The sequence below is a fragment of the Variovorax sp. J2P1-31 genome, from assembly GCF_030317215.1.
Taxonomy (GTDB): Bacteria; Pseudomonadota; Gammaproteobacteria; order Burkholderiales; family Burkholderiaceae_C; genus Variovorax.
In genome coordinates this window covers 56764-114434 of record NZ_JASZYA010000004.1, presented here as the reverse complement: position 1 = coordinate 114434, position 57671 = coordinate 56764, and the positions used below count along the sequence as shown (strand labels likewise).

Here is a 57671-nt window from a genome sequence, read left to right as displayed (position 1 = left end):
ATGGCCCATCTCGGTCCAGAGGCCGCCGATCGCGCGCGCCGCGTAGCGGCCCGGGTCGGCATAGGCCACGGCCCAGCTCTTCTCGCCGCAGGCCGCCGGGTAGCTGCCGCTGAAGCCCATGCGTGCCGGGTCGGCCACCTCGGCGCCGATCGTCGTGCGCCAGTCTCCGCATTCGCCGGCCGACAGCGGCAGCGTGGACTGCATCGCCACGCCGAGCAGCGGCGGGTCGAAGCTCACCTGCGCGGTCGAGTTCGCGCGGTTGGGCTGGAAGCTCATGACCACCGACTTGAAGTTGACCAGCAGCGCGTCGGGCGCCGCGTTGTAGGGGCGCAGGCCCTCGCCGTCGAAGGCCGCGGGGTCGGCCTCGGGCGTGTCGAAGGCGCTGCGGTCGAGCACGATGTCGCCGGCGATGCTCTGGATGCCCAGGCCCTGCACCCGCCGCATCAGCAGCCACAGCCGCTCGATCACCAGCTTGGGATCGCCCTGGCCGCGGATGTAGAGGTTGCCCTCGAGCACGCCGTTGCGGACCGGGCCGTCGATGTAGACCGGCGTGTTCCAGGTGTAGGCCGGCCCCAGCAGGTCGAGCCCGGCGTAGGTGGTGACCAGCTTCATGATCGAGGCCGGGTTCACCGGCACCTGGGTGCGCCAGGCCAGGCGCGGCGGCCGCACGCCGTCGGCGTCGGCCACCAGTAAGGTCACGGCCTCGCGCGGCACCTTGGCCCGCGCCAGCGCGGCCTCGACCTCGGGCGGCAGCGCCTGGGCGGCGGCGGCCAGGGGCAACAAGGCGGCGAGGGTGGCGAGGCAGAGGGCGGAGCGGGCGCGGGGCAGGACGGGACGAGGCATCGGTCCATTATCCCGGCGGGCCGGCGCCGCTTGCCCCCATGGCGGCGGCCGCGGCGCGGCACCGGGATAATCGGGGGATGCCTGCCGCCTTCCGACCTCCTGCTTTCACGACCGACGCGGCCCATGGCTGACAAGCTGCTCGCCTTCGACACCAGCACCGACACGCTGAGCGTGGCCGTGCGCCACGGCGCGCGCGTGTTCGCCCACAGCGGCGCGGGCGGCGCGCAGGCCTCGGCCACCTTGATCCCGCTGATCCGCCAATTGCTGGCCGACGCCGGCCTGGCGCTGGCCGACCTCGACGCCATCGCCTTCGGCCGTGGCCCCGGCTCCTTCACCGGCCTGCGCACCGCCTGCGCCGTGGCGCAGGGCCTGGGCTTCGGCGCCGGCGTGCCGCTGCTGCCGGTCGACACGCTGCAGGCCGTGGCCGAGGAGGCCCGCCACCGTTTCGGCGCGCAGCGCGTGGTGGCGCTGCTCGATGCCCGCATGGACCAGGTCTATGCGGCGCGCTACGACGTCGACGCGCCCATCGATGCCCCGGTCGAAGCGGAACTGCTGGCGCCCGAGGCGGTGGCCGTGCCCGCGGGCTGGGTGCTGGCCGGCAACGCCTTCGCGGCCTACGGCGAGCGCCTGCCGGCGGTCACGCGCCACGAAGTGCTGCCCACCGCCGAGGCCCTGCTGCGGCTCGCGCCGGCGCTGCTGGCGGCCGGCCGCGCGGTCGCGCCGGCCGATGCCGCACCGCTCTACGTTCGCGATAAAGTGGCGCAGACCACCGAAGAACGCGCGGCCCTCAAGGCCGCGCAGCAGCAAGCCACGCCCACGCCATGAGTGCCGTCCTGCAGCCCCTCGAAGCCCGCTTCGACGACATGAGCGTCGAGCGGCTGCCGGCGGTCTGCGCGATCGAGAAGCGGGCCTACACCCACCCCTGGACCCACGCCAACTTCATCGACTCGATGGCCGCGGGCTACCGCTGCCAGCTGCTGATGGGCGGCGACACCGTGATCGGCTACTTCGTGGCCATGAAGGGGGTCGACGAGGTGCACCTGCTCAACATCACGGTGGCGCCCGAGTTCCAGCGCCAGGGCTGGGCCCTGCTGATGCTCGAGGCGCTGGCCGGCTGGTCGCGCGGCCAGAAGGCGCAATGGCTGTGGCTCGAGGTGCGCGTGAGCAACGCGCGCGCGCTGCACATCTACGAACACCACGGCTTTCGCCGCGTCGGCGTGCGCAAGGGCTACTACCCGGCCTTCGGCGGCCGCGAGGACGCGGTGGTGATGAGCCTGCGCCTCGACGAACCCACGAGCGCCTGGGGCGGACTGACGGCATGAACACAGGATCGACGATGAACCTCGATGCGCGCCAGCGCGCCATGCTCGACGAAATGGGCATCAAGGTCTGGTGGCCCAGCGCCGCGCCGGCCGTGGTCGAGGCCGCGCCCGCCGCCGTGGCCGAGGTGCCGGCACCCGCCCGCGCCGTGCGCGAAGCCCCGGCGCCGATGGCCGCACCGGTCGCGCCGCCGGCCCCGGTGCGTGCACCGGCCGTGCAGGCCCCGGCCCCGGCCGCCGCACCGGCCGCGCGCCCCCACGGCGCCGCCGTGCTGGTCGAGGCGCCGCGGCTGCTGCATGGCGGCGTGGCCTCGCCGGGCGGCGGCTGGCTCATCGTGGCCGACATGCCGCCCGAGGCCGACGGCCGCCACGGCGAACCCTTCGCGGGCGACGCCGGCCGGCTGCTCGACAACATGCTGCGCGCGCTGCAGCTGCAGGGCGGCGAGCGGCCGGTGCACCTGATGCGCACCCACCGCGGCGTCGCCTCCGGCCGCGACGGCAGCCCGGAGCCCCTGGACCACAGCTTCGCCGCCCACGCGCAGGCCCTCGCCCCGCGCGTGGTGCTGGCCATGGGCCCGCTGGCCGCGCAGAGCCTGCTGCAAAGCAGCGACCCGCTGGGCAGGCTGCGCGGCCGTGCCGTGCCCATGGCGGCCTGGGGCGGCCTACCCGTGGTGGCCACCTACCACCCGGCCTACCTGCTGCGCAACCCGGCCGACAAGGCCCGCGCCTGGGCCGATCTCTGCCTGGCGGCGGCGCAGCTGGCGCAGGCCTGAACGACGAAGGCGACACGGCCTGCGCCGTGTCGCCTTCCGGACCGATGCCGGGCGCTCAGCGCGGCGTCAGAATTTCCACAGCAGATTGGCCCGCACGCCGTGGTCTTCCACGCCGCTGCCGACCTGGCCGCTGTACGACACGCCCAGCGTCAGGTTGCGCTGCAGGGCGAAGTCGAGGCCGGCTTCCAGCACCGCCACGTCCTTGCCGATCGGCACGCCGGCCACGTTGAAGGCCGAGGAGCCCGCGAAGGCGGCCGACGACGTCGGCGTGGTGTCGCCGAAGGCATGGCGCCAGCCGACCATGCCGCGCAGCGTCGCCTGCAGGCCGCCCAGGGCGACCGCGTTACTGGCGCGCAGGCCCAGGGTGCTGAAGCTGGTGCTGGTGGTGTCGCCGGCCACGCCGAGCGCGGCCGCGCCGCCGGATTCGGTGAAGCCGTCGGTCTTCAGCCGCACATGCGCCAGGCCCGCGAAGGGCTCCAGCAGGCCGCCGCCGGCCGGCAGGGCCCAGCCCAGCTCGCCGAAGACCTGCAGCGCCTTGGCGTCGTAGTCGCCCTTGAGCCGGTCGGAGAAGCCGGTGAAGCCGACCTGGCGCTGCGTCTCGACCTGGCTGAGGCTGTAGCTGGCGCCGGCGCGCAGGCCCAGCGCACCCCACTGCTTGGCGCCGTAGGCTCCCAGGTGGTAGGTGTCGCTGTCGGCCGAGGAGGCGCGCGCGGCCAGCGCGGTGCGCCCGCGGGTGTAGCCGCCGATCACGCCCACGCGGGCGTCGCTGCCCAGCGCGGTGTCGGCGCCGACCAGCAGGCCGGTGGTGTCGCGGTCGATGCTGCCCGCATTGCCGTCGCTGGCGTTGCTGCCCAGCGAGCGCAGCGCGCGCACCCAGAGGCCGCCGCGGCCCGCCAGGTCGTCGGCCGCGGCCACGCCGCCCAGCGACTGGCGCGCGCGGTCGAGGCCGGCCTCGCGCACGAAGCGGCTGTCCTCGATGGCGGCCGACTTGACCGAGGCGTGCAGTTCGCCCGAGAGCTGGTCGAAGGCGCTGCGCGCGGTCGGCGCGTCGAGCTGCACCACCGCGTTGTAGAGCGCGCCGGTGCGCACGCTGTCGATCGCGCCGCCGCTGGCGCGCTGGTTGGCCGTGACGCCGACGCTGTCGAAGCGCAGGTCGTTGCGCGTCAGGCCCAGCAGCACGTCCTGCGCGGTGTAGCTCAGCACCGGCGTGAGGAAGGCGAAGTTCGAGGACACGCCGCCGAAGGTGCCCACGCGCGATCCGGCACTGAGGATGGTGTAGCGCGTCACGGGGTTCCAGCTGCCGTCGGCTGCCAGCACGACCACCGAGGCGCCGCCCAGCGTGGCGGTGCCGCTCACGCGGATCAGGTCGCTGCGGCCATCGGCCGCGGCCTGCACCTGGTACTTGGCCTTGGCGTCGAAGCGCAGGTCGCCGTTGATCTGGAGCGTGCCGATGCCGCTGCCGGCGGGCGCCACCGTCGAGTCGGCCAGCAGCGTGGTGCTGCCCAGCGTGCCCGTGCCCTGGAGCGTGGCGCCGCTGCCGATGCTGGTGCTGCCGCCGAGCACGCTGTCGATCAGCAGCGTGCCGCCGAGGATCTGCGTGCTGCCGGTGAAGGCCGAGCCGTCGCCGGTATAGCGCACCACGCCGGCGCCCGTCTTGCTCAGGTTGCCGCTGCCCGACAGCGCATTGGCCAGCGTGCCGTCGCTCGCCTGGTCGATCACCAGCGCCGCGTTGTCGACGATCGCGCCGGTGCCGAAGCTGTTCACATGGCCCACCAGCGTGCCGCCGCTGATGGTGGTGCCGCCGGCGTAGGTGTTGGTGCCGGTCAGCGTGAGCGTGCCGGTGCCGGTCTTGACCAGCGCGCCGCCGGTGGCGGTGCCGGCGATCACGCCACCGATGGTGGTGTTGGTGTTCAGGCCGCCCAAGGTCAGGGTCTTGTTGCCCAGCCGCACACGGCCGTCGCCCTGCAGCGAACCGATGGCGACGCCAGGCAAGGTCATGGAGCGGATGTCGACGGTGCCGCCGGCCTGGTTGATCACGGTGGCGGTGGCGCCCGAGCTGTTGTCCCAGAACCCGACGCTGCCGCCGGCTTCGTTGGTCAGCGTGGCATTGCCGGCCGAGCTGCTGTCCCAGAACAGGGTTTCGCTGCCGGCCTTGTTGAGGATCTGCGCCGTGCCGGCCGTGGTGTTTTGCCAGAACACGGTACCGCCGCCGCCGCTGTTCGTGATGCGCGCGCTGCCCGCATTTGCGTTGTCGCGCAGTTCGAACGAACCCTGGTTGTTCACCGTGGCGTTGCCGACCGAGCTGTTGTCGACGAACTGCAGGAAGCCCTGGTTGATGCCCGCTTCCGGCACCGGCCGTGCCGCCACGTTGATCACCAGGTCGCCGGCGCTGGTGTTGCTGTCGAAGCGCAAGCCGCCGTTGGCATTGACCGCCACGGGGCCGCTGCCCAGCGCGCCCGTCGTACCGACGGCGATCATGCCGCCATTGACAGTGGTGCCGCCGGTGTAGGTGTTGATGCCGGTCAGCGTGGTGGTGCCGGTGCCGATCTTCACCAGCACGCCGCCGTTCCCCGAGATCACGCCGCCGATGGTGGTGTCGGTGTTCAGGCCGCCGAGGGTCAGCTGACGGTCTCCCAGCAGGATGCGGCCATCGCCCTGCAGCGAGCCGATGGCGACGCCAGGCAAGGTCATGGAGTGGATGTCGACGGTACCGCCGGCCTTGTTGATCACCGTGGCGTTGTCGCCCGAACTCTCCTGCCAGAACCCGACGGTGCCGCCGGCTTCGTTGGTCAGCGTGGCGTGGTCCGCGGAGCTCTGGTCCCAGAACAGCGTTTCGCCGCCGGCCGTGTTGACGATCTGTGCCGTACCGGCCTTGGTGATGCCCCAGAACACCGTGCCGCCGCGACCGCTGTTGGTGATGCTGGCGCTTTCTGCGCTGGCGTTGTCGCGCAGTTCCAGGTCGCCCTGGTTGTTGACTGTGGACCGGCCCATCGAACTGTTGCCGGTGAACTGCAGGAAGCCCTGGTTGATGCCGGCTTCCGGCACGGGCCGCGGCGCCACGGTGATGACCAGGTTCTCCGCATTGGCGCTGCCTTCGAAGCGCAGGCCGCCGCCGGCATGGACCGCCACGGGCCCGTTGCCGAGCGCGCCCGTCACGCCCGCCGCGATCATGCCGCCGTCGATCGTGGTGCCGCCGGTGTAGGTGTTGATACCGGTCAGCGTGGTGGTGCCGGTGCCGATCTTCACCAGCGCGCCGCCGTTCCCCGAGATCACGCCACCGATGGTGGTGTCGGTGTTCAGGCCGCCGAAGGTCAGGGCCTTGCTGCCCAGCCGCACGCGGCCGTCGCCCTGCAGCGAGCCGATGGCGACACCAGGCAAGGTCATGGAGCGGATGTCGACCGTGCCGCCGGCCTTGTTGATCACGGTGGCGGCGGCGCCCGAGCTGTTATCCCAGAATTCGACGGTGCCGCCGGCTTCGTTGGTCAGCGTGGCGTTGCCAGCCGAGCTGTCGTACCAGAACAGGGTTTCGCCGCCGGCCTTGTTGAGGATCTGCGCCGTGCCGGCCGTGGTGTTTTCCCAGAACACGGTACCGCCGCCGCCGCTGTTCGTGATGCGCGCGCTGCCCGCATTTGCGTTGTCGCGCAATTCGACGGAGCCCTGGTTGTTCACCGTGGCGTTGCCGACCGAACTGTTGTCCTTGAACTGCAGGAAGCCGCTGTTGATGCCGGCCTCGGGCACGGGCCGCGGCGCCACGTTGATCACCAGGCCGTCGGCGCTGTCGCTGCCGGTGAAGACCTGGTCGGTTCCGGCCAGCACGTCCACCGGGCCGGCCGCCCGGGCATGGCCCGCGCCCATCGCCGCCAACGCCAGCAAGCAGGCACCCGCCAGCGCGGACAGCCTGGCGCCGGAATGGCTGCCCAGGGCCGTGGCCGAGGCGCTGGCGTCGGCGCCGCCGCGTCCGCCCGAAGCGACTTCGGACACGGCCTGGCAGACGTTGAGCGCGCGGTTGAGGACGGTGCGATGGATGCGGTTCATAGGTCGGAAACTTCCATTTGTCTCACAAAAGGAAATAATTGTGACTTATTGATACGTTTGGGCGCCAGAGGGTCTGCCCCAAAAGAGGGCGTCATTTCTGCCAACTGATGGTGAAAATCCGCCACGAGGCGCGCGGCCCGCCTGCCGTGGCGGGCTCGAAGGCGGCGTGCGTGCCGGCCGGGCGCCGGGGGCATGCCACCGGGCACCTAAAATTCCCGCCATGACTTTCATCGAACAACTGCGCGCCGCGGAACTGCAGAACCGCTCTCTCCTGTGCGTGGGGCTCGATCCCGAACCGACCCGCTTCCCGGCCCGCCTCAAGGGCGACGCCAACAAGATCTACGATTTCTGCGCCCGCATCGTGGACGCGACTGCCGACCTGGCGATCGCCTTCAAGCCGCAGATCGCCTACTTCGCGGCCCACCGCGCCGAGGGCCAGCTGGAGCGGCTGATGGAGCACATCCGCCGCGTCGCGCCGCAGGTGCCGATCATCCTGGACGCCAAGCGCGGCGACATCGGCTCCACCGCCGAGCAGTATGCGATCGAGGCCTTCGAGCGCTACGGCGCGGACGCCGTCACGCTGTCGCCCTTCATGGGCTTCGACTCGGTCGCTCCCTACCTCAAGTACCAGGGCAAGGGCGCCTTCCTGCTGTGCCGCACCAGCAACCCGGGCGGTGCCGACCTGCAAGGCCAGCGCCTGGCCAGCGTCGAGGGCGAGCCCCTGCTGTACGAGCATGTCGCGCGGCTCGCGCAGGGCCCGTGGAACCTCAACGGCCAGCTCGGCCTGGTGGTGGGCGCCACCTACCCGGCCGAGATCGAGCGCGTGCGCGAGCTCGCGCCCACCGTGCCGCTGCTGATCCCCGGCGTCGGCGCCCAGGGTGGCGATGCGGTCGCGACGGTGCGTGCCGGCTGGCGCGCCGACGCGCCGATCATCGTCAACTCCTCGCGCGCGATCTGCTACGCCTCGGACGGCGACGATTTCGCCGACGCGGCCCGGCGCGAGGCGATGCGCACCCGCGACGGGCTCGAGGCCGCCAAGGGCTGAACGCCGTTTCCAGCGCCGGCGCACACCCGTTGCGCCGCCTGCCGTTTCTCCAAAAAAAGCGTTATGTCAGAATGAATATAACGCTTACAGGAGACCGATGACATGCGCTGGGCCCCTTCCCTGATTTCCGGCGTCGCTGCGGCGATCGTGCTGTTGCTGGCGGGTTGCGGCGGTGGGGGCAGCGGAGGGTTTCCGGCCGCACCCGAGCAGACGGCACCCCCTCCCACGACGACGCCGACCCCCGACCCCGTGCCGGTTCCGGAGCCGGTCCCCGCGGCCAGCTTCCAGCTCGGCGGCGCGGTCGACCATCCGGCCAGGCTCGACGTGGCGGCGCTGTCGGCGCGCCCCGCGGTCCCGCAGTCGGTGGCCTACAGCAGCGGCAGCGGCGCCCAGACGCGCAGCTACGTCGGCGCCGACCTGTGGTCGCTGCTGGTCGATGCCGGCCTGCAGGCCGACCGGGCGCGCAAGAACGACCTGCTGAGCCGCTACGTGCTCGCCACCGGCGCCGACGGCTACAAGGTGGTCTTCGCGCTGGGCGAGCTGAACCCCGATTTCGGCCTCAAGGGCAGCACGGTCGCGTACGCCGACACCGGCGCGGGCACCGCGGCGCCGCTGAGCGCGGCCGACGGTCCCTTCCGCGTCACGGCCCCAGGCGACGTCAAGGGCGGGCGCTACGTGTCGAACCTGGTGCGCCTGGACGTGGCCGCGTCGGCGGCGACGGCGGTCGGCAGCGGCGGTGGCACCTCGAGCGGCTTCGCGGTGTCCGGCGCGGTCGCCGGCGCGCCGGTGCGCTTCGACCTGGCGGCCCTGCAGGCACTGGCGCCCACGACGCAGGTCGTGGGCACCGACACCTACGTCGGCGTGAGCCTCTGGACGCTGCTGAACAACACCCTCGGCCTGAGCGTGCCGCCGGGCTCGAAGAACGCGTCGCTCGCGATGTACGCGGTGGCCACCGGCAGCGACGGCTACCGCGCGACGGTGTCGCTGGGCGAGATCGATCCGGGCTTCGGCAACAAGCCGGCGCTGGTGGCCTACGAACTCAACGGCGCGCCGCTGGGTGCCAGGGGCGTCGCGCGGCTGGTGGTGCCGGGCGACCTCAAGGCCAGCCGTTCGGTCTCGAACCTGGTGGCGATCGAGGTGTTCGCGGCGCCGTCCGCGCCCTGAGCCGCGCCGCGGTGCCGCCGGGGCGGCGGGCGGAGTAACCTCGGCGCCACGCCGACGAAACCTGCCCCGCGCCCATGTCCACTTCGCCTTCCTCCGCACCGCCTGCCCGGCCCGAGTTCCGCTTTCGCATGCGCATCACGGTGGGCGACGCCATCGCGATCGGCCCCGGCAAGGTGCAACTGCTCGAGGCGATCCTGGAGACCGGCTCGCTGACCGCGGCCGCCAAGCGCATCGACATGTCCTATCGCCGGGCCTGGGTGCTGGTCAACGAGCTCAACACCGCCCTGAAGACGCCGGCGGTCGAGTCCGGCAAGGGCGGCGGCAACGGCGGCGGCAGCATCCTGACGCCGGTGGGCCTGCAGGTGATCGAGCACTACCGCGCCATCGAGGCCCGGGCCGCGGCGGCCTGCGCGGCGGAGATCCGCTCGCTCACCGCGCTGTTCGGCCCCGACAAGGGCTGAGGCGAGGCGCCGGCCGCCTCAGGCGGTGAACAGCCGCCCCGACTCGACCGGCTTGCTGAACAGCCAGCCCTGCGCCATCGCCTGCGGCGCCAGCGCCAGGAAGTACGCGGCCTGCTGCTCTTCCTCGATGCCCTCGATCACGATGCTCAGGCCCAGCACCTCGGCCATGGCCACGATCTGCGGCGCGATGGTGTCCTTGTCGCTCTGGTCGTGCAGGGCCTGCATGAAGGTGCGGTTGATCTTGATCGCGTCCACCCGCAGCCGCGAGAGGTACGAGAGGCTCGAGTAGTCGGTGCCGAAGTCGTCGATGTAGACCTTGTGGCCGGCCTCGCGCAGCCGGGCGATGGACTTGCCCAGTTCGCGGCTGTTGGCCGTGGTGCGCTCGGTGAGTTCGAGCCCGATGCTGGACGACGGCAGGCCGGCCTCCTGCAGGCGCGCGCTCAGGTAGGGCAGGAAGGCGCTGTCGAGGATGTCGCTGGCGGCGACGTTGATCGTCACCTGGAAGTCGGGGCGCCGGCGCAGGTCCTCGCCCAGCTCGTCCAGCACGCGGTGGATCACGAAGCGCGTCACCTGGCCGATGAAGCCCTCGTGCTCGGCGGCGCTGATGAAGGCGTCGGGGCTGACCGGCTTGCCGGTCGCGTCAGTCCAGCGCAGCAGGGCCTCGGCACCGACCTGGCGGCGGTCGGACAGCCGCACGATCGGCTGGTAGACGATCTTCAGCTGGCCCGAGCGCATCGCCAGGCGCAGCTGCTTGCCCAGCGATTTCGAGCGCCCGATCGCGATGCTGGCGGCAAAGCCGCCGCTCAGGCCGATCAGCAGGCCGAAGACGGCGAACTCGAGCATCACCGGCGAGTGCAGGATCGACGCGGGCTGGCGCAGCGCCGCCACGATGCAGGAGGAGTGGGCGCTCGAGCACCGCACCTCGTAGCGCTTGCCCTGCAGCTCGAGCGGTTCGCCCGACGCCAGGGTCACGCCCTCCAGCGGCAGCCGCGGGCCGGCGGAGTTCAGGGCCCGCAGCGGCGGCAGGCGGCCGCTGACCACCGCATAGTCCAGCCGCGGGTCCGCCGTCTCGAGATAGGCCTGGGCATTGACGCCGACGGCCGCGCTGCGCTGCTGCATCAGCAGGGCCCGCGCGCCGGGCACGCCCGCCTGCGGCGCATTGAAGCTCATGCGCTGGCCCTGCTGGTTCACCACGTCGACCGGCGGTGCCGGCTCCGGCGGGTCGATCAGGCCCACGGTGGAGCTGCAATAGATCTCGCCGTCGCGCAGCCGCGAGGCGCTCTTCAGGTAGCGCGATCCCAGCACGATGCGCCGCAGCCGCGACACCTCGGCCGCGGTGCAGGCGCCGCCCTTGGCGCTGTCGATCTCCACCAGGGCGGCCACCGCCTCGGAGGTGACCTGGTCGGAGCGCGCGATGTAGGTCTCGGCCATCTCGGCCGCATCGGCGTACTGCTGGCGCCGCACGGTCCATTCGCCGACGGCCAGCGCCAGCGCGATCGCGATCGCCGCGCCGCATGCCATCGACACCACGGTCCGCGCCAGCGGCTTGCGCATCATGAAGCGTGCCCGAGAGGAAGGGCGATGTCAGGCTGGACGCGGGTGTCGGCCGGACAGAAGGATGCAGGGCGCATGGTGCAGCAGGAGTCTTGTAGGTATAGGCAGAGCGATGGCATCGGTCGGCCGCGCCGGCCGCGGGGCAAGGGCCCTCGCCCTTTTTCTCCACCGCCCTCGCCGATCGACACCCCGGCGGCGCCATTCTCGATCAGATCATGGCAAGAATTTCGGGCCTTGGCGCGGCAGGTGGGGCATTTGACACAGGAGACGGCCTTCCGATGAGGCGGAAAGAACTCTTTTCGCGCCGATTGGCGTCAATAGTGTGGCGGCAATTCGTCACCCGGATCCCGGGGGCCGCCCGAGCCCGCCTCCGGCATCTGCCGGCGCAGCTGGATCAGCTGTTGCGACAGGCTGTCGATCTGCTGCTGCTGCCGGTAGATCGTGAGGTTCAGCTGGTCCAGCAGGTCGTCGGTGAAGCTGGCCTTGATTTCGAGGTCGTCGAGTCGGTGTTCGGGGGTGCGGGGATGTGCCATGGCCGTATTGGACAGGATGGCGGGCGCCGCGCCGCCGCCGCCCTCAGGACGGGCTCGAGCGCAGCCCGTAGGCCTTGCCGGCCACGAACAGGTATTCCACGCGCATCACGGCCTCGCCGGCCTCGTCCTTGGCGGTGAAGCCGATGGCCGACACCGTCTCGCCGACCTTGATCTCCGCCACCTGCCACGCCGCCATGCGGGTGAGCGGCGCGAGCTCCAGTTCCCAACGGCGGTCCTTGCGCCGGGGCAGGGCGGCCCGGGCCAGCAGCCCGGGGCCGTCGACGCCGGCGCTCTGGGCCGGCAGCGGGCGCTGCTTCAGGTCGGGCGGCAACACGAGATCGGGGCGCAGCTCGATCAGCAGTTCGGCGTGCGGGTTCTGCCACTTGCTCTGGACCACCTTGCCTTCGAGGTAGATCGGCTTTTCCTGGTCGAAGCCGCTCCAGCCGTGGTGGGCCCAGGCGGAGGGGGTGGTCAGTGCCGCGGCAAGGGGCGTGGCGGCGGCCACGAGGGCGAATCGGCGGCGGGACATCGGCATGGCGGCACTCCTTGGAGAGGGATGAAGCATCGATTCAGTAGGCGATCCAGCGTCCGCAGACGATGACGCCGAGCCAGACCGCAGTGGACACCAACATCTGAACCCGCGCCACCAGGTCGAGTTTCTGCAGCGAGCCGCGGCCATGAAACCAGGCCGCGTTGCAGCCGGCCGTGGCCAGCAGGCCCATCTTCCAGACGAAGCTCCGGTTGGCCAGCAGCTCGGCCGCCTGGGTGGCGAACATCAGCAGGCCGCTGGCGGCGGCCAGGCCGAAGCCGGCGAGCGTGATGCCGAGCGAGAGGCGCGCCAGGGCCCGCACCGGCAGGGCCGCGGCGCCACCCCAGACGCGGATCTCCAGCGCCACCAGGTTGCCCAGCAGCAGGGCGATGCCGACGATGTGCACGACCTCCAGGGCCGGATAGGCCCAGGCGCTGGATCGGAGTTCGCTGAACATCGCGCGATTCTGCGGCCTGGGCGGCGGCTCAGCCCCGCTTCGAGCGCCCGCGCCCCGCGGCCTTGGCCCGGTAGAGGGCGCGGTCGGCGCGGTCGATGGTCTGTTCCACGGTCTCGCCCGTGCGGTGGCGGCTGATGCCGGCCGAGAAGTCGAGCCGCAGCGCGGGCACGGTGGGCGAGATCTGAAGCGTCGCCAGGTGGTCGCGCAGGCGCTCGATGCCGGCCTCGGGCAGGCCGTCGGGCGCGTCGGGCAGCAGCAGCAGGAACTCCTCGCCGCCCCAGCGCGCGAGGGTGTCGCTCTCGCGCAGCACGCCGCGGGCGAGCTGGGCGAAGCCGTGCAGCACCTCGTCGCCGACGCCGTGGCCCCACTGGTCGTTGATGCGCTTGAAGTGGTCCAGGTCGATCAGCGCGATCGAGAACGACGCGGCCCCGGTGCGCTGGTGCTGCACGGCCTGGTACTGCAGCAGCTGCATCGCGTGGCGGCGGTTGACCAGCCCGGTGAGGTCGTCGTGCGACGCCAGCCGGCGCATGTGGTCGTGGGCGGCCGCGATCTCCTTCGCACGCTCCTCCAGCAGCAGGTTGGCACGCTGGCGGCCCTCGTAGTCGCCCGCGACCAGCCGGATGATGCGTTGCGCGTAGAAGAAGAACACGATGAAGACCGCGGCCAGCGCCCAGTTCGAAGGGCCGCCCTGCCAGAGCATCAGCAGCGCCGTCGGGCCGAGCAGCAGCGGCGGGTACCAGCGGGCCAGCGTCGCATCGACGGCCATGATCGCGCAGGCGCCGGCGGCGAGGCCGATGGTGGCCATCAGCATGAGCCAGCGCACGTTGTCGGCTTCGGCGGTGCCGAAGATGCAGGCGCACAGCAGGCCCCAGTAGCCCTGGTAGCCCCAGGCGGCCCAGCGGAAGCCGCGCTGCGCGCTGCCGAAGTTGTGCGCCGCCGCGCGCTCCAGGTCGAATTCCAGGTAGAGCCGGCCGGCCGCGCCCAGCACCAGGCCGCAGGCGTGCAGCAGCACCATCGCCATGTGGTGGGCCGAATAGCCTCCGGCCTGCGTGAGCACGAGCCAGAACAGGGGGTAGAGGAACAGGCCGCTGCGCGAGCGGGCCGCGGCGTCGCGCAGGCGTTGCAGCAGGTAGGACGGCGGCAGCTCGGTGGGGCTGGTCATGGCCTGGGCCTGGGCCTGGGGGTGGCGCGCGCGTTGCGGGCTCAGGTGCGGGCCGGCGCGCCGAGCCGCTCGGACACGCTGCGCGCGCAGGCCCGCAGCGGCTGCGCCACCGCGCCGTCCCAGCGCGTGTCGAAGATGCCCGTGGGGCCGATGGCGGTCACGGCCAGCACGATCGCGCCGGTGTGGTCGAACACCGGCGCGGCCATGGCGCTCACGCCCGGGATCACCTCGTTCTCCGAGCGGCTCGCGCCCTGGGCGCGCACTTCGGCGCGCTCGGCCTCGAAGGCGCTCCAGCCGGGCAGGGGCTGCACCGGCGGCATGCCGGCGCGGGCGTCGTCCTCGGGCTTGCGCTGCTTCTCGCGCCGCCGTTCGTCCTCCAGCATGGCCTTGACCTGCGCCGCCGGCAGGTAGGCGGCGAACAGCCGGCCCGAGGCGGTGCGCGTCAGCGAAAACACGGTGCCGTGCCGCAGGCTCACGTGCACCGGCGAGGGCGCCTCGGCGATGTGCACCATGGTCGCGCCGCGCGCGCCCCAGACGGCCAGGCCCACGGTCTGGCCGATCTGCTGCGCCAGCGGCGCCATCAGCGGCGCCGCGATGTGCACCGGCTCGGCCTGCTGCAGGCCGATCAGCCCCAGTTGCAGCGCCAGCGGTCCGAGCCGATAGTGGCCACTGGTGCCGTCCTGCTCGATCAGGCCCAGGCGGCCGAAACTGACCATGTAGGGATGGGCCTTGGCGGGCGTCATGTCGGCTTCGCGCGCCAGGTCCTTCAGCGCCATGGGGCGGCCCTGGTGCACCAGCGCGCGCAGCAACTGGCCGCCGACTTCGATGCTCTGGATGCCGCGCTGGGCCGTGCTGTCCTTGCTGCTGCTGACCATCGGTGGGTGTCTCTCCGAGGTGGTTCGGGATGGGAGAGCGCATTAGACATGAACCGTGGCGCGGATTACACTCCGCAAATTCGCTCCATGCGAACGCATTTGGATTAGACGAACTTCATGACGGAGACTTCGACCATGAGCACCGACGACACCGGCGCATTGCGCTACCAGCACGGCTTCGGCAACGAGTACGCGAGCGAGGCCGTGGCCGGCGCGCTGCCGCAGGGCCGCAACAGCCCGCAGCGCGCGCCCTTCGACCTCTACCCCGAGCTGGTCTCGGGCACGGCCTTCACCGCGCCGCGCCACGCCAACCGCCGCAGCTGGCTCTACCGCCGCCAACCCTCGGTGGTGTCGGGCCGCTACCAGCCCTACGCGCAGCCGCGCTGGGAGACCGGCGCCAACCGCGACATGGCGCTGCCGCCCGAGCCGCTGCGCTGGCATCCGATCCCCTTCGAGGCCGGTGCGGCCGAGGCCGACTTCGTCGACGGCATGCACACGCTGGCCGCCAACGGCGACGCCGAGACGCAGGTCGGCGTGGCCGCGCATGTCTACCTCGCCGGCCAATCGATGGGCCGCCGCGCCTTCATCAATGCCGACGGCGAGATGCTGCTGGTGCCGCAGCAGGGCCGGCTCGTGATCACCACCGAGATGGGCGTGCTGGAAGTCAAGCCGGGCGAGATCGCGGTGCTGCCGCGCGGCGTGGCCTTCAAGGTCGCGCTGCCCGATTCGGAGGCGGGCGCGGGCCCGTCGCGCGGCTATGTGTGCGAGAACTACGGCGCGCAGTTCCGACTGCCCGAGCTGGGCCCGATCGGTTCCAACGGCCTGGCCAACGCGCGCGACTTCCAGGCGCCGGTGGCGGCCTACGAGGACGCCGACGCGCCCGGTGGCGCCTACGAGGTGGTCAAGAAGTTCGGCGGCCGCTTCTGGCGCGCGCCGATGAAGCAGTCGCCCTTCAACGTGGTGGCCTGGCACGGCAACCTGGCGCCGGTGAAGTACGACACGGCCCATTTCATGACCATCGGCTCGATCAGCTTCGACCATCCGGACCCGTCGATCTTCACCGTGCTGACCTCGCCCAGCGACACGCCCGGCACCGCCAACTGCGACTTCGTGATCTTCCCGCCGCGCTGGCTGGTCATGGAGGACACCTTCCGTCCGCCGTGGTACCACCGCAACCTGATGAGCGAGTTCATGGGCCTGGTCTACGGCCAGTACGACGCCAAGCCCGGCGGCTTCAAGCCCGGCGGCGCGAGCCTGCACAACCCGATGGTGCCGCACGGCCCCGACGAGGAAGCCTTCGACAAGGCCAGCCATGCCGACCTGAAGCCGCACAAGCTCGACCACACGCTGGCCTTCATGTTCGAGAGCCGCTACCGTTTCATCCCCACGCCCTTCGCCATGCAGAGCCCGGCGCTGGACGATGCCTACGCCGACTGCTGGGCCGGCCTGGGCGACCTGTTCCAGAAGCCCTGAGCCCGTTCGCGACCCGACCTCCAACAAAGAGACACATGACCTTCACGCCCTCCCGCCGCGCCACCTTCGCCGCCCTCATCGCCTCGGCCTGGATCGGCCTGCCTTTCGCCGCGCAGGCGGCCGACTATCCGAGCAAGCCGATCCGCTTCGTCGTGCCCTACACGGCCGGCGGCACCACCGACCTGGTGGCGCGCACGGTGGGCCAGAAGGTCTCGGAGAAGCTGGGCCAGCCGGTGATCATCGACAACCGCGCGGGGGCCGGCGGCAACATCGGCATGGACGCGGTGGCCAAGTCGCCGGCCGACGGCTACACCATCGGCTTCGGCGCGATCTCGACCAATGCGCTCAACCCGCACATCTACAAGTCGATGGCCTTCGACCCGCGCAAGGACTTCAGCGCCATCAGCCTGCTGGGCACCTCGACCATCGTGCTCGAAGTGCCGGCGGCCTCGCCCATCCAGAGCGTGGCCGAGCTGATCGCCGCCGCGAAGAAGAACCCCGGCCTGCCCTACGCCACCGCGGGCGCCGGCACCTCGATGAACCTGGCCGGCGTGATGTTCGCGCAGATGACCGGCACCGAGCTCACACACGTCGCCTACAAGGGCAGCGGCCCGGCCATCAACGACATGCTGGGCAACACCATCGGCGTGATGTTCGACAACCTGCCGGCCTCGCTGCCGCACATCCAGGCCGGCAAGCTGCGCGCGCTGGCCGTGGCCGGCCCGGCGCGTTCGCCCGCGCTGCCCAACGTGCCGACCATCGCCGAGGCCGGCCTCAAGGGCTATGCACTCGACCCCTGGTTCGGCGTCTACGGCCCGGCCCACCTGCCGGCGCCGATCGTCAAGGCGCTCAACCAGGCCTTCGTCGAGGCGCTGGCCCTGCCCGAGGTCAAGGACAAGCTCACGCAGGCCGGCTTCACGCCGCGCAGCTCGACCGCCGAGGCATTGAACCAACTGACCCAATCCGAATACCAACGCCTGGGCGATGTCGCGAAAAAAGCCGGCATGTCCGCAGACTGAAAGAACCCATGACCGCACTCAACGCCACCCACGACCCGAAGCTGCGCAGCTGGGTCGAATCCGCCCACGTCGCGGGCACCGACTTCCCGATCCAGAACCTGCCCTTCGGCCGCTTCCGGCCGGCCGGCACCGACGAGGCCTTCCGCATCGGCGTGGCCATCGGCGACCAGGTGCTGGACCTGAAGGCCGCCAAGGTGATCGACCACGCCGACATGAACCGGCTGATGGCCGCGACGCCGGCGGAGCGCGTGGCCTTGCGCACCGCGCTGTCCGAAGGCCTGCAGCAGGGCAGCCCTAAACAGGGCGAGTGGGAGCTCGCGCTCTATGCGCAGTCGGCGGTCGAGATGGCGCTGCCCTGCCACATCGGCGACTACACCGACTTCTACACCGGCATCCACCACGCCACCACGGTCGGCAAGCTGTTCCGCCCCGACCAGCCGCTGATGCCCAACTACAAGTGGGTGCCCATCGGCTACCACGGCCGGGCCTCGTCGATCGCGGTCAGCGGCCAGCAGTTCAAGCGGCCGCAGGGCCAGACCAAGGCGCCCGATGCGGCCGAGCCCAGCTTCGGCCCGTCGAAGCGGCTGGACTACGAGCTCGAGCTCGGCTTCCTGATCGGCCAGGGCAACGCACTGGGCGAGCCGATCGCCATCGGCGAGGCCGAGCAGCACCTGTTCGGCGTGACCCTGCTCAACGACTGGTCGGCGCGCGACCTGCAGGCCTGGGAATACCAGCCGCTGGGCCCCTTCCTGGCGAAGAACTTCGCCTCCACGCTGTCGCCCTGGATCGTCACGATGGAAGCGCTCGCGCCCTTCCGCGCCAAGTTCGAACGCCCCGCGGGCGACCCGCAGCCGATGGCCTACCTCGACTCGCAAGCCAACCGCGAGGGCGGCGCGCTCGACGTCACGCTCGAGGTCTGGCTGCACACCGCGAAGATGCGCGCGGCCGGCGAGCCCGCCACCCGCCTCACGCGCGGCAACACCACGCAGGCGGCCTACTGGACCGCGGCGCAGCTGGTCACGCATCACACGGTCAACGGCTGCAACCTGCAGCCGGGCGACCTGCTGGGCTCGGGCACGCTCTCGGGCCCGACGCTGGAAGAGGCCGGCTCGCTGCTCGAACTGACCTTCGGCGGCAAGCAGCCGCTCACCCTGCCCAACGGCGAGCGCCGCACCTTCCTCGAGGACGGCGACACGCTCACGCTGCGCGGCTACTGCGAACGCGCGGGCGCGGTGCGCATCGGGCTGGGCGAGGTCAGCGGCACGGTGCTGCCGAGCGCGGCGGCTCGCTAGGGCTTGGCGCCGGTGCTGCCCGAGGCGGCCCGGCTCGCGTCCAGGTGGTTCTTGGCCCGCTCGGCCAGCGCCATCTCGCCCGGCGTGGAGGGCGTGAAGGCGTTCACCGGCATCGGCTGGCCGTGCGAATCGACCGAGACGAAGACGATCAGGCACTCGGTGGTGGTCTGCATGCCGCCGCCCTTCATGTCGCCGCTGCGCACCTCCACCGAGATGTTCATGCTGGTCTTGCCGGTGTAGGCCATGCGTGCCTCGACCTCGACCAGGTCGCCGATCATGATCGGCCGGTGGAAGCGGATGCTGCCGATGAACACCGTGACGCAGTAGCGCTTGGACCAGCTGGTGGCGCAGGCATAGCCGGCCTCGTCGATCCATTTCATGACGGTGCCGCCGTGGACCTTGCCGCCGAAGTTGACGGTGCTGGGTTCGGCCAGGAAGCGCAGGGTGATGGAGGACATGTTCTGTTCGCCGAAGCGTGGGTCGTGGGTTGGGGGCGCCGGGGAGCGGATTATGTCGGGCGGAAGCCCGTCGCGCACGATGGGCTGTCGTCCTATGGCGTTGGCGCCCTGCGCCGGCAAAGCTCGCAGCGATGAACGCCGCCGCCCTCGCCGCCTGGTTCGCCGCCCGCGGCTGGAAACCCTTCGCCTTTCAACGCGCGGTATGGAAGGCCGTGGCGGCCGGGGAATCGGGCCTGCTGCACGCCACCACGGGCGCGGGCAAGACCTATGCCGTCTGGCTGGCGGCGCTCGCGGCCTTCGTGCAGAAACAGAAGGCGTCGCCGGCGAAGAGCACCCGCCGCCCGCTGGCCCCGCCGCTCACCGTGCTCTGGATCACGCCCATGCGCGCGCTGGCCGCCGACACCCTGCGCGCTTTGCAGCAGCCGCTCGAGGCGCTGGCGCCCGACTGGTCGGCCGGCGCGCGCAGCGGCGACACCGCCGCGGCCGAGCGCAGCGCGCAGAACCAGCGCCTGCCCACGGTGCTCGTGACCACGCCCGAGAGCCTGTCGGTGCTGCTGTCGCGCGCCGATGCGGCCGAGGTGCTGGGCACGGTGCGCATGGTGGTGGTCGACGAGTGGCACGAGCTGCTGGGCAACAAGCGCGGCGTGCAGGTGCAGCTGGCGCTGGCGCGGCTGCGGCGCTGGAACCCGGCCCTGTGCGTGTGGGGCATGTCGGCCACGCTGGGCAACCTGGGCGAGGCCATGCACACCCTGCTCGGGCACGACCGGGGCACGCTGGTGCAGGGCCAGGTGCCCAAGCAACTGGTCATCGATTCGCTCTTGCCCGGTCGCGCCGAGCGCTTCCCCTGGGGCGGGCACCTGGGCCTCACGATGCTGCCGCAGGTGGTCGACGAGATCGCGCGCAGCAGCACCACGCTGGTCTTCACCAACACGCGCTCGCAGGCCGAGATCTGGTACCACGCGATCCTCGAGGCGAAGCCCGAGTGGGCCGGCGTGATCGCGCTGCACCACGGCTCGCTCGACCGCGCGGTGCGCGAGTGGGTCGAGGCCGGGCTCAAGAGCGGCGAACTGCGCGCGGTGGTCTGCACCTCCAGCCTGGACCTGGGCGTGGACTTCCTGCCGGTCGAGCGCGTGCTGCAGATCGGCTCGCCCAAGGGCGTGGCGCGGCTGCTGCAGCGCGCCGGGCGTTCGGGCCATGCGCCGGGCCGGCCCTCGCGCATCACGCTGGTGCCCACGCACAGCATCGAGATGGTCGAGGGCGCGGCCGCGCGCGAGGCCATCGCGGCCGGCCACATCGAGGCGCGCCGCACGCCCGCGCAGCCGCTCGACGTGCTGGTGCAGCACCTGGTCACGGTCGCGCTGGGCGGTGGCTTCGTGCCGGAGGAGCTGTACGCCGAGGTGCGCGGCACCGCGGCCTACGCGCAGCTGTCGCGCGAGAGCTGGGACTGGTGCCTGGCCTTCGTGCGCCAGGGCGGCCCCTCGCTCGCGGCCTATCCCGACTACCAGCGCGCGGTGCCCGATGCCGACGGCACCTGGCGCGTGCCCGATGCGCGGCTGGCGCGCCGCCATCGCATGAACATCGGCACCATCGTGAGCGACGCCAGCATGACGGTGCAGTACATCGGCGGCGCCAAGCTGGGCAGCGTGGAAGAGAGCTTCGCGGCGCGCATGAAGCCCGGCGACTGCTTCCTGTTCGGCGGCCGCATGCTCGAACTGGTGCGCATCCGCGAGATGACGGCCTGGGTGCGGCGCGCGAGCGGCAAGCGGCCCGCGGTGCCGCGCTGGAACGGCGGGCGCATGCCGCTGTCGACCACGCTGGCCGATGCGGTGGTGCAGCAGCTCGCGCTGGCGGGTGCGGGCCGCTACGACACGCCCGAACTGCAGTGCGTGCGGCCGCTGCTCGAGATCCAGCAGCAGTGGTCGGCGCTGCCGACGCCGCAGACGCTGCTGGCCGAGGTGCTCAAGACGCGCGAGGGCTGGCACCTGTTCCTCTATCCCTTCGCCGGCCGGCAGGTGCACCTGGGCTTGGCCAACCTGCTGGCCTGGCGGGTGGCGCAGCACACGCCGCGCACCTTCTCGATCGCGGTCAACGACTACGGCTTCGAGCTGCTCTGCGCCACCGAACTCGACTGGCCCGCGCTGCTGCCCGGGGTGCTGCGCGCGGGCCACGACGCGCAGGCGCAGGATGCGATCGCGCACCACGACGCCGAGGCCGCGCTGCTGCACGAGGTGCTGGCCAGCCTCAACGCCAGCGAACTCGCGCAGCGCCGCTTTCGCGAGATCGCGCGGGTGTCGGGGCTGATCTTCCAGGGCTACCCGGGCGAGAAGCGCAGCAACCGGCAACTGCAGGCTTCTTCCTCGCTGTTCTGGGAGGTGTTCCGCAAGTACGACCCGGCCAACAAGCTGCTGCTGCAGGCCGAGCAGGAACTGCTGGCGCAGGAGCTGGAGATCGGCCGGCTGCGCGCCAGCCTCGAGCGCATGGCGACGCAGCGCCTGGTGGTGCAGCCGCTCGCGCGGCCCACGCCCTTCGCGTTCCCGCTGATGGTCGAGCGCTTCCGCGAGAAGCTCAGCAACGAGAGCGTGGCCGACCGCATCGCGCGCATGGTGGCCCAGCTGGAAAAAGCCGCGGGCGGCGCGGTGCCGGTGGGCGGCGTCGAATCGGTGGAGCGCGCCCTGGTCTACGGCGAAGAGCGCAGTGCCTCGGCCTCGGACAGGCGGCCACGGCGCGCGCGCAAGGTGTCGCGGCCGCTGCCGCCCCTGTGAAGCAGAATCTCGGACCCCCCTGCGCCACCGCAGGTCCCCCCCACACCGCACCCACCGCCCCATGATCACCTGCCATCTCCGTTATGTCATCGACCCGGCCAAGCTCGAGGAATTCGAGCACTACGGCCGGCTCTGGATCCCGCTGGTGCGCAAGTTCGGCGGCATCCACCACGGCTACCTGCTGCCCTCCGAAGGCGCCAACAACATCGCGCTGGCCTCCTTCTCCTTCCCCTCGCTGGCCGCCTACGAGACCTACCGCATCCAGTCCTTCGAGGACGCCGAATGCCAGGCCGCCTTCCGCTACGCCGCGGAGACGCGCTGCGTTCTCAGCTACGAGCGCAGCTTCTTCCGGCCGGTTTTCGACTGAGACGGCACGGCTCGTTTAAGCTGGCGCCATGAGCAGCCTCAACCCCAAGACCTACGATTCCGTTCCCTCGCGCAAGGTGGCCTTCCTCGGCCTGGGCGTGATGGGCTTCCCCATGGCCGGCCACCTCGCCAAAGCGGGCCACAGCGTGACGGTCTACAACCGTTCGCCCGCCAAGTCGGCCGCCTGGGCCACCGAGTTCGGCGGCCGGAGCGCCGCCACCCCGCGCGAGGCCGCGGCCGGTGCGGAGATCGTGTTCTGCTGCGTGGGCAACGACGACGACCTGCGCTCGGTGGTGCTGGGCGACGACGGCGCCTTCGCCGGCATGGCCCTAGGCGCGGTCTTCGTCGACCACACGACGGCCTCGGCCGACGTCGCGCGCGAGCTCTCCAAGGCCGCGCTCGAACGCGGCCTGCAGTTCATCGACGCGCCGGTCTCCGGCGGCCAGGCCGGTGCGCAGAACGGCGCGCTCACCGTGATGTGCGGCGGCGACGCCGCCACCTTCGCGCAGGTGCAGCCGGTGGCCACGGCCTTCGCGCGCGCCGTCACGCTGCTGGGCGAGAGCGGCGCGGGCCAGCTGGCGAAGATGGTCAACCAGATCTGCATCGCGGGCCTGGTGCAGGGCCTGTCCGAGGCCATCGCCTTCGGCCAGCGCGCCGGCCTCGACATGGAGGCCGTGCTGGGCGTGATCAGCAAGGGCGCGGCCCAGAGCTGGCAGATGGAGAACCGCGGCAAGACCATGATTCAGGGCAAGTTCGACTACGGCTTCGCGGTCGACTGGATGCGCAAGGACCTGGGCCTGGTGCTCGACGAGGCCAAGCGCAACGGCGCGCGCGTGCCCGTGACCGCGCTGGTCGACCAGTTCTACGCCGACGTGCAGCAGGCCGGCGGCGCGCGCTGGGACACCTCGAGCCTGATCACGCGGCTGCGCTGAGGCGCGCCCCGGGGGCTTCGTACACTGGGGCATGACCTCCAGTTCCGATCCGCAAGACCCCCACCTCTGGCTCGAAGACATCGACGGCGATGCGCCGCTCGCCTGGGTGCGCGCCCAGGACGCGCGCACCGTGCAGCAGTACGCACAGTCGCCCGCCTTCGAGGCCCTGCAGCAGGGCCTCCTCGAGGTGCTCGATTCCGAGGCGCGCATCCCGATGGTCGACAAGATCGGCCCGCGCTTCTTCTACAACTTCTGGCGCGACAAGGCGCATCCCAAGGGCGTGTGGCGCCGCACCACGCTGGCGGAATACCGCCTGCCGCAACCGGCCTGGGAGACCGTGCTCGACATCGACGCGCTGGCCGCGGCCGAGGGCGAGAACTGGGTCTGGCACGGCGCCGACTGCCTCGACCCGAACCCCACGCGCTGCATGGTCTCGCTGTCGCGCGGCGGCGCCGATGCCGACGTGCAACGCGAGTTCGACCTCGAGGCCCTGCGCTTCGTCGAGGGCGGCTTCGCGCTGCCCGAGGCCAAGAACCACGTGGCCTGGCAGGACATCGACCACCTCTACGTGGCGACCGACTTCGGCCCCGGCTCGATGACCGAGTCCAGCTACCCGCGCATCGTCAAGCTCTGGCGCCGCGGCACGCCGTTGGCCAGCGCCGTGACGGTGTACGAGGGCCGGCACGAGGACATGTCGGTCGGCGCCTGGCGCGACAACACGCCCGGCTTCGAGCGCGACTTCGTCACGCGCCAGATCGACTTCTACGACAGCCAGACTTGGCTGCGCCATGCCGACGGCACGCTGGCCAGGATCGAGGTGCCCGACGACGCGCTGGCCGACGTCACGCGCGAATGGCTGCTGGTCGAGCCGCGCAGCGACTGGACCGTGGGCGGCGCGACCCACGCCGCGGGCTCGCTGCTGGCCGCGCGCTTCGACGACTGGATGGCGGGCCGGCGCGAACTCACGGTGCTGTTCGCGCCCGACGCGCACAGCGCGCTCGACAGCCATTCGTGGACCCGCCACCACCTGATCCTCAACGTGATGCACGACGTGGTGAACCGGCTCGAGCTGCTCACGCCGCCGGCCGGGGGCACGGGAGCCTGGACCCGCCAGGGCCTGGGCGGCGCCCCGGCGCTGTCGACCATCGACGCGGGCGCCATCGACGAGTACGAGAACGACGACTACTTCCTCACCGTGAGCGGCTTCCTGCAGCCGACCACGCTCTACATCGGCACCGTCGGCCAGGGCGAGCCGCAGGCGCTCAAGCACAGCCCGGCCTTCTTCGACGCCGCGCGCTACCGCGTGGGCCAGCACTTCGCGACCTCGAAGGACGGCACGCGCGTGCCCTACTTCGAGATCGCATCGAAGGACCTGAAGGCCGACGGCACCCACCCCACGCTGCAGTACGCCTACGGCGGCTTCGAGATCTCGCTGCAGCCCAGCTACAGCGGCGGCATCGGCCGCGCCTGGCTGGAGCGGGGCGGCGTGTATGTGGTCGCCAACGTGCGCGGCGGCTCGGAGTACGGCCCGCGCTGGCACCAGGCGGCGCTGCAGGAGAACCGGCTGCGCAGCTGCGAGGACTTCGCGGCCGTGTCCGAGGACCTGATCGCGCGCGGCATCACCTCGCCCGCGCACCTGGGCGCCATGGGCGGCAGCAACGGCGGCCTGCTGGCGGGCAACATGCTCACGCTGTACCCGCAGCTCTACGGTGCGGTGGTGAGCGAGGTGGCGCTGCTCGACATGCGCCGCTACACGCAGCTGTCGGCGGGCGCCTCGTGGATCGCGGAATACGGCGATCCGGAGGTGCCCGAGGAGTGGGACTTCATCAAGACCTTCTCGCCCTACGAGAACGCGCGCGCGGGCCAGCCGTATCCGCCCGCGCTGTTCACCACCTCCACCCGCGACGACCGCGTGGGCCCGGCGCATGCCCGCAAGATGCAGGCGAAGATGCTGGCGCTGGGCCACGATGCGAGCTTCTTCTACGAGAACCTCGACGGCGGCCACAGCGCGGCCACCGACAACAAGGACGCGGCCTTCATGGACGCGCTGGGCTATGCCTTCCTGTGGCGGCACCTGGGCCGCGCCGGCGCTAAGGACTGATCCCCAGGCCGCGCTGCAGGCCGCGCAGGTCGTCGAGCAGCAACTGCAGCGGCGCGGCCAGCAGGGCGTGCGCGGGCGAGGCGGCCCGCTGCGCGAGCGCCGACAGGTCGGCCTCGCCCCGGCCGGCCATCGCCTCGGCCAGGCCCGCCACCGCCACGCTGGCGGCCTGCGCGGCGTCCTGCCAGGCGGGATCGGCCGGCGTGTCCGGCGCCAGCCGCAGCACCCGGTCCAGCACGACGGCATCCTGGACGATGCGCGCCGTCAGCCGCGCCTTGTCGCGGTAGGCGCGCGAGCGGCCATCGGCCGCGCCCCGGCGCCACCAGCGGGCTTCGAGGTCGGCGCTGCCGGCCAGCAAGGCCAGCCGCCCCAGCGCCGCGCGCGTGGCCGCGTCGGCGGGCGCGGGCCGCGGCAGCCTGGCCATGCGTTGCGCGACGCCGCGCAGCAGCGCGGCACAGCCGGCGTCGCAACGCGCGCCCGCGTGGTACTCCGACAGGAAGGTCGAGACCGCCAGCGCCACGCCCACGCCGATCCCGATCTGCAGCATGCGCAGCAGCGCCACCTGCAGCGCGGGATGGCCCGGGAGGGATTCGGCCGAGAGCACGATCAGCGCCGCGACGGGCGCGCTGCGCCAGCCGGGCAGGGCCGCGCCGGCCAGGGACAGCAGCAGGACGATGCCCAGCGTGCCGGCCAGCGCGGGCAGGCCGTGGTGCAGCAGGAAGAGGCCCCCCAGGCCGCACAGCGCGCCGGCCGCGGTGCCGCGCACGCGTTCCCAGCCGGCATCGAGCGTCGCGCCGGCGCTCGGGCGCATGACGATCAGCACGCTCATCACCGACCAGAAGCGCTCGGGCAGGCCCAGGGCGGCGGACAGGCCCCAGGCCAGCGCCACCGCCGCCGCCAGCGGCAGGCCCGGCCGCCAGAAGCGGGCCATGCGCCGCAGGGCCGGGGCGCCGCTCATGACTGCGGAGTGCCGTCGAGCGAAGCGGCGAGGCCGTCGATCAGCCCGCAGGCCTGCATCAACAGGGCTTGCTGCTCGGCATCGAGGGTGGCGATGGCGGCGGCCAGCGCGGCCTCGCGCGCGCGCATCAGCGTCTGGAGCCGGCGCCGGCCCTCGGGGGTGAGCGCCAGCAGGGACTGGCGCCCGTCGCTCGGGTGCGCGCTGCGGTCGATCCAGCCTTCGGCTTCGAGTGTCGCGAGCAGCCGGGTCAGCGACTGCAGCCTGACGCGTTCGAGCGCCGCCAGCGCCGTGGGCGTGCTGGGCCCCTGCCGGTGGAGTTGGCCCAGCACGCTGAGCTGGGCGACGCTCGGGCCGTCGGGCGTGGCGCCGCGCAGTTGCCGGGCCAGTTGCGACACCGCACTGCGAAGACGCGCGGCGCACAGCGCCGGATCGGGAGAGGTGGAAGACACGTCTGGATTGTAAGACGCATCTTAATAAATGACGCGCCCCTGGAGGGCGACACCCGCAGCCCGGCAAAGCCGATCCTGCGGTGTGCCTGGAACAGAGTCCGTGTCTTTTAGCGGACCGGAGAGACGGTCGCGCCGCCCGTGGCCGGGGCGGTCTTGAGCGGCTCCATCGGCGGCAGCGGGACGCGCGAACTGCTGTTCGACGAGGCCGCGGGCGCCGTGTTCTGCTGCGTGCCGCCCGAGGTCGCCTGGTTGGCGAGTTCGGCTTCGGTGATCACCTCGACCACCCGCACCACCTTCTGCACGCCGGACACGCCGCGCGTGATGTCGGTGGCGCGGTCGATCTCGCGCCGCGTGGCCAGGCCCATCAGGTAGACCACGCCGCTGTCGGTCACGATCTTGAAGGAGTTGGCGAACAGGTCCTTGGCGTCCAGCAGCGAGGCCTTGACCTTGCCGGTGATGAAGGTGTCGTTGGAGCGCTGCTGGAAGGAGCGCGACGGGCCGACCTGGATCTCGTTGACCACGTTGCGCACGTTGTCCACGCCCTGCACCGCGGCTTCGGCCCGGCGGCGGTCGTCGGCGTTGCCCACGGTGCCGGTCAGCAGCATCTGGCGGTTGAAGCTGGTCACGCTGACGTACATCTGGTCGTTGGCGATCTCGCGGATGCGCGAGGCCGCGCGCAGCTCGATGCCCTGGTCGTCGAGCTGTGCGCCCGAGGTGCGGCGGTCGGTCGCGACCAGTCCGGCGCCCACGGCGGCCCCGCCGACCACCAGCGGCACGCAGGCCGAGAGCGCGGCTGCCAGCGCGGCGCCGGCGGTGAGGGTCAGCACGAGGCGGGGGATCGATGAGGTCTTCATGTGAAAGCTTCCTGTTCTCCGAGTAACTGGGCGTCCACGCCGTCGCACAGGCAGTGCAGCGCGAGCAGGTGGATTTCATGGATGCGCAACGCACGCTCGTGCGGCACGGAAACCTGGACATCGGTCTCGCGCAGCGCGCGGCCGACCGAACCGCCGTTGGCGCCCAGCAGGGCCACCACCGTCATGTCGCGCGAATGCGCGGCCTCGACCGCGGCCAGCACGGCCGCGGACTTGCCGCTCACGCTCAGCGCCAGCAGCACGTCGCCGCCCTGGCCCAGCGCGCGCACCTGGCGCGCGAAGCGGTCGGGGTCGGCGGCTTCGGCGGTGTCGGCCGTGGGGTCGGTGGCATCGCCGGTCAGGGCGATGGCCGCCAGTTCGGGCCGTTCGCGCTCGAAGCGGCCGACGAACTGCGAGGCGAACTGCGCGGCCAGCAGGCCGGACACGCCGGCACCGCAGGCGAGGATCTTGCCGCCGCTGGTCACGCAGGCCAGCACGGCCTGCATCGCTTGGGAGATGGGTTTGCTGAGCACCGGGCCCGATTGGTACTTGAGGTCGGCGCTGTCGATGAAGTGCTGCTGTATGCGTTGCTCGAGCATGGGCGGTGATGATAGCCGTGGGGGGTGAAACAAAAGGTGTGGCTGAGGTGTGGAGCGATGCGGGCTCAGGCAGTTCCCGCGTCGAACGCGGCAGGCAGCCATTCGATGCCTTGCGGCTCGACCAGCACCACGTCGAAGCGGCAGGGGGGCGGGGCCGTGCGCAGCGCCAGCAGGTAGTGTCGCGCAGCGAAGACGATGCGCCGCTGCTTGACCCCGGTGATGCTGCCGCCCGCGCCGCCGTGCGTGCCGGCGGCGCGCTGCCGGACCTCGACGAAGACCAGCGTGCCGTCGCGCGGATCGCGCACGATCAGGTCGATCTCGCCGCCGCCGCGGCCGGGGGTTCGATAATTGCGCACCACCAGCCGCAGGCCCGCCTTCTGCAGGTGGGCGAGCGCGGCGTCTTCCGCCGCGTCGCCGCGCTGCTTGGTGGTGGCCGATCCGCCGCTCCCTGTCGTCTTCTTGTAGTTCTGGAGAAATCCCATTGAATGCTCTCGCTCCCGCCTCTTTCGGCGCCGCCCTGTCGGCCGCGCGCGATGCCGCGGGTGCCCAGCATTATCCGCAGGGCACGCTCTACGTGGTCGCCACGCCGATCGGCAACCTGGCCGACGTCACGCTGCGCGCGCTGCACGTGCTGGACATCGTGGACGTGATCGCCTGCGAGGACACGCGCCACACCCAGGGCATGCTGCGCGCCTACGGCATCGACCGGCCGGGCGCCCGGCTGCTCGCGGTGCACCAGCACAACGAGGCCGAGGCCGCGCAGGCGGTGGTGGCGCGGCTGGCGCAGGGTGAGCGCATCGCCTATGTGAGCGACGCCGGCACGCCGGGCGTGAGCGACCCCGGCGCGCGCCTCGCGGCCGCGGTGCGCGGGGCCGGCCACCGGGTGCTGCCGCTGCCGGGCGCCAGCAGCGTGGTCACGCTGGTGCAGGCCGCCGGGCTGGTGGCCGACGGCGGCGACGAACGCAGCGCCTTCGTGTTCGCGGGCTTCCTGCCGAGCAAGGCCGGCGAGCGCGACGCGGCCGTGGCCGAACTGGCGCGCGAATCGCGCAGCGTGGTGCTGCTCGAGGCGCCGCACCGCATCGAGGCGCTGGCCCGCGCGCTGGGCGTGCTGGGCGAGCGCCGCATCACGGTCGGGCGCGAGCTCACCAAGCAGTTCGAGGAGATCGCGACGGTGGCCGCGGCGGCGCTGGCCGACTGGTTCGCGGCCGGACGCGACCGCACGCGCGGCGAGTTCGCGCTGGTGCTGCATCCGGTGGCGGTGGCGGCCGACGACGGCGCCGAGGCCGAGCGCGTGCTGCGCCTGCTGCTGGCCGAGCTGCCGCTCAAGACCGCGGTCAAGCTGGCGGCCGAGATCAGCGGCGCGCCGCGCAATGCGCTCTACGACACGGCGCTGCGCATCCGCGGCGAAGCCGAGAGCGCCGATTAGTCCATCTGCGTGGCCTGCCGGAAGCGCTCCAGCGTCCAGCCCCGGCCCAGCAGGAACATCCGGGTCTCGAGCCGTTCGAGGTCCTGCCCGGCGATGTCGCAGCCCAGGTAGCGCAGCCGCTTGTGCCGCAGCTCGGCGAAGCCGTGTCCGTGGCTGCGCGCAAGGCTCTGCCACAGCGCGTGCGCGCCGGGCGACTGGCGCGCGCCCGTCATCAGGCACATGCCCGAATCCAGCGCCCAGCGGTAGACCGCACCGGCGATGCCGCGCCGCTGGTAGGCGGGCCGGTAGCGCGAGTGCGGCGCGCGCAGGTGCGGGTCGGCGCGGCGCCCCACCTCGACCAGCCGGTTGAACACCGTCGAGCCCGCGAGGCAGCCCCGGCGCAGGTCCTCGACATAGGCATAGAACTCGCCGTCGGCCTCGCGCACGTGCAGGCGCAGCGCGGGGTCGTGCAGCGGGAAGGCGGGCAAGCCGTGCAGCCGGTCGCCGGGTGCATGGAGGCGTCGGTGCAGGGCCTCCAGCGCGGCGTCGTCCGCGGCCGCGGCGCGCGGGTCGACGTCGATGCGCAGCTCGGCCGGCCGAAGCACCTGCCAGGGCCGCCGGGCCGGGGCGCCGAAGAACAGGGGCCAGGCGGCGTTCATGGCGCCGAGCCCGCGGGCGGCGGCCATTCCGCCTCGTAGCGCGACAGCCAGATCCAGACCGCGGCCGTGCCGTTCGTCAGGCGCGCGGCCGCGGCGCCCAGGCCCAGCGCATCGGCCAGCCGGACCTCGGCGCGCAGCACCAGGTCGTCGCGCCGCACGTCCTGCTCGATGACGCGCACGCGGCGCTTCGCCAGTTCCCTGAGCAGGCCGACGCAGCGGTCGCGCGGGCTCTTGATGCGCAGGAACATCACGGGTTCGAAGGGCCCGTGGCCCGCCGGGTCGGTGAAGGTGTGGACCTCGGGCGCGCGCAGCACCAGCTGGGTGCCGTAGGCATCCCGCAGCAGCTGTTGCGCCTCCTCGAGCGCCGCTTCGCTGGCCGCATAGATCCGGCCGCCGCGGCCTTCGCAGACCACCTGGTAGCGCTCGGGCCGCGACAGCCAGTCGACCGGGCCGCGGGTGGCGAACAGCGGCAGGCCGGGGGCGCCCGGCAGCAGCGCCTGCCGCAGCGGGTAGGCGTCCAGGGATTCGGGCGCGCTCATCGGGGCACCGCCTTCATGCCGGTGCCCAGGCGGGCGTCGGCGGCTTCCGGTTGCGTGCGGGTGGCGTACGGCACCACCAGCACGTCGGCGGTGGCCATGCCCAGCACGCGCTGGGCCACGCTGCCCAGCAGGAAGTCCGCCAGGGCGGCGAGCGGTCCGTGGCGCTGCCGCTTGCCCACGACCAGCAGCTCGGCGCCGCGGGCCTGCTGCTGCACCGCGGCCTGGCGTGCCGGGTCGCCCTGGCCGATCGCCGAGACCACCCGGCGCTCCGGCGCGGGCGGCGCCGAATCGCTGAGCCAGAACATGCGTTCGCGCGCCTCGCCCAGGCGCTGGTGGCGGCTGGCCTTGAGCGCCTGTTCCGAGGCGTCGGCCAGCCGCAGCCGGCCCTCGGGCGCGCCGGACAGCGCGTGGAACAGCTCGACCTCGGCGGTGCCGTCCAGCGCCCAGGCCAGGCCCACCATGCGCTGGGAGGCCGGCGTGAAGTCCACCGCCACCAGCAGTCGGCGGTAGCGGTGCAGCGCCTCGCGCTGCGTCACGAGCACGGGGCAGGCCACGGCGCGCAGCAGCCGCGTGACCGGCGAGCCGCCGAAGCCCGCCGGGCTGCCGCGCTCGCAGTCCGCGTCGACCACCAGCAGGTCGACCCGGCGCGCGGCGGCGCGCACGTCCGCGAGGTGGCCGCTGCCCGGGGCGTGGGGGATGCACTTGACCAGGATGCCGAAGCGGGCGGCGATCTCCTGTGCCAGGGCCGACGTGCGGGCCGCGGCGTCGCTGTCGGCGCAGCGGCCCAGGGCCGGCGCGGCATAGAGGATCTTCAGCAGGGCGCGGTGTTCGGCGGCGATCAGCCCCGCGCGCGCGACCGCGCGGCGGCTGGGGGCCGAGAGATCGGTCAGGGCCAGGATCGATTGGATGTTCATCGTTGTTCTCCGCAGGGATGGACGGCACCGCGGCGACGCGGCGGGCCGCGGGCCTTCGGTGGGCGTCGGCAGCGCCGGGCGGCGTGCAGACGTGGCAGTGGGTCCGCCGGGGCGGGGCGGCTCAGGCGAGGGCGGCGAGGGACGCCGGGGGCCGGCGCGTGGCGTGGCCGGGCGTGTCGTCGATCAGGGGCGCAAGCTGCCCGGGCATGGAGGGGCGCATCGGCACTCCGATGGTGCGCAGCCCGCACGGACGTGCGGGCGCGCTACGGCGCGGGACGGGTGCCCGGCGGTCGATGGTGTGCGCTGAAGAAAGGGAGGCTGACCGCCGGGCTCAGGAATGTGCGAGGGTCTGATGTGACCCTGCCGTCGGCCCGGCGAAGCTGAAAAAGGCCGGTCGGCGCGCCGCCGTCCACCCGTCGCGAGCGCGATGGCCGCAACAGAAGGTAGGGAGGAAGGGGGCCTGACCGTGCATGGGCCGGAGTCTAGGCCGGCCTCCGGATCGCTACAACAGAAGCCACACACCCTTTGCCAGATTGACAAACGCGAATCGGGGCCCGGCGCCTCTGGGCGGGTCGCGGGGGGATCGGCCGGCCGATCCGTGTCCCGAATGGCCTAGGTAATAAACGATCCCGGGACAATTGCGCAAATCTTCGGGGTATGTGTAAGCTTTTGTACTCTTACTAGTATTATTGTTTTAACATTTCATTCACAAGTTGCACCATTTCGGTGCGTGAAATGAATATGAAACACCAGGCTACCCACGTTCTCCACTGCCCGACCCTCGCGTCGCGCACCTCGCCTGCCATGCCGGCGGGCATTCTCTCGACCCGGCGTACCGCGGCCCGCTTCGCCATCCACGCGATCGCCCTCGCTTCGGTGCTGACGATCTCGGTCTGGCCCACGGCCGGCGTGCAGGCGCAGACCACCATCGTGTCCGGCGGCGGCAACGGCAGCCGGGCCGACCGTGACGAAGGCCAGGGCGGCGTGGGCGGGCTGGCGGGCGGCGGCGGCGGCGGCGCCGGCGGCTATTCCACCGACCCCGATCCCGGACTGGGTGGCAACGGCGGCGCGGGTGCGCAGGTCGGCACGCCTGCCCAGGCCGGCACGGCGGGCGGCAGCAACAGCACCGCCAGCGGCGCGAGCGGCGGTGCGGCCGGCGGGTCCGACCTGAGCGCGGGCGGCGGCGGCGGCGGTGGCGGCGCGTTCTCCACCTCCAACGGCAGCCCCGGCGGCGCCGGCGGCGCGGGCACCCAGAACGCCAGCGCGTCCGTGACGCTGGGCGGCGACGTCACCGGCACGGCCGGCGCGAACCCGCCGCCGGCCATCGTCTACTCGGGCGGCGGTGGTGGCGGTGGCGGCGGCCTGGTGCTGACGGGCGCGAGCGCGACCGTCGACACCGCGGGCCACACGGTCACCGGCGGCGCGGGCGGCTCCACGATGTGGGACGGCGCGGGCGGCGGCGGCGCCGGCCTGGCACTGGTCAACGGCGGCAGCGTGGTGAACGCCACCGGCCGCATCGTCGGCGGCGTGGGCGGCAACGGCTACAACGGTGGCGAAGGCGGCAGCAGCGTCTTCCTTTACCAGGGCGGCAGCCTCGACAACGGCGCCGGCGGCCAGCTGACGGGCGGCGCGGGCGGCACCGGCGGCATCGTCGATGTCGGCGGAAATGAACCCGGCCGCGGCGGCAACGGCGGCGATGCGGTGCGCAGCAACGGCGGCCAGATCACCAACGCCGGCACGGCGCAGGGCGGGACCGGCGGCGTGGCCACCCTGGCCGGCAACGGCGGCAACGGCGTCGTCGCCAGCGGCTCGGCCAGCGTGACCAACACCGCCACGGGCCAGATCCTCGGTGGCACCGGCGGTGCCGTCGGCGGCACCGAGACCGCCTCGGTGGCGGGCCGGGGCGGCAGCGGCGTGGTGCTGCTGGACGCCGGCGCCACGGTGAGCAACGACGGCACGGTGCGCGGCGGCGACGCCGGCCTGGCCACGGCCGGCACGGGCGCGGCGGGCGGCGTCGGCATCACGGGTTCGGCCGCGGGCGGCAACACCGTGGTCAACGCCGGCCGCATCTCGGGCGGCTTGGACAGCAGCGGTGCGGTGCGCGCCAACGCGGTCGCACTCCAGGGCTCGGGCAACCGGCTCGAACTGCGCGCCGGCGGCGTCTTCGACGGCAACGCCGTCGTGGCACCGGGCGGCAGCAACAACACGCTGGCGCTGGGCGGCGACGCCACCGCGACCGCCTTCGACGTGGCCACCATCGGCACCGCCTTCCAGGGCTTCGACGCCTTTCACAAGAGCGGCACCAGCGTCTGGACGCTGACCGGCGCCCAGGCCGGCGTCACGCCCTGGACCGTCGACGCCGGCGTGCTGGCGCTGACCGGCAACGCCAACCTGGGTGCCGCAGCCGGTACCCTGACGATCAACGACGGTACGCTGCGCCTGACGGCCGACGGCCTGCAGATCGCGAATGCGGTCACGCTGGGCACGGGCCAGCCGACGGTCGACACTGGCGCCTTCACCGGCACGCTGGCCGGCGCGGTCGGCGGCAGCGGCGCGCTGACCAAGACCGGCACCGGCACGCTGGTGCTGACGGCGGCCAACACCTACGGCGGCGCCACCACGGTCGGCCAGGGCACGCTGCGCGCGGGCGCGGCCAACACGCTGAGCGCGGCCTCGGCCCACAGCGTGGCCGCCGGCGCCACGCTCGACGTGGGCGGCTTCAACCAGACCGTGGCCTCGCTCAACAACGCGGGCACCGTCTCGCTGCTGAGCGCCGCCCCGGGCACCACCCTGACCGTGAACGGCAACTACGTCGGCAACGGCGGCGTGCTGCGCCTGGGCACGGCCCTGGGCGACAGCGGCAGCGCGACCGACCGCCTGCTGCTCAACGGCGGCAACGCCAGCGGCAACACCACGGTGCAGATCACCAACCTGGGCGGCCTGGGCGCGCAGACCACGGGCAACGGCATCGAGGTCGTGGCCGCGCGCAACGGCGCCACCTCGACCGCCAACGCCTTCACCCTGGCCAACGGCCACGTCGACGCGGGTGCCTACGCCTACACGCTGCACGGCGCCGACCAGAGCTGGTTCCTGCGCTCGGAAACCGACGCGGCCCCGCCGGTGAACCCCGGCACGCCGGCCACGCCCGGCACGCCGGCCACGCCGCCGGCCACCGTGCCGACCTACCGCAGCGAAGTCCCGCTGTTCGCGGCGCTGCCGCAGCAGCTGCGCCAGGCCGACCTGGCCATGCTGGGCAACCTGCACCAGCGCATCGGCGACGAGCCGGTGGCCGGCGCCCCGGCCGCCAACGGCCCGCGCAACGCCTGGGGCCGCGTGATCTCCAGCGACATCGACGTGCGCCAGCAAGGCACGGTCTCGCCCGCGAGCAAGGGCCGCGTCGACGGCTTCCAGGTCGGCACCGACCTGTTCGCCGACGCCAATTGGCATGCCGGCGTCTACGTCGGCCAGCTCGACGGCGACGTGCGCACCAGCGGCTTCGCCAACGGCGTCTGGGGCGGCGTGGGCAGCAACGACCTGCGCGCACGCTACCTTGGCCTCTACGCCACCTGGACCAACGGCCGCGGCTTCTATGCCGACGCCGTGCTGCAGGCCGGCGACCACCGCTACACGCTGCGTCCGCAGGGCAACGCCTCGGTCACGGGCAAGGGCGACAGCCTGCTGGCCTCGATCGAGCTCGGCCAGTCCTTCGCGCTGGGCCAGGGCTGGACGATCGAGCCGCAGCTGCAGCTGATCCACCAGCGCGTGGACCTCGACGACGTCGTGATCTCCGGCGCCCGCGTGCAGCAGGACGCCGACAACGGCTGGATCGCCCGTGCGGGCGTGCGCATCAAGGGCGAGACGAGCACCGCGCTCGGCGCGCTGCAGCCCTACGGCCGCTTCAACCTCTACCGCGCCTCCAGCGGCACCGACATCGCGCGCTTCATCGGCCCCGCGGCCACCACCGACATCGCGACGCGCACCGGCGGCAGCTGGGGCGAAGTGGCCGGCGGTGCGACGCTGGCTCTGAACTCCACCTGGAGCATCTACGGCGAGATCGGTCGGCTTTTCGCGATGAGGGGTGACGCCCGCGTGAAGAGTGGCGTACAAGGGTCGCTGGGCCTCAAGGCGCGCTGGTAATCGACCATGGTCACCGCCGACGCCATGAACCTTCGTCAAAGCCACGTGAAACGCGGTCTCTGCCTGTTCTTCGTTCCTTCCATGCGACCTCCGCCCATCGAGCCATGACCACCACGCCCGACAACGCATCCTCCGCCAGGTCCGAACTTTCGTCCCACGCGCCCGCATCCCCGCCGGCCCGAGGGACCGAAGGCGAGCGGTCCGCGCGGATGGTTGCGGTGTCGGGCGTGCTCGAACTGCCGCGCGCCGCGGTGCCGGCCGGCACCGCGGATGCGGGCGAGGTGTCCTGGTCGCTCGATGCCGCCACCTGCCTCGACCTGCAGGCCTTCGCGCTCGCCCGCGAGACCTCGCTGCAGACCCTGTGCCTGGCGGCCTGGGCCGTGGTGCTGGCGCGGCTGAGCGCGCAGGAGGAATTGCTGCTGGCCGCGGCGGTCGACGCGGAGCCCTCCCGGGTCCTGTGGGCCGACCTGCGCGGCGAGCCCACCGTGCAGCAGCTGCTGTCGCGCCTCGACGCCGAACGCGCGCTGCCGCCGGCCACGGCCGACGCGTCGCGCGCCGTCGCCGGCCTGCGCTTCGGCGCCACCGCAGCGCTGCCCGGCACGGAGCTGTCGCTGGCGCTGGCCTTGCGCGGCGACGGCACGCTCGAAGGCGTGCTCCATTTCGACGGCACGCTGTTCGACCGTGCCGCGGCCGAACGCTGGGCCGGCCATGTGCAGACGGTGCTGGCCGCCCTGCCCGAACATGCGGACCGTCCGCTGACCGCGCTGCCGATGGTCGGCGCGGCCGAACAGCGCTGGCTGCAGGGCTTCAACGCCACCGAGTCGGACTGGCCCGCGACGCTGCGGGTGCACGACCTGGTCGGGGCCCAGGTTCGCCGCACGCCCGCGGCCGAGGCGGTGCGCTTCGGCGACGAGCTGCTGCGCTACGCCGACCTCGAGCGCGAGGCCGATCGCCTCGCGCGCCGGCTGCGGGCGCTGGGCGTCGGCCCCGACGTGCCGGTGGCCCTCTATGTGGAACGCAGCCTGGCCATGGTGGTCGGGCTGCTGGCCGTGCTCAAGGCCGGCGGCGCCTACGTGCCGCTCGACCCGAGCCATCCGCCGGACCGCACGGCGATCATCCTGGCCGGCGCGAAGCCGCGGGTCATCCTTTCCCAGACCACGCTGCGCGCCGCGCTGCCGGCCGACGAGACGACCCCGGTGCTGCTGCTCGACGCGCTGCCCGCGCAGGACGAGGGCGCCGATGCGCCGGCCGCCGACGTGCAGCCGCAGCACCTGGCCTACGTGATCTACACCTCGGGCTCGACCGGCACGCCCAAGGGCGTGGCCATGCCGCACCGCGGCCTGGTCAACCTGCTGCACTGGCAGCTCGACCATCCGAAGGTGCAGAAGCCGCAACGCACGCTGCAGTTCGCGGCGCTGGGCTTCGACGTCGCCTTCCAGGAGATCTTCGCCACGCTGGCCGCCGGCGGCACGCTGGTGCTGATCGACGAGAGCGTGCGGCGCGATCCGCAGGCGCTGGTGGCGGTGCTGCGCGAACAGCGCGTGCAGCGGCTGTTCCTGCCCTTCATCGCCTTGCAGAACCTCGCCGAGTACGCGGTCGCGGCCGACGAGGCCCTGCCCGAGCTGCAGGACGTGATGACCGCCGGCGAGCAGCTGCACGCCAGCCCCGCGGTGCGCGCCTTCTTCACCCGCCATGCCGGCTGCCGGCTGCACAACCAGTACGGCCCGACCGAGAGCCACGTGGTCACGGCGCTGCAGCTGGCGGCCGACCCGGCGCAGTGGGCCGCCCTGCCCTCCATCGGCCGGCCCGTCGCCAACAACCGCATCCACGTGCTGGACCGCCACGGCCGCACGGCGCCGCTCGGCGTGCCGGGCGAGATCCACATCGGCGGCGTCGGCGTGGCCCGGGGCTACCTGCACCGGCCCGAACTCACGGCCGAACGCTTCGTGGCCGACCCCTTCAGCGCCGATCCCGACGCGCGGCTCTACAAGACCGGCGACATCGGCCGCTGGCGCGCCGACGGCGAGATCGACTACCTGGGCCGCAACGACCACCAGGTCAAGGTGCGCGGCTTCCGCGTCGAGCTGGGCGAGATCGAGAGCGCGCTGCTCACGCACCCCGCGGTGCGCGAGGCCGCGGTGCTCGCGCGCCACGACGGCGGCGGCGACGCCCGCCTGGTGGCCTACCTCACGGCCCAGCCCGGCAGCGCGCCAGGTGCCGAGGCGCTGCGCAAGCACCTCCAGGCCACGCTGCCGGCCTACATGGTGCCCGCGCTGTTCGTGACGCTCGATGCGCTGCCGCGTTCGCCCAACGGCAAGATCGACCGCCGCGGCCTGCCCGAGCCGCTGGCCCAGCGTCCCGAGATGGCCGAGCCCTACGAAGAGGGCCGCACCGACACCGAGCGCCGCGTGTGCGCCGCCTTCGCGCGCGCGCTGGGCATCGACCTCGCGGGCCGGCTCGACAACTTCTTCGAACTGGGCGGCGATTCGCTGCGCGTGCTCAAGGTGCTGGCCGAACTGCAGGCCGGCAGCGCGCGGCGGCTGTCGACCAACCTCTTCTTCCAGAACCCCACGCCGCAGGCCATCGCGCGCGAACTCGACGGTGCCGACCTGCCGGCGCCGGCCGTCGCGCGCAGCGCGCGTTCGAGCGCCGACGATGCGCAGGAGCCCATCGCGCTGGTCGGCATGGCCGGCCGCTTCCCCGGCGCCGCCGACGTCGAGCAGTTCTGGGCCCACCTGCTCGAAGGCCGCGACACCATCCGCTTCTTCGACGACGCCACGCTCGACGCCGGCGTGAGCGCCGCGCTGCGGGCCGACCCGAGCTATGTGCGTGCCCGCGGCGTGCTCGACGACGTCGACCAGTTCGACGCCGCCTTCTTCGGCATCAACCCCAAAGAGGCGACGCTGATGGACCCGCAGCAGCGGCTGTTCCTCGAGATCTGCTGGGAATGCATGGAGCGCGCCGGCTATGCACCCGACCAGCAGCAGCGGCCGGTCGGCGTCTACGCCGGCATGCACAACGCGACCTACTTCCAGCGCCATGTGATGCCGCGCCCCGACCTGATCGACACGGTCGGCGAGTTCGCGGTGATGCTGGGCAACGAGAAGGACTACCTGGCCACGCGCGTGGCCCACCGGCTCAACCTCACCGGCCCGGCGATCAGCCTCAACACCGCCTGCTCGACCTCGCTGGTCGCGATGGCGCAGGCCTTCCATGCGCTGCGCTCGGGCCAGTGCGATATGGCACTGGCCGGCGGCATCGCGATCACCTGCCCGCCCCACAGCGGCTACCTCTACCAGGAGGGCGCGATGTTCTCGCCCGACGGCCGCACACGCAGCTTCGACGCCAACGCCCAGGGCACGGTGTTCAGCGACGGCGCGGCGGTGGTGATGCTCAAGCGCCTGTCCGATGCGCAGGCCGACGGCGACACCGTCTATGCGCTGCTGCGCGGCGTGGGCGTGAACAACGACGGCGCGGTCAAGGCCAGCTTCACCGCGCCCAGCGTGGACGGCCAGGCGGCCGTGGTGTCGATGGCGCTGGCCTCGGCCGGCGTCGACGCGCGCAGCATCTCCTATGTCGAGGCCCACGGCACCGCCACGCCGATGGGCGATCCGGTCGAGGTCGCGGCCCTGGCCCGCGCCTACGCGCGCCACACGGCCGACAGCGGCTTCTGCGCCATTGGCTCGGTCAAGAGCAACATCGGCCACACGCTGATGGCGGCCGGCGCGGCCGGCGTGATCAAGACCGCGCTGGCGCTGCACGCACAGCAGCTGCCGGCCTCGCTGCATTTCAGCGCGGCCAACCCGTCCATCGATTTCGACGGCACGCCCTTTCGCGTGAATGCCCAGCGCTCGGCCTGGCCGCGCGAGGCCGGTGCGCCGCGCCGCGCGGGTGTGTCCTCCTTCGGCGTGGGCGGCACCAACGCGCATGTGATCCTCGAGGAGGCACCGCTCGCCGTGCCCTCGGAGCCGGTGGCCGGCCCGCAGCTGCTCACGCTCTCGGCCCGCACGCCGGCCGCGCTGGCCCGCATGGCGGCGCAACTGGCCGACCACCTCGCGGCCGACCCCGCGCTCAACCTCGGCGACGTGGCCCACACCTTGCGCGTCGGCCGCAAGGCCTTCGCGCAGCGGATGGCGCTGGTGGCCGACGGCACGGCCGAGGCCGTCGAGTTGCTGCGTGCCGCCGACACGCCGTTCAAGCTGGCCGGCGCGGTCGCCGCGCGCGCCCACGAGCAGGTCTGGCTGTTCCCGGGCCAGGGCGCGCAGTACGCGGGCATGGGCCGCACGCTCTATGTGCACGACGAGGCCTTCCGTGCCGCCATGGACGCCTGCTTCGCGGCCTTCGACGGCGTGCTGCCCTTCGACCTGCAGGAGCGCATGTTCTCGGACGATGCCGACGCGCTGCGCCCGACCTCGGCCACCCAGCCCGCGACCTTCGCGCTCGAGTACGCGCTGGGCGCGCGCCTGCTGGCCTTCGGCCTGCGCCCCGCCGCCATGATCGGCCACAGCGTGGGCGAGTTCGCGGCCGCGGTGCTGGCCAACGTGATGTCGCTGGCCGACGCGGCCCGGCTGGTGGCCCAGCGCGGCGCGCTGATGCAGGCGCTGCCCGCGGGCCAGATGCTGTCGGTGCGGCTGTCGGCGGCCCAGGTCCAGCCTTACCTCGGCGAGGCGCTGTCGCTGGCGGCCGAGAACGGCCCCACGGCCAGCGTGATCGCCGGGCCCTTCGAGGCCATCGCGGCGCTGCAGGCCCGGCTCGAGACCGAGGGTGTGGCCGCGCGCCTGCTCGAGACCTCGCATGCCTTCCACTCGGCCATGATGGCGCCGGCGCTCGCGCCCTTCGAGGCGCTGGTGCGCGGCGTGACGCTCAACGCGCCGCAGCGCACCATCGTCTCGACGCTGACCGGCCGCGTGCTCACCGCCGACGAGGCCACCGATCCCGCCTACTGGGCGCGCCACCTGCGCGAGACCGTGCGCTTCTCGCCCGCGGTGCACGAGGTGCTGGCCCGCTTCACGCAGCCGCTGTTCATCGAGCTCGGCCCGCGCAACACCCTCTGCACGCTGGTGCGCCAGCACGCCACGCGCGAGCGCCCCGCGCCCGCGGCCTGCGCGCTGCTCGGCGCCGCGCCGGCCGACGAGCTGGTCGCGCACCGCCTCGCGCTGGGCCGGCTCTGGACGATCGGCCTCGCGCCCGACCTGCAGCAGCTCGACACCCGCGCCCGCAAGGCCCGCGTGCGGCTGCCCACCTATCCCTTCGAACGCAAGCGCCATTGGGTCGACAGCGCGGCCCCGGTGGCCGCCGCGGCCCTCGCCGTGCCCGCTGCCGCCGCCACCGCGGCCGTCGTTCTTCCTTCCCCTTCCATCGCCCCGACCTTGGAGTCGCCCATGCCCACCACGTCCACCGCCCGCCGCCCCGCCCTCCACGCCAAGCTGCGCGAGCTCTTCGAAGACATCTCCGGCACGCCGATGGCCGATGCCGACGGCGCCACCACCTTCATCGACCAGGGCCTCGACTCGCTGGTGCTCACCCAGGCCGCGCTGCAGGTCAAGAAGCACTTCAAGGTCAACATCAGCTTCCGCCAGCTGATGGAAGGCTGCCGCAGCTTCGACCTGCTGGCGGCGCACCTCGACGAGACGCTGCCGCCCGAACCCGCAGCGGCGGTGGCGGCACCGGTCGCGCCCGTCGCGGCGGTCGCGTCCGTCACGCCGGTGGCCATGGCGGCACCCGTGGCCTCCGCGGTGGCCGTGCAGGCCTTCGCGCCCATGGCCCTGGGCGCCGATGCGTCCATGGTCCAGCAGCTCATCGCGCAGCAGATGCAGCTGATGCAGCAGCAGCTCGCGCTGCTGGCCGGCGCCTCGGCCGCGCCCGCGGCGCAGGCGGCACCGGTGACCGCGCCCGTTGCGGCACCCGTGGCAGCGCCGGCCGCCGCGGCCGCCGACACCCCGCTGGTCGGCGGCGGCGTGCCCTACGACGTCAAGAAGGCCTTCGGCGCGATCGCGCGCATCCACACCACGCCCAACCGCGAGATCACCGGCCGCCAGCAGGCCCGGCTCGATGCCTTCGTGCGCCGCTATGTCGAACGCACGCGCGCAAGCAAGGACTTCACAGCCAAGAACCGCGGCCACATGGCCGACCCGCGCGTGGTCAACGGCTTCCGCCCCGCGACCAAGGAGATCACCTACCAGATCGTGGTCGACCGCTCCAAGGGTTCGCGCGTCTGGGACATCGACGGCAACGAATACGTCGACACGCTCAACGGCTTCGGCATGAACATGTTCGGCTGGCAGCCGGACTTCCTCAACGACGCGATCCGCCGCCAGCTCGACCGTGGCTACGAGATCGGCCCGCAGCATCCGCTGGCGGCCGAGGTCACGCAGCGCATCTGCGAGCTCACCGGCTTCGACCGCGCGGCGCTGTGCAACACCGGCTCCGAGGCCGTGATGGCCGCGCTGCGCATCGCGCGCACCCACACCGGCCGCAGCACCGTGGTGCTGTTCAGCGGCTCCTACCACGGCACCTTCGACGAGGTGCTGGTGCGCGCCGGCCGCGGCGCGCGCGGCATCCCGGCCACGCCGGGCGTGATGAGCGGCATGTTCGGCGACGTGCGCGTGCTGGACTACGGCACGCCCGAGTCGCTGGACTTCATCCGCGCCCACGCCGACGAACTGGCCGCGGTGCTGGTCGAGCCGGTGCAGAGCCGCCGGCCCGACTTCCAGCCGCGCGAGTTCCTGCAGGAGGTCCGCGCCATCACCGAGAAGAGCGGCACCTGCATGATCTTCGACGAGGTCATCACCGGCTTCCGCACCCATCCGGGCGGCGCGCAGGCGCTGTTCGGCGTGCGCGGCGACCTGGCCACCTACGGCAAGGTGATCGGCGGCGGCATGCCCATCGGCGCGGTCGCGGGCAAGCGCGAGTACATGGACGCGCTCGACGGCGGCGCCTGGAACTACGGCGACGACTCGATCCCCACGGTGGGCGTGACCTACTTCGCCGGCACCTTCGTGCGGCACCCGCTCACGCTGGCCGCGGCCAAGGCCTCGCTCGACCACCTGCATGCCTCGGGCGGCGCGCTGCAGACCCAGCTCAACCTGCACACCGCGGCCATGGCCGACGAGCTCACGGCCTTCTGCCGCGAGGTCGGCGCGCCGCTGGAGATCCGCTACTTCGGCTCGCTGTGGCGCGTGAGCTGGCTCGAGGACCATCCGCTGCAGGACCTGCTGTTCGCGATGATGCGCAGCCGCGGCGTGCACATCCTCGACAACTTCCCCTGCTTCATGACCACGGCCCACACGCCGGCCGACATCGCGCTGCTCAAGTCGGCCTTCAAGGAGTCGATCGCCGAGATGCAGGAGGCCGAGTTCCTGCCGGGCGGGACGCCCGCGGCGCGCCGCTTCGACGCCGCCAAGCCGCCCGTGCCCAATGCCCGACTGGGACGCGACAAGGACGGACAGCCCGCGTGGTTCGTGCCCGACGCCGCACAGCCGGGGAAGTTCCGTAGGATCGACGCATGACCCCCTCGCGCTACACCCCCGGCAGCCCGGACCTCCACGACGGCCTGGGCCAGGATTTCGACCCCTTCGCGTTCGGCGCGATCGCCGGCGTGATTCCGAGCACCGAGGCGCAGCGCGAGGTCTGGCTGGCGCACCAGTTGGGCAGCGAAGCCTCGCTGGCCTACAACGAATCGGTCGACCTGGCGCTCGACGGCCCGCTGGACCCGGCCGCGCTGCACGCCGCGCTGGTGGCGCTGGTGGCGCGCCACGATGCCTTGCGCGCCAGCTTCTCGCTCGACGGCACCGAGCTGATCGTGGTCGAGGCCGGCGACTTCGAGCTGCCGCTGCACGACCTGAGCGGCCTGGCCGCCGAGGCGCGCGACCAGGCGATGGCCGCGGCGCACGCCGAGGCGGTCGAGACCCCGTTCGACCTCGAGCGCGGCCCGCTGCTGCGCGCCGCCCTCTACCGCCACACGCCGACGCGCCACGTGCTGCTGCTGACCGCCCACCACACGGTGTGCGACGGCTGGTCGTGGGGCGTGATCGCCGACGAACTGGGCCAGCTCTATGCCGAGCAGACCGGCCAGGGCCCGGCGCTCGAGCCCGCGCCCAGCTACGGCGACTACGCGAACTGGGCGCGCGAGGAGGCCGAGACGCCGGCCGCGCGCGCGCAGCTCGCCTACTGGCTGGGCCGCTACCCCGAGGCCACGCTGCCCACGCTCGAGCTGCCGCTGGACCGGGCCCGCCCCGCGCGTCGGCGCTTCAACGCGCGCCGGCTCGACGTGCTGCTGCCCGCGGCCTTGGCCGAGGCCGCGCGGCAGCAGGGCGCGCGGGCCGGCGTGAGCCTGTTCGCCACGCTGTTCAGCCTGTTCGCGGCGCTGATGCACCGGCTCTCGCAGCAGGACGACCTGGTCATCGGCGTGCCGGTGGCCGGCCAGGCCGCGAGCGACATGCCGCGGCTGGTGGGCCACTGCGTGAACCTGCTGCCGGTGCGCGTCGCGGTCGAGGCGTCGCAGCCGGTCGAGACGCTGCTCAAGACCGTGGGCGGCACGCTGCTCGACGCCTTCGAGCACCAGACGCTGACCTACGGCGCGCTGCTCAAGAAGCTGCCGGTGGCGCGCGACCCGAGCCGGCCGTCGCTGGTGAGCGTGATGTTCAACCTCGACCGCGCACCGGCCTCGCCGGGCGGCACCTTCCCCGGCCTGCACAGCACGCTGAGCGGCAACCCGCGGCACTTCGAGAACTTCGAGCTCTTCCTCAACGTGGTGCCGGTGGCCGATGGCCTGATGCTCGAGCTGCAGTACAACACCACGCTGTTCGACGAGCGCACCGTGCGCCGCTGGCTGGCGCTGTACACCACGGCGCTCGAGCGCCTGACGCGCACGCCCGGCGCGAGCGTGGCCGAGGCGCTGGCCTGCAGCGCCGACGACGTGGCGCTGCTGCGGTCCTTCAACGCCACCGCCGCGCCCTTCGATGCGCAGCTGCGCATCGACGCACTGATCGCGCGCCAGGCCGAGGCCACGCCCGAGGCGCTCGCGGTGCGCGCCGGCGGCGCCTCGCTGAGCTACCGCGAACTCGACCGCCGGGCCAACGGCCTGGCCGCCGCGCTGCAGGCGCAGGGCATCGGCCCGGGCGACCTGGTGGGCCTGTGCTGCGGCCGCAATGCGCACATGCTGGTCGCGCTGGTGGGCATCCTGAAATCGGGCGCGGGCTATGTGCCGCTGGACCCGGCCTTCCCGCGCGAGCGGCTCGAATTCATGACCGGCGATGCGCAGCTGCGCGTGGCCGTCACCGACGCCGACACCGATGGCGCGGCGCCGCTGCAGGCGCTGGCGCGCGTGCGCGCCGACCAGGTGGCGCCGGCCGATGCGGCACCCGGCCATGCCGGCGACGCCGAGGCCGTGGCCTACGTGATCTACACCTCGGGCTCCACCGGCCGCCCCAAGGGCGTGCGCGTGCCGCACCGCAGCGTGCTGAACCTGCTGACCAGCCTGCGCAGCGTGCCCGGCATCGACGCGCAGCGCCGCGTGCTGGCCGTGACCACGCTGTCCTTCGACATCGCGGTGTCCGAGGTGATCCTGCCTTTGACCGTGGGCGCCTGCATCGTGGTCGCCGACAAGACCCAGGCCATGCAGGGCGACCGCCTGCGCGCGCTGATCGAGACCGAGGAGGTCGACTTCGTCGACGCCACGCCCTCGACCTGGCGCATCCTGCTCGACGCGGGCTGGCCGGGCCGGCGCGACCTGCTGGCCATCTGCACCGGCGAACCGCTGCCGGGCGACCTGGCGCGGCAGCTGCTGCCGATGGTGGGCGAGCTCTGGAATGGCTACGGCCCGACCGAGACCACCGTGTGGTCGAGCTTCCACCGCGTGCTGCAGGCCGACGGCGTGATCCCGATCGGCCGGCCGATCGCCAACACCGAGTTCCACGTGCTCGATGCCGCGCTGCGCCCGCTGCCCGTGGGCGTGACCGGCGAGCTCTACATCGGCGGCGCCGGCGTGACGCTGGGCTACCTGAACCGGCCCGAGCTCACCGAGCAGCGCTTCGTGCCCGTGCCGGGTGCGCCGGCCGGCGCGGCGCGCTGGTACCGCACCGGCGACCTGGGCCGCTGGCGCGCCGACGGCGTGCTCGAATGCCTGGGCCGCGCCGACGACCAGGTCAAGGTGCGCGGCTACCGCATCGAGCTGGGCGAGATCGAATCGAACCTCGCGCGCCATGCGGGCGTGGACCGGGCGCTGGTGGTCACGCGCGAGGATGCGCCCGGCGACGTGCGCATCGTGGCCTACGTGGTGCCGCGCGGCCCCATGCCCGAGGCCGCGGCGCTGCGCCAGCACCTGGCAGCCTTCCTGCCCGAGTACATGCTGCCGCAGCACTTCGTGGCGCTCGCGGCGCTGCCGCTGCTGCCCAACGGCAAGGTCAACCGCCAGGCGCTGCCGGCGCCGCAGAGCGCGGTCGCCACGCGCAGCGCCGCCGCCGTGCCGCCGCGCGACGAGCTGGAGCAACAGATCCTCACGGTGATGGAGCAGACGCTGAGCCTGCCGGGCCTGGGCATCGAGGACGACTTCTTCGCGCTCGGCGGCCACTCGCTGCTGGCCGCGCGCTTCACCGCCCGGCTCGGCCGCGAACTGCAGCTCAAGCTGCCGATGTCGATGCTGTTCGAGGCGCCCACGGTCGAGCGCATCGCGCAGGCCGTGCGCCGCCTGCGCGGCGAGGGCCAGTCCGAGGCGCAGGCGCCGATCGTCGCGCAGCGCGACCGCCGCAGCGCGCCGCTCACGCCGATGCAGGAGCGCATCCTTTTCCTCGAGGAGCTGCACCCCGGGCGGCCGGTCTACAACGCGCCCTCGGGCCACCGCTTCCTCGGGCCGCTGGACATCGAGAAGTTCCGTGCCGCGCTGCGCGAGATGGTGCAGCGCCATGGCGCCCTGCGCACGGCCATGGGCCGCGACGCGACGGGCGCGCCGGTCCAGACCATCGCGGCCCACGTCGACTTCGAGGTGCCGCTGGTCGACCTGAGCACGCTGCCGGAGGACGAGCGCGAAGCCGAACTCATGCGGCGCATGCAGCAGCTGGCCGACCAGCCGCTGGACATCCACCGCGCGCCGCTGTTCCACATGGCGCTCTACCGCATGGGGCCCGAAGACCACGGCTTCATGTTCGTGCCGCACCACCTCATCTGGGACGGCTGGTCCTTCGACATCTACCAGGCCGAGCTGTCGGCGCTCTACGGCGCGCGGGTGCGCGGCCGGCCGCACACGCTGCCCGAGCCGCCGGTGGCGATGGGCGACTACGCGCAGTGGTACGCCGACTGGATGCAGCAGCCCGACTTCGCGCGCCAGCTCGATTTCTGGAAGCAGCGCTTCGCGCGCATGCCCGCGCCGCGCGCGGCGCGCACCGACATGCCGCGCAAGGCCGGCATGTCCGGCAACGGCGGCGTGAACTGGATCCACATCGACCCGGCCGCCACCCAGCGCCTGCGCGAGGTGGCGCGCCGGCACGACGTCACGCTCAGCATGCTGACGCTGGGCGCCTACGTGCTGATGATGAGCAGCGCGATCGACAGCCCTTCGGTCGTGATCGCGACGCCGGTGCGCGGCCGCGAGGCGCCCGAGCTGGAATCGGTGATGGGCTTCTTCAACAACGTGCTGCCCCTGCCCTTCCAGGTCGACGCCGGCCAGGACTTCGGCACCTTCATCCGCTACGTGAAGCAGGAGCTGGTGGCGGTCATGCGCTACCAGCAGATCCCGTTCGAGCGGCTGGCGACCGAGCCCGAGTTCGTGCGCCTGGCGCAGGGCGCGGGCCTCTACCAGGGGCTGTTCTCGTTCCAGGACGCGCGCGAGCGCCCGCACGATTTCGGCGGCCTCACGCACAAGCAGGTGCACCTGCTGCAGCGCGGCGCCACCGACGACCTGGGGCTGTGGCTGCTGGAGAAGCCGCAGGGCCTCGAGGGCCCGATCGCCTACAACGCCGACATCTACCTGCCCGAGACCGGCACCGCCTTCCGCGACCGCTTCGTCGAGATCCTGCGGACCATCGCCGAGCGGCCGGACGTGCCGCTGGCCGCGCTGCTCGCGCCGGAAGACTCGGCCAGCGCGCGCATCCTGCGCCGCCTGTCCTCGTCGGCCGAGGCCGCGCCGGTCGAGCCGCGCGCGCCGGGCGCGACCGCGCTGCTGCCGGCGCAGGCTCAGCTGGCCGAGGTCTGGGCCCAGGTGCTCAACATCGACATCGGCGACATCCGCGCCGGCGACAACTTCTTCGACCTGGGCGGCGATTCGCTGCTGGCCATGCGCGTGGTGCAGCAGTCGGAGCAGAGCCTCGGCCTGCGCATCGAGCCGCGCCGCTACATGTTCGAGAGCCTGGCGCAGCTGGCGGCCACCGAGGCGGAGGCCGTGACCGAAGGCGGGGCCGAAGCGGGTGCCGCCGCTGCCGAGGCACCGCGCGGCGGGCTGCTCAACCGCATGTTCTCGGGCTGGGGGCGCAAGCCATGACGCCGCTGCTGTTCGGTCCTTCGTCGCGGCGGCTGTTCGGCCTGTTCCATGCGGCCGACAGCGCGCGCGTGTCCGACACCGCGGTGCTCTTGTGCCCGCCCATGGGCCACGAGGCCCTGCGCAGCCACCGCTTCTACCGCCTGCTCGCGCTGCGGCTGGCGCGCGCCGGCATGCCGGTGCTGCGCTTCGACCCCTACGGCACCGGCGATTCGCCGGGCGACGACGAGGACGGCGAGCTCGACGGCTGGCGCCGCGACATCGCCTCGGCGCACCGCGAACTCGCGGCCCGCTCGGGCGCCTCGCGCATCGTGTGGTTCGGCGCCCGCATCGGCGCCACGCTGGCCTTGCAGGCCGCGGCGATGGCCGAGCCGCGCATCGCGCGCCTGGTGCTCTGGGAGCCGGTGCTCGACGGGCCCGCCTACCTCGAGGAGCTGCGCGAGAAGCATGTGAGCGAACTCGAGCTCAGCCATTCGCTGCCCGATCCGGGCTGGCGCCGCAGCCTGCGCGTCGATCCGAAGGCCTTCAGCGACGAGGCCTTCGGCTTCGCCCTGTCGCCGGTGCTGCGTGCGCAGATCGCGGCGCTCACGCCCCCCTCGGGGCGGGTGCTGGGCGATGGCGTCGAACTGGTCACCCTCGCCAAACCCGAGGATGCGCGCACGCGCCAGTGGATGACCGTGCAGGCGAGCCGCGGCACGGTGCGCCACGTGCCGCTCGCGCACCCGCTGATCTGGACCAGCAACCCGTCCCCCGGCAACGAGATGGTCCCGGCCGAGGCCCTGCAACGCGTGATGGCGGAAATCCATGAGTGACTTCTCCGAAGCCCCGGTGCTGTTCGGCTCCGACGACCATCTGTTCGGCCTGCTCACGCGGCCGCAGGGCCAGACGGGCGACATCGGCTGCCTGGTGCTCAACACCGGCGTGAACCATCGCATCGGTCCGCACCGGATCAACGTGAAGGCCGCGCGCCGCCTGGCCGGTGCCGGCCTGCCGGCGCTGCGCTTCGATCTCTCGGGCATCGGCGACAGCGTGGCGGCCCAGGGCCGCAACGGCTACCGCGCGCAGGCGCTGGAGGACATGAAGGCCGCGATGGACTTCCTGTCGCAGCGCCATGGCCTGCGCCGCTTCCTGGTGTTCGGCATCTGTTCGGGCGCCGAGAACGGCCTGGCCCTGGCGCTGGACGACCCGCGCGTGATCGGCCTGCTGTCCTTCGATGGCGAGATCTACATGACCCGCACCGTGCGGCTGGAGCGCAAGCTGCGCCGCATGGCGGCGTTCCCGCGCAATGCGGCGGTGCGTGCGAGCTATCCCTGGTGGCACGACCTGGTCGGCTGGCTCGGCGACGGCGATGCGACGGCGCGCGAGCGCAGCCTGGGCCGCCTGCGCGCGCTGCTGCCGCGCCGCACCGCGGCGGCGGACGCGGGCGGCTTCCTGGGCGCGGGCGAGGGCAAGGTCTTTTCGGCCGCCGACTACGAGCGCGCGCTGCTGTCCCTGGTCGACCGGGGCGTGGCGCTGTCGCTGATGTATTCGAACACCTACAACGGCTTCGACCGCGACCACAGCATGCTGAGCCAGCTGCGCGGCTCGCGCCTGTTCGGCCAGGTGCAGTACCGCTTCTGGCCGGACATCGACCACACCGCGACCACGCTGGCGATGCAGGCCCGGCTGCTGGACGCGATCGACAGCTGGGCCCGCGGCGTCGCCTTCGGCCCGGCGGCTCAGAGCCAGGCGGCTTCGGGCGCCATGACCACCTCCGGCCCGGCCGAGATGGCGGCCGCGAGCGACTGCACTTCGGGCAAGAGCCGCGAGAAGTAGAAGCGCGCCGTGGCGAGCTTCGCCGCGTAGATCGGCTCGGCCCCGGGGCCGTGCGCCAGGCCGATGTCGGCCATGCGCGCCCACATCCAGGCCAGCGAGACCTGGCCGACCAGCCGCAGGAAGGGCGCGGCGGCCGCACCCGCCGCGTCGGGATTCTGCTCGGCCCGCAGCGACAGGTGGCGCGCCGTGCGCAGGGCCAGCGAAGCCGCCTCGCGCAGCGGCGCGCAGAAGGGCTGCATGCCCTCGACGTCGGCCCTGGCATCGGCGAAATCGGTGATGACCTGCAGGTAGCGCGCGAACTTCGCGGTGCCGTCGGCCAGCACCTTGCGGCCCAGCAGGTCCATCGCCTGCACGCCGTTCGAGCCTTCGTAGAGCGGGATGATGCGGGCGTCGCGCAGGTGCTGCTCCACGCCGTTGTCGCAGATGTAGCCGTGGCCGCCGAAGACCTGCATCGCCATGCTCGTGCATTCCACCGCCAGGTCGCTGCTGAAGGCCTTCACGATCGGCGTCGCGACCGCGAGCAGCTCGGCCGCTTCCTGGCGTGCCGCCGGCGTGTCGCCGCGGTGCTGCAGGTCGACCAGGTGCGAGGCCCAGAGCGCATAGGCGCGCGTGCCTTCGACGCAGGCCTTCTGCGTGAGCAGCATGCGCCGCACGTCGGCGTGTTCGATGATCGGATCGGCCGGCGCGTCGCGGCGCTGCGCCGAGGGGGCGCGCCCTTGCGTGCGGTCCTTCGCGTAGGCCAGCGCCTTCTGGTAGGCCGCGTCCATCAGGCCGATCGCGTTGACGCCGACGATGATGCGCGCGTGGTTCATCATCACGAACATCGAGGCCAGGCCCTTGTTCGCCTCGCCCAGCAGCCAGCCCCGGGCGCCGTCGAAGTTCATGGTGCAGGTGGCGTTGCCGTGGATGCCCATCTTGTGCTCGATCGCGCCGCACTGCACGCCGTTGCGCGCGCCCAGGCCGCCGTCGGCCTCGACGATGAACTTCGGCACGATGAACAGCGAGATGCCCTTCACGCCGGGCGGCGCGTCGGGCAGGCGCGCGAGCACCAGGTGCACGATGTTGGCCGTCAGGTCCTGTTCGCCGCCCGAGATGAAGATCTTGGTGCCGGTGATGTCGTAGCTGCCGTCGAGGCGCGGCACGGCGCGCGTGCGCAGCAGGCCCAGGTCGGTGCCGCTGTGCGGCTCGGTCAGGCACATCGTGCCGGCCCAGGCGCCCGAGGCGATCTGCGGCAGGTAGGTCGCCATCTGCTCGGCCGAGCCGTTGGCCGCGAGGCAGGTGTAGGCCGCGTGCGACATGCCCGGGTAGGCGGCCCAGCCCATGTTGGCGCCGCACAGGATCTCGAACAGCGCGTTGTTCAGCACCGTGGGCATGCCCTGGCCGCCATGCGCGGGCTGGCAGGCCAGCGCGGGCCAGCCGGCCGCGACGAACTGGTCGTAGGCGCGCTTGAAGCCGGCCGGCGTGGTGACCACGCCCGCGCTCGGCATGCGGCAGCCCTCGCGGTCGCCGCTGCCGTTGAGCGGTGCGACCACCTCTTCGGCGAAGGTGCCGGCGGCGTCGAGGATCTGGTCCATCACCTCGGGGTCGAAGCCGCTGCCGTCGGCGCCGCCGAGGACATGGGGCAGGTCCAGCAGTTCGTTCAGGACGAAGCGGATGTCGCGCAGCGGCGCGTGGTAGCGAAGGCTCATGGCATGGGGTCTCGGTGGGGTGTGCGGATTCAGGCCGCGGCGGCGGCCGTGGCGGCGGGCTGGCGCAGTTCCTTGCGCAGGATCTTGCCGACCGTGGACTTGGGCAGCGCGGGCACGAAGCTCACGTGCTTGGGCACCTTGTAGGCGGCCAGGTTGCCGCGGCAGTGGGCGCGGATCGCGTCGGCGCTGAGCTCGGGCTGCCGGCTCACCACGAACAGGTGCGGCACCTCGCCCGAGCGTTCGTCGGGCACGCCGATGCAGGCGCATTCGACCACCTCGGCCATCATCGCCACCACGCCCTCGATCTCGTTGGGATAGACGTTGAAGCCCGAGACCAGGATCATGTCCTTCTTGCGGTCGACCACGTACATGTAGCCTTCGGCGTCCATGGTCACGACGTCGCCGGTGCGGAACCAGCCGTCGGCGGTGAAGGCGCGCCGGGTCTCGTCGGGGCGGTTCCAGTAGCCCGCGAACACCTGCGGGCCCTTGATCAGCAGCTCGCCGCGCTCGCCGATGGCCACCGGCCGGTCGCTGTCGTCGACGATCAGCACGTCGGTCGAGGGCACGGCGCGGCCGATGGTGCCGTTGCGGCCCGGCGGGTTGAAGGTCACGCTGGGCGAGGTCTCGGTCAGGCCGTAGGCCTCGGTGATCGCCGGCGCGCCCGCGGCCACCCAGCGCTGCGCGACCGCACTCTGGATCGAGGCCCCCGCGCCCGCCACCAGCCGCGTGCGCGAGAAGTCCACGGCCGACAGCTCGGGGCTCGCGACCAGCGCGTTGAACAGGGTGTTGACGCCGATCAGGATCTCGAAGGGCGCGCGCTGCAGCTCCTCGATGAACTTCGGCACGTCGCGCGGGTTCTGCACCAGCCGGTTTTCGGCCCCCGCGTCGAGCGCGAAGAAGGCCATGGCCAATGGATAGACGTGGTAGAGCGGCAGCGGCGTCACCATCGACTTGCCCTGCATCGGGCCGGCCTGCTCGATCCACAGCCGGATCTGGGCCAGGCTGGCGCCGAAGCTCGCATGGGTGAGCACCGCGCCCTTCGAGACGCCGGTGGTGCCGCCGGTGTACTGCAGGAAGGCGGGGTCGGCCGGCCGCACCGTGACCGGCGCCAGGCCGGCCTTCGCGCCCCAGGCGATGGCGTGCGCCAGGCTCAGCCGGCTGACGCCGAAGGGGCCGGCGGACAGCGCCTCGTTGCCGGTCACGACGCCGGTGGCGTCGGTCGACGCCCGCAGGCCGGCCAGCGGCGCGAGCAGGATGTGCTGCACGTCGCAGTCGCCCATGCCGGCCTGCAGCGCATCGGCCAGGTTCTCCGACACCACCACGCAGCGCGCGCCGGCGTCGCGCAGCTGGTGCTCGACTTCCCGCGCGGTGTACTGCGGATTGACCGTGACCGCCACCAGGCCGGCCTTGAGCACGCCGGCCAGCGCCACCAGGTAGGCCAGGCTGTTGGGCATCATCAGCGCGACCCGGTCGCCGGGGGCCAGGTCCAGGCTCTGCAGGTGGCCGGCCAGGCCGTCCGACAGCGTGCCGAGCTGCCTGAAGCTCAGCGATTCGCCGAGGCAGGTGGCGGCGGTCGCGTCGCCGTGCGTGCGCTCCGCGCGCGCCAGCAGCGTGAGCAGCGTCTCGTCGGCGGGCAGCGCGATGTCGGTGGCCATGCCGGGCGGGTACGAGGCATGCCAGAGGCGGTGTTCCATGGTCTTGTCTCCTTGTCTTTCTGATCGATCGGGTGGCGTGCCGGCTAGGCCAGGGCTTCGCGGATGAAGTCCAGCCGGTCCTGGCCGAAGAACATCTCGCTGCCGACGAAGGTGGTCGGCGCGCCGAACACGCCGCGCGCCACGGCCTCCTCGGTGGTGGCGCGCAGCAGCGCCTTGACCTCCGGGTCGTTGGCCAGCGCGGTCGCTTCCTCGGCCGAGAAGCCGGCTTCGGCGACGGCCTGGGCCGTGAGCGCGGGCTCGTTGAGGTTGAGCGCGTCGATCCAGAGCGCCTTGAAGACCGACTGCAGCAGCGGCTGGAAGCGCTCCGGCCGCCGCAGCTGCGTGCCCGTGACCAGGCGCATCAGGTAGAGCGTGATGATGGGGAAGTGGGGGTTGGTCTCGATCGGCACGCCGTAGCGCCGCGCGAAGCGTGCGTAGTCGATGCTGGTGTAGCGGCCCTTGGCCGGGATGGTGGCCGGCGAGGCGTTGCCGGTGGCCTGGTAGACCCCGCCCAGCAGCATCGGCCGGTAGACCAGCTCGGCGCCGGCCTCGGCGCACAGCCGGGGCAACTGCGTCCAGGCCAGGTAGGACGCGGGGCTGCCCACGTCGAAGAAGAACTCGGCTTTCTTTGTCACGGAACACTCCTTAATTGAACGATCGTTTGTCAAACGCAAGTTATGTTATTGTTTTTTCCTTGTCAACAAGGGAAACACCGGAGTCGACGCATGCGTTACCCCTCTACCCACAAGGAAGAAGTCCGCGAGAAGCTGGTCAACAGCAGCCGGGCCATCGCCAAACGCGGTGGCTTCGACTCGACCGGCGTCGATGCACTGATGGGCGCGATCGGCCTCACCGGCGGCGCCTTCTATGCGCACTTCCCCTCGAAGCGCGCGCTGTTCACCGCGGTGATCGACGAAGAGGTCAAGAACAGCACCGAGATGCTCGCGGGCGACGAGGAGTCGCCCGGCGACCACGTCGCCAAGCGCATCCGCAGCTACCTCAGCACCTACCACGCGCTCAACCCCGAGGAGGGTTGCGTGCTGCCGACGCTGGGCCCCGAGATCGCGCGCGCCGCCCCCGAGGTGCGCGAAGCGGTCGAGCGCGGCCTCAAGCAGACGCAGAAGAGCTGGAGCGCGCGCATCGGCGACCCCGATGCGGCCTGGGCGCTGATCGCGCAGTGCGTGGGCGCGCTGGTGCTGGCCCGCGCGGTGGAAAGCGACGCCACGCGCAAGGAGATCCTGGCCTCGAGCCGGCGCTTCCTCGACAAGACCCATGCGCTGGACGGCCCGATGCCGGCGCCCAAGGCTGCCGCCAAGCCGGCCGCCAAGCGCACGCGCGACTAGCTTCTGCCCGGCGCGCCGCGCGCGCCCTCTTCCTTCGATCCGCGAAACCGCCATTGACGCGGCGCCGCCTTTTGTTTAACGTCCTATTGTCAAACGATCGTTTTTTAAAAGGATGCGTATGCAGTCGAGCGAAGAGAAGAAGGTGGCACTGGTCATCGGTGCAGGTGATTCAACAGGCGGCGCGATCGCCGAACGCTTCGCGCAGGAGGGCTACATCGCCTGCCTCACGCGGCGCTCGGCCGACAAGCTCGAGCCGCTGCTGGAGGGCATCCGGGCGCAGGGCGGCCAGGCCTTCGGCTACGGCAGCGATGCGCGCAAGGAGGAAGAGGTCATCGCGCTGATCGAGCAGGTCGAGGCCGAGCACGGACCGATCGAGGTGCTGGTGTTCAACATCGGCGCCAACGTGCCCTGCAGCATCCTCGAGGAGACCGCGCGCAAGTACTTCAAGATCTGGGAGATGGCCTGCCTGAGCGGCTTCCTCAATGCGCGCGAGGTGGCCAAGCGCATGGTCAAGCGCGGCCGCGGCACGATCCTGTTCACCGGCGCCACCGCCGGCCTGCGCGGCTCCGCGAACTTCGCGGCCTTCGCCGGTGCCAAGCATGCGCTGCGCGCGCTGGCGCAGAGCATGGCGCGCGAACTGGGCCCGATGAACATCCACGTCGCGCATGTCGTGGTCGACGGCGCGATCGACACCGAGTTCATCCGCACCTCCTTCCCCGAGCGCTATGCGCTGAAGGAACAGGACGGCATCCTGAACCCCAAGCACATCGCCGAGAACTACTGGTACCTGCACACCCAGCCGCGCGACGCCTGGACCTTCGAGCTCGACCTGCGTCCCTACATGGAACGCTGGTAAGCCCTGCCCCACGAGAAAGACCCACCCATGAGAGAAGCCGTCATCGTCTCCACCGCGCGCACCGGCATCGGCCGCGCGTTCAAGGGCGCACTCAACCAGATCAAGTCCCCCACGCTCACCGGCCATGTGATCGCGCATGCCGTGGAGCGCGCGGGCATCGCCGGCGACCAGGTCGACGACGTCGTGATCGGCGCCGTGCTGACCGGCGGCACCGCCGGCATGAACCTCGCGCGCCTGGCCGCGCTCGCCGGCGGCCTGCCGGTCTCGGTGGCCGGCCAGACCATCGACCGCCAGTGCGCCTCGGGCCTGATGGCCATCGCCACCGCGGCCAAGCAGATCACCGGCGACGGCATGGACATCGTGGTGGCCGGCGGCCAGGAGAACATCTCCGCGGTGCAGAACGACTACACGCGCTGGGTGGCGGAGACCACCGACCCGGCGCTGATCGCACGCGTGCCGCATGCCTACATGCCGATGCTGCAGACCGCGGAACTCGTGGCCAGCCGCTACGGCATCTCGCGCGAGGACCAGGACGCGTTCGCGGCCCGGTCGCAGCGCCGCACCGCGCAGGCACAGCGCGAGGGCCGCTTCGATGCCGAGATCGTGCCGATCACCACGCGCATGGCCGTGACCGACAAGCTGAGCGGCGCCGTCAGCCATGTCGAGGTGACGCTGGCAAAGGACGAGGGCAACCGGCCCGAGACCACCGAAGCCAGCCTGGCGGGCCTCAAGGCCGTGCTGCCCGATGGCGTGGTGACGGCCGGCAACGCGAGCCAGCTGTCCGACGGTGCCTCGGCCAGCGTGCTGATGGATGCGAAGCTCGCCGAGCGCCGCGGCCTCGCGCCGCTAGGCCTCTACCGCGGCATGTCGGTGGCCGGCTGCGCGCCCGAGGAGATGGGCATCGGCCCGGTGCTGGCCGTGCCCAAGCTGCTGCAGCAGCACGGCCTCAAGGTCGAGGACATCGGCCTGTGGGAACTCAACGAGGCCTTCGCCAGCCAGGCCCTCTACTGCCAGCGGCAGCTCGACATCGACCCCGAGCGGCTCAACGTGAACGGCGGCGGCATCTCCATCGGCCATCCCTACGGCATGACGGGCGCGCGGCTGGTCGGCCACGCGCTGATCGAGGGCCGCCGGCGCGGCGTGCGCTACGTCGTCGTCACCATGTGCATCGGCGGCGGCATGGGCGCCGCGGCGCTGTTCGAAATCGCCTGACGCGGCCCGAGTTTTTCGACAACACCAGACAACGAGGACTTTCCATGAAGACACGCATCACCGAACTCTTCGGCATCCAGCACCCCATCATCCAGGGCGGCATGCACTACGTCGGCTTCGCCGAGCTGGCGGCCGCGGTGTCGAACGCCGGCGGGCTCGGGCTGATCACCGGCCTCACGCAGCGCACGCCCGAGCTGCTGGCCAAGGAGATCGCGCGCTGCCGCGAGATGACCGACAAGCCCTTCGGCGTGAACCTGACCTTCCTGCCGACCTTCTCGGCGCCGCCCTATGCCGAGTACATCGCCGCGATCGCCGAAGGCGGCGTGCGCATCGTCGAGACGGCCGGGCGCAGTCCCGAGGCCTACATGCCCGCGCTCAAGGCCGCGGGCATCAAGGTGATCCACAAGTGCACCTCGGTGCGGCATTCGCTCAAGGCCGAGCAGATCGGCTGCGACGCGGTCAGCGTCGACGGCTTCGAATGCGGCGGCCATCCGGGCGAGGACGACATGCCCAACATGATCCTGCTGCCACGCGCGGCCGACGAGCTCAAGATCCCCTTCGTGGCCTCGGGCGGCATGGCCGACGCGCGCAGCCTGGTGGCCGCGCTCGCGATGGGCGCCGAAGGCATCAACATGGGCACGCGCTTCGTCGCGACCCAGGAGGCGCCGGTGCACCAGAACGTCAAGGACGCGATCGTGGCGGCGTCCGAACTCGACACCCGCCTGGTCATGCGCTCGCTGCGCAACACCGAGCGCGTGCTGAAGAACGCCGGCGTCGACCGCCTGATGGCGATCGAGCGCGAGAAGGGCGACGCGATCAGGATCGAGGACGTCTACGACCAGGTCGCGGGCGTCTACCCGCGGGTGATGGTCGACGGCGAGATGGACGCCGGCGCCTGGAGCTGCGGCATGGTGGTGGGCCTGATCCACGACA

General features: G+C 72.3%; 43 protein-coding genes (2 of these 43 only partly in view). 23 read left to right on the top strand and 20 right to left on the bottom strand.

Going from position 1 to position 57671, the window contains the following annotated elements:
• Positions 1-843, bottom strand: partial view of a D-alanyl-D-alanine carboxypeptidase/D-alanyl-D-alanine endopeptidase gene (dacB, locus tag QTI20_RS26055; protein ID WP_286555528.1) — the 5' portion only. 585 nt of this gene lie to the left of the window's left edge; the window shows 843 of its 1428 coding nt (coding positions 1-843); it begins with the start codon at positions 841-843; its stop codon lies off the left edge, out of view.
• A 123-nt stretch (positions 844-966) separates the two neighbouring features.
• Here dacB and tsaB point away from each other — a divergent pair, with 123 nt between their 5' ends.
• From tsaB to QTI20_RS26040, 3 genes are read left to right on the top strand one after another with little or no spacing between them, the layout of a single operon-like run.
• Positions 967-1668 (top strand): tRNA (adenosine(37)-N6)-threonylcarbamoyltransferase complex dimerization subunit type 1 TsaB, encoded by a 702-nt coding sequence (tsaB, locus tag QTI20_RS26050; protein ID WP_286555530.1) that lies wholly within the window; start codon positions 967-969, stop codon positions 1666-1668.
• The gene (rimI, locus tag QTI20_RS26045) at positions 1665-2165 is read left to right on the top strand and encodes a ribosomal protein S18-alanine N-acetyltransferase (RefSeq protein WP_286555532.1); all 501 of its coding nucleotides are present in this window, start codon (positions 1665-1667) and stop codon (positions 2163-2165) included. The genes tsaB and rimI overlap by 4 nt, the downstream gene beginning before the upstream one ends.
• A complete protein-coding gene (locus QTI20_RS26040; RefSeq protein ID WP_286555533.1) occupies positions 2162-2935 on the top strand; it encodes a uracil-DNA glycosylase in 774 nt (257 codons plus the stop codon). The genes rimI and QTI20_RS26040 overlap by 4 nt, the downstream gene beginning before the upstream one ends.
• Before the next feature lie 66 nt (positions 2936-3001).
• Here the strand turns inward: QTI20_RS26040 and QTI20_RS26035 are convergent, their stop codons facing one another.
• A complete protein-coding gene (locus tag QTI20_RS26035) occupies positions 3002-6970 on the bottom strand; it encodes an autotransporter domain-containing protein (protein WP_286555535.1) in 3969 nt (1322 codons plus the stop codon).
• 220 nt (positions 6971-7190) lie between these two features.
• Between QTI20_RS26035 and pyrF the strand changes: the two genes are divergently transcribed.
• From pyrF to QTI20_RS26020, 3 genes are all read left to right on the top strand, one after another.
• Positions 7191-8015, top strand: coding sequence for an orotidine-5'-phosphate decarboxylase (pyrF, locus tag QTI20_RS26030; RefSeq protein ID WP_183025248.1), 825 nt, complete (start codon positions 7191-7193; stop codon positions 8013-8015).
• 249 nt (positions 8016-8264) lie between these two features.
• On the top strand, positions 8265-9179 hold the full coding sequence (locus QTI20_RS26025; RefSeq protein WP_286574304.1) for a molybdopterin-dependent oxidoreductase: 915 nt from the start codon (positions 8265-8267) through the stop codon (positions 9177-9179).
• A gap of 74 nt (positions 9180-9253) precedes the next feature.
• Positions 9254-9640 carry a winged helix-turn-helix domain-containing protein gene (locus QTI20_RS26020; RefSeq protein ID WP_286555539.1) on the top strand — a complete coding sequence of 129 codons (387 nt, stop codon included), beginning with the start codon at positions 9254-9256 and terminating at the stop codon, positions 9638-9640.
• Positions 9641-9658: 18 nt separating this feature from the next.
• Here the strand turns inward: QTI20_RS26020 and QTI20_RS26015 are convergent, their stop codons facing one another.
• From QTI20_RS26015 to QTI20_RS25990, 6 genes are all read right to left on the bottom strand, one after another.
• Positions 9659-11197: an EAL domain-containing protein gene (locus QTI20_RS26015; RefSeq protein WP_286555541.1), complete on the bottom strand. Its 1539-nt coding sequence runs from the start codon at positions 11195-11197 to the stop codon at positions 9659-9661.
• A 311-nt stretch (positions 11198-11508) separates the two neighbouring features.
• Positions 11509-11727, bottom strand: a complete 219-nt coding sequence (locus QTI20_RS26010) for a SlyX family protein (RefSeq protein ID WP_183025244.1) — start codon at positions 11725-11727, stop codon at positions 11509-11511.
• A gap of 43 nt (positions 11728-11770) precedes the next feature.
• A complete protein-coding gene (locus tag QTI20_RS26005; RefSeq protein WP_286555543.1) occupies positions 11771-12262 on the bottom strand; it encodes a DUF6152 family protein in 492 nt (163 codons plus the stop codon).
• A 34-nt stretch (positions 12263-12296) separates the two neighbouring features.
• Entirely contained in the window at positions 12297-12713 is a 417-nt protein-coding gene (locus QTI20_RS26000; RefSeq protein WP_286555545.1) for a hypothetical protein, read from the bottom strand.
• Between the two features lie 28 nt (positions 12714-12741).
• Positions 12742-13875: a GGDEF domain-containing protein gene (locus QTI20_RS25995; protein ID WP_286555547.1), complete on the bottom strand. Its 1134-nt coding sequence runs from the start codon at positions 13873-13875 to the stop codon at positions 12742-12744.
• A gap of 41 nt (positions 13876-13916) precedes the next feature.
• Positions 13917-14750, bottom strand: a complete 834-nt coding sequence (locus QTI20_RS25990; protein ID WP_286555548.1) for an IclR family transcriptional regulator — start codon at positions 14748-14750, stop codon at positions 13917-13919.
• Between the two features lie 135 nt (positions 14751-14885).
• On the opposite strand from QTI20_RS25990, the gene hmgA reads away from it, so the two are divergent.
• From hmgA to fahA, 3 genes are read left to right on the top strand one after another with little or no spacing between them, the layout of a single operon-like run.
• A complete protein-coding gene (hmgA, locus tag QTI20_RS25985; protein WP_286555549.1) occupies positions 14886-16223 on the top strand; it encodes a homogentisate 1,2-dioxygenase in 1338 nt (445 codons plus the stop codon).
• Positions 16224-16258: 35 nt separating this feature from the next.
• Complete coding sequence (locus QTI20_RS25980; RefSeq protein ID WP_286555550.1) at positions 16259-17242, top strand: Bug family tripartite tricarboxylate transporter substrate binding protein; 984 nt, start codon at positions 16259-16261, stop codon at positions 17240-17242.
• Between the two features lie 8 nt (positions 17243-17250).
• Positions 17251-18534: a fumarylacetoacetase gene (gene fahA / locus QTI20_RS25975; protein ID WP_286555552.1), complete on the top strand. Its 1284-nt coding sequence runs from the start codon at positions 17251-17253 to the stop codon at positions 18532-18534.
• On the opposite strand, the gene QTI20_RS25970 is transcribed toward fahA, so the two are convergent.
• Positions 18531-18992 (bottom strand): acyl-CoA thioesterase, encoded by a 462-nt coding sequence (locus QTI20_RS25970; RefSeq protein WP_286555553.1) that lies wholly within the window; start codon positions 18990-18992, stop codon positions 18531-18533. The two genes, fahA and QTI20_RS25970, sit on opposite strands and share 4 nt — an antisense overlap.
• A gap of 131 nt (positions 18993-19123) precedes the next feature.
• Between QTI20_RS25970 and QTI20_RS25965 the strand changes: the two genes are divergently transcribed.
• The 4 genes from QTI20_RS25965 to QTI20_RS25950 all read left to right on the top strand — a co-directional run bounded on the left by QTI20_RS25965 (position 19124) and on the right by QTI20_RS25950 (position 25153).
• A complete protein-coding gene (locus QTI20_RS25965) occupies positions 19124-21754 on the top strand; it encodes a ligase-associated DNA damage response DEXH box helicase (RefSeq protein WP_286555554.1) in 2631 nt (876 codons plus the stop codon).
• A gap of 61 nt (positions 21755-21815) precedes the next feature.
• Positions 21816-22121, top strand: coding sequence for an NIPSNAP family protein (locus tag QTI20_RS25960; RefSeq protein WP_286555555.1), 306 nt, complete (start codon positions 21816-21818; stop codon positions 22119-22121).
• Between the two features lie 28 nt (positions 22122-22149).
• The gene (locus QTI20_RS25955; RefSeq protein ID WP_286555557.1) at positions 22150-23052 is read left to right on the top strand and encodes an NAD(P)-dependent oxidoreductase; all 903 of its coding nucleotides are present in this window, start codon (positions 22150-22152) and stop codon (positions 23050-23052) included.
• 31 nt (positions 23053-23083) lie between these two features.
• Entirely contained in the window at positions 23084-25153 is a 2070-nt protein-coding gene (locus QTI20_RS25950) for a prolyl oligopeptidase family serine peptidase (RefSeq protein ID WP_286555559.1), read from the top strand.
• On the opposite strand, the gene QTI20_RS25945 is transcribed toward QTI20_RS25950, so the two are convergent.
• From QTI20_RS25945 to QTI20_RS25925, 5 genes are all read right to left on the bottom strand, one after another.
• Positions 25143-26108, bottom strand: coding sequence for an FUSC family protein (locus QTI20_RS25945; RefSeq protein ID WP_286555560.1), 966 nt, complete (start codon positions 26106-26108; stop codon positions 25143-25145). The two genes, QTI20_RS25950 and QTI20_RS25945, sit on opposite strands and share 11 nt — an antisense overlap.
• A complete protein-coding gene (locus tag QTI20_RS25940) occupies positions 26105-26557 on the bottom strand; it encodes a MarR family winged helix-turn-helix transcriptional regulator (protein ID WP_286555562.1) in 453 nt (150 codons plus the stop codon). Before QTI20_RS25940 ends, QTI20_RS25945 begins: the two co-directional genes overlap by 4 nt.
• 107 nt (positions 26558-26664) lie before the next feature.
• On the bottom strand, positions 26665-27411 hold the full coding sequence (locus QTI20_RS25935) for a BON domain-containing protein (RefSeq protein WP_286555563.1): 747 nt from the start codon (positions 27409-27411) through the stop codon (positions 26665-26667).
• Complete coding sequence (locus tag QTI20_RS25930; RefSeq protein ID WP_183025228.1) at positions 27408-28007, bottom strand: SIS domain-containing protein; 600 nt, start codon at positions 28005-28007, stop codon at positions 27408-27410. The genes QTI20_RS25935 and QTI20_RS25930 overlap by 4 nt, the downstream gene beginning before the upstream one ends.
• Before the next feature lie 65 nt (positions 28008-28072).
• Complete coding sequence (locus QTI20_RS25925) at positions 28073-28489, bottom strand: YraN family protein (RefSeq protein ID WP_286555566.1); 417 nt, start codon at positions 28487-28489, stop codon at positions 28073-28075.
• Between QTI20_RS25925 and rsmI the strand changes: the two genes are divergently transcribed.
• Positions 28489-29433, top strand: coding sequence for a 16S rRNA (cytidine(1402)-2'-O)-methyltransferase (gene rsmI, locus QTI20_RS25920; protein ID WP_286555568.1), 945 nt, complete (start codon positions 28489-28491; stop codon positions 29431-29433). The two genes, QTI20_RS25925 and rsmI, sit on opposite strands and share 1 nt — an antisense overlap.
• On the opposite strand, the gene QTI20_RS25915 is transcribed toward rsmI, so the two are convergent.
• From QTI20_RS25915 to QTI20_RS25905, 3 genes are read right to left on the bottom strand one after another with little or no spacing between them, the layout of a single operon-like run.
• Entirely contained in the window at positions 29430-30098 is a 669-nt protein-coding gene (locus tag QTI20_RS25915; RefSeq protein ID WP_286555569.1) for an N-acetyltransferase, read from the bottom strand. The two genes, rsmI and QTI20_RS25915, sit on opposite strands and share 4 nt — an antisense overlap.
• On the bottom strand, positions 30068-30610 hold the full coding sequence (locus QTI20_RS25910; RefSeq protein WP_286555570.1) for a hypothetical protein: 543 nt from the start codon (positions 30608-30610) through the stop codon (positions 30068-30070). The genes QTI20_RS25915 and QTI20_RS25910 overlap by 31 nt, the downstream gene beginning before the upstream one ends.
• A complete protein-coding gene (locus QTI20_RS25905; protein ID WP_286555571.1) occupies positions 30607-31524 on the bottom strand; it encodes a universal stress protein in 918 nt (305 codons plus the stop codon). Before QTI20_RS25905 ends, QTI20_RS25910 begins: the two co-directional genes overlap by 4 nt.
• 804 nt (positions 31525-32328) lie before the next feature.
• Here QTI20_RS25905 and QTI20_RS25900 point away from each other — a divergent pair.
• The 5 genes from QTI20_RS25900 (at position 32329) to QTI20_RS25880 (ending at position 49945) form a co-directional block, all read left to right on the top strand.
• Positions 32329-35661 carry an autotransporter outer membrane beta-barrel domain-containing protein gene (locus QTI20_RS25900; RefSeq protein ID WP_286555573.1) on the top strand — a complete coding sequence of 1111 codons (3333 nt, stop codon included), beginning with the start codon at positions 32329-32331 and terminating at the stop codon, positions 35659-35661.
• A 104-nt stretch (positions 35662-35765) separates the two neighbouring features.
• Positions 35766-43169, top strand: a complete 7404-nt coding sequence (locus QTI20_RS25895) for a polyketide synthase (RefSeq protein WP_286574302.1) — start codon at positions 35766-35768, stop codon at positions 43167-43169.
• A complete protein-coding gene (locus QTI20_RS25890; RefSeq protein WP_286555576.1) occupies positions 43166-48133 on the top strand; it encodes a non-ribosomal peptide synthetase in 4968 nt (1655 codons plus the stop codon). The genes QTI20_RS25895 and QTI20_RS25890 overlap by 4 nt, the downstream gene beginning before the upstream one ends.
• Complete coding sequence (locus tag QTI20_RS25885; RefSeq protein ID WP_286555578.1) at positions 48130-48942, top strand: serine aminopeptidase domain-containing protein; 813 nt, start codon at positions 48130-48132, stop codon at positions 48940-48942. The genes QTI20_RS25890 and QTI20_RS25885 overlap by 4 nt, the downstream gene beginning before the upstream one ends.
• The gene (locus tag QTI20_RS25880; protein WP_286555580.1) at positions 48935-49945 is read left to right on the top strand and encodes an alpha/beta hydrolase family protein; all 1011 of its coding nucleotides are present in this window, start codon (positions 48935-48937) and stop codon (positions 49943-49945) included. Before QTI20_RS25885 ends, QTI20_RS25880 begins: the two co-directional genes overlap by 8 nt.
• Here the strand turns inward: QTI20_RS25880 and QTI20_RS25875 are convergent.
• The 3 genes from QTI20_RS25875 to QTI20_RS25865 are packed head-to-tail and all read right to left on the bottom strand — an operon-like array spanning position 49849 to position 53962.
• Positions 49849-51633, bottom strand: coding sequence for an acyl-CoA dehydrogenase C-terminal domain-containing protein (locus QTI20_RS25875; RefSeq protein ID WP_286555582.1), 1785 nt, complete (start codon positions 51631-51633; stop codon positions 49849-49851). The two genes, QTI20_RS25880 and QTI20_RS25875, sit on opposite strands and share 97 nt — an antisense overlap.
• A gap of 29 nt (positions 51634-51662) precedes the next feature.
• Positions 51663-53327 (bottom strand): AMP-binding protein, encoded by a 1665-nt coding sequence (locus QTI20_RS25870; protein ID WP_286555584.1) that lies wholly within the window; start codon positions 53325-53327, stop codon positions 51663-51665.
• Between the two features lie 44 nt (positions 53328-53371).
• Entirely contained in the window at positions 53372-53962 is a 591-nt protein-coding gene (locus tag QTI20_RS25865; RefSeq protein ID WP_286555586.1) for a 2-hydroxychromene-2-carboxylate isomerase, read from the bottom strand.
• Positions 53963-54052: 90 nt separating this feature from the next.
• Between QTI20_RS25865 and QTI20_RS25860 the strand changes: the two genes are divergently transcribed.
• From QTI20_RS25860 to QTI20_RS25845, 4 genes are all read left to right on the top strand, one after another.
• A complete protein-coding gene (locus QTI20_RS25860; RefSeq protein ID WP_286555588.1) occupies positions 54053-54670 on the top strand; it encodes a TetR/AcrR family transcriptional regulator in 618 nt (205 codons plus the stop codon).
• A 118-nt stretch (positions 54671-54788) separates the two neighbouring features.
• Positions 54789-55526: an SDR family oxidoreductase gene (locus QTI20_RS25855; protein WP_286555590.1), complete on the top strand. Its 738-nt coding sequence runs from the start codon at positions 54789-54791 to the stop codon at positions 55524-55526.
• 27 nt (positions 55527-55553) lie between these two features.
• Positions 55554-56738: an acetyl-CoA C-acyltransferase gene (locus QTI20_RS25850; RefSeq protein WP_286555591.1), complete on the top strand. Its 1185-nt coding sequence runs from the start codon at positions 55554-55556 to the stop codon at positions 56736-56738.
• 44 nt (positions 56739-56782) lie between these two features.
• Positions 56783-57671, top strand: partial view of an NAD(P)H-dependent flavin oxidoreductase gene (locus tag QTI20_RS25845; protein WP_219215385.1) — the 5' portion only. Its footprint extends 119 nt past the window's final position; the window shows 889 of its 1008 coding nt (coding positions 1-889); its start codon is at positions 56783-56785; its stop codon lies beyond the right edge, outside the window.

Excerpts from the sequence above, each read along its gene's own strand:
- tsaB (WP_286555530.1), top strand. The coding sequence starts at position 967 with ATGGCTGACAAGCTGCTCGCCTTCGACACCAGCACCGACACGCTGAGC.
- rimI (WP_286555532.1), top strand. The coding sequence starts at position 1,665 with ATGAGTGCCGTCCTGCAGCCCCTCGAAGCCCGCTTCGACGACATGAGC.
- QTI20_RS26040 (WP_286555533.1), top strand. The coding sequence starts at position 2,162 with ATGAACACAGGATCGACGATGAACCTCGATGCGCGCCAGCGCGCCATG.
- QTI20_RS26035 (WP_286555535.1), bottom strand. The coding sequence starts at position 6,970 with ATGAACCGCATCCATCGCACCGTCCTCAACCGCGCGCTCAACGTCTGC.
- pyrF (WP_183025248.1), top strand. The coding sequence starts at position 7,191 with ATGACTTTCATCGAACAACTGCGCGCCGCGGAACTGCAGAACCGCTCT.
- QTI20_RS26020 (WP_286555539.1), top strand. The coding sequence starts at position 9,254 with ATGTCCACTTCGCCTTCCTCCGCACCGCCTGCCCGGCCCGAGTTCCGC.
- QTI20_RS26015 (WP_286555541.1), bottom strand. The coding sequence starts at position 11,197 with ATGATGCGCAAGCCGCTGGCGCGGACCGTGGTGTCGATGGCATGCGGC.
- QTI20_RS26010 (WP_183025244.1), bottom strand. The coding sequence starts at position 11,727 with ATGGCACATCCCCGCACCCCCGAACACCGACTCGACGACCTCGAAATC.
- QTI20_RS26005 (WP_286555543.1), bottom strand. The coding sequence starts at position 12,262 with ATGCCGATGTCCCGCCGCCGATTCGCCCTCGTGGCCGCCGCCACGCCC.
- QTI20_RS26000 (WP_286555545.1), bottom strand. The coding sequence starts at position 12,713 with ATGTTCAGCGAACTCCGATCCAGCGCCTGGGCCTATCCGGCCCTGGAG.
- QTI20_RS25995 (WP_286555547.1), bottom strand. The coding sequence starts at position 13,875 with ATGACCAGCCCCACCGAGCTGCCGCCGTCCTACCTGCTGCAACGCCTG.
- QTI20_RS25990 (WP_286555548.1), bottom strand. The coding sequence starts at position 14,750 with ATGGTCAGCAGCAGCAAGGACAGCACGGCCCAGCGCGGCATCCAGAGC.
- hmgA (WP_286555549.1), top strand. The coding sequence starts at position 14,886 with ATGAGCACCGACGACACCGGCGCATTGCGCTACCAGCACGGCTTCGGC.
- QTI20_RS25980 (WP_286555550.1), top strand. The coding sequence starts at position 16,259 with ATGACCTTCACGCCCTCCCGCCGCGCCACCTTCGCCGCCCTCATCGCC.
- fahA (WP_286555552.1), top strand. The coding sequence starts at position 17,251 with ATGACCGCACTCAACGCCACCCACGACCCGAAGCTGCGCAGCTGGGTC.
- QTI20_RS25970 (WP_286555553.1), bottom strand. The coding sequence starts at position 18,992 with ATGTCCTCCATCACCCTGCGCTTCCTGGCCGAACCCAGCACCGTCAAC.
- QTI20_RS25965 (WP_286555554.1), top strand. The coding sequence starts at position 19,124 with ATGAACGCCGCCGCCCTCGCCGCCTGGTTCGCCGCCCGCGGCTGGAAA.
- QTI20_RS25960 (WP_286555555.1), top strand. The coding sequence starts at position 21,816 with ATGATCACCTGCCATCTCCGTTATGTCATCGACCCGGCCAAGCTCGAG.
- QTI20_RS25955 (WP_286555557.1), top strand. The coding sequence starts at position 22,150 with ATGAGCAGCCTCAACCCCAAGACCTACGATTCCGTTCCCTCGCGCAAG.
- QTI20_RS25950 (WP_286555559.1), top strand. The coding sequence starts at position 23,084 with ATGACCTCCAGTTCCGATCCGCAAGACCCCCACCTCTGGCTCGAAGAC.
- QTI20_RS25945 (WP_286555560.1), bottom strand. The coding sequence starts at position 26,108 with ATGAGCGGCGCCCCGGCCCTGCGGCGCATGGCCCGCTTCTGGCGGCCG.
- QTI20_RS25935 (WP_286555563.1), bottom strand. The coding sequence starts at position 27,411 with ATGAAGACCTCATCGATCCCCCGCCTCGTGCTGACCCTCACCGCCGGC.
- QTI20_RS25930 (WP_183025228.1), bottom strand. The coding sequence starts at position 28,007 with ATGCTCGAGCAACGCATACAGCAGCACTTCATCGACAGCGCCGACCTC.
- QTI20_RS25925 (WP_286555566.1), bottom strand. The coding sequence starts at position 28,489 with ATGGGATTTCTCCAGAACTACAAGAAGACGACAGGGAGCGGCGGATCG.
- QTI20_RS25915 (WP_286555569.1), bottom strand. The coding sequence starts at position 30,098 with ATGGCCGCCGCCCGCGGGCTCGGCGCCATGAACGCCGCCTGGCCCCTG.
- QTI20_RS25910 (WP_286555570.1), bottom strand. The coding sequence starts at position 30,610 with ATGAGCGCGCCCGAATCCCTGGACGCCTACCCGCTGCGGCAGGCGCTG.
- QTI20_RS25905 (WP_286555571.1), bottom strand. The coding sequence starts at position 31,524 with ATGAACATCCAATCGATCCTGGCCCTGACCGATCTCTCGGCCCCCAGC.
- QTI20_RS25900 (WP_286555573.1), top strand. The coding sequence starts at position 32,329 with ATGCCGGCGGGCATTCTCTCGACCCGGCGTACCGCGGCCCGCTTCGCC.
- QTI20_RS25895 (WP_286574302.1), top strand. The coding sequence starts at position 35,766 with ATGACCACCACGCCCGACAACGCATCCTCCGCCAGGTCCGAACTTTCG.
- QTI20_RS25890 (WP_286555576.1), top strand. The coding sequence starts at position 43,166 with ATGACCCCCTCGCGCTACACCCCCGGCAGCCCGGACCTCCACGACGGC.
- QTI20_RS25885 (WP_286555578.1), top strand. The coding sequence starts at position 48,130 with ATGACGCCGCTGCTGTTCGGTCCTTCGTCGCGGCGGCTGTTCGGCCTG.
- QTI20_RS25880 (WP_286555580.1), top strand. The coding sequence starts at position 48,935 with ATGAGTGACTTCTCCGAAGCCCCGGTGCTGTTCGGCTCCGACGACCAT.
- QTI20_RS25875 (WP_286555582.1), bottom strand. The coding sequence starts at position 51,633 with ATGAGCCTTCGCTACCACGCGCCGCTGCGCGACATCCGCTTCGTCCTG.
- QTI20_RS25870 (WP_286555584.1), bottom strand. The coding sequence starts at position 53,327 with ATGGAACACCGCCTCTGGCATGCCTCGTACCCGCCCGGCATGGCCACC.
- QTI20_RS25860 (WP_286555588.1), top strand. The coding sequence starts at position 54,053 with ATGCGTTACCCCTCTACCCACAAGGAAGAAGTCCGCGAGAAGCTGGTC.
- QTI20_RS25855 (WP_286555590.1), top strand. The coding sequence starts at position 54,789 with ATGCAGTCGAGCGAAGAGAAGAAGGTGGCACTGGTCATCGGTGCAGGT.
- QTI20_RS25850 (WP_286555591.1), top strand. The coding sequence starts at position 55,554 with ATGAGAGAAGCCGTCATCGTCTCCACCGCGCGCACCGGCATCGGCCGC.